The sequence below is a fragment of the Vogesella mureinivorans genome (assembly GCF_007644035.1).
GTDB classification, from domain to species: domain Bacteria; phylum Pseudomonadota; class Gammaproteobacteria; order Burkholderiales; family Chromobacteriaceae; genus Vogesella; species Vogesella mureinivorans.
In genome coordinates this window covers 107873-161551 of the sequence record NZ_VMTV02000291.1, presented here as the reverse complement: position 1 = coordinate 161551, position 53679 = coordinate 107873, and the positions used below count along the sequence as shown (strand labels likewise).

Sequence of the window (53679 nt, the reverse complement as noted above, 5' to 3'; positions counted from 1 at the left end):
CTTCGGGCCCAACTACGACGGCTCCGAGCACGAGCCGCTGATCCTGCCTGCACGCATTCCGAACCTGCTGATTAACGGCAGCTCCGGTATTGCCGTGGGTATGGCAACCAACATTCCGCCGCATAACATCAGCGAAGTCATCGATGGTTGCCTGGCCCTGCTGGCCAATAGCGAGATGACCATCGACGAGCTGATCGACATCATCCCGGCGCCAGATTTCCCTACCGCCGGCATCATCTACGGTACCGCCGGCATCAAGGAAGCCTACCGTACCGGCCGTGGCCGCGCCATCATGCGCGCCCGTGTGCACTTTGAAGACATCGGCAAGGGCGACCGCCAGGCCATCATCGTGGACGAAATTCCGTACCAGGTGAACAAGGCCCGCCTGCTGGAGCGCATCAGCGAGCTGGTACGCGAAAAGCTGATCGAAGGCATTTCCGACCTGCGCGACGAATCGGACAAATCCGGTATGCGCGTGGTAATCGAGCTCAAACGTGGCGAAATGCCCGAGGTGGTGCTGAACCACCTGTACAAGCTGACCCAGCTGCAAGATAGCTTCGGTATCAATATGGTGGCCCTGGTCGACGGCCAGCCGCGCCTGCTGAACCTGAAACAGATCATTGACGAATTCCTGCGTCACCGCCGCGAGGTGGTTACGCGCCGTACCATTTTCGAGCTGCGCAAAGCGCGCGAACGCGGCCATATCCTGGAAGGCCTGGCCGTGGCGCTGTCCAACGTGGACGACATCATTGCGTTGATCAAGGCATCCGAAGCGCCGCCACAAGCCAAGGCAGCCCTGCTGGGCCGCGCTTGGCGCTCGGAGCTGGTGGAAGGCATGCTGGCCCGCGTAGACCAGAGCCAGGCCCGCCCGGAAGGCCTGGCGGCCAACCTGGGCCTGCACGCAGACGGCTACTACCTGTCCGAAGCCCAGGCCCAGGCTATTCTGGACCTGCGCCTGCAGCGCCTTACCGGCCTGGAGCAGGACAAAATCGTGGGCGAGTACCGCGAGATCATGGAAACCATTCTGGACCTGATCGATATCCTGGCGCGCCCGGAACGCATCAACCAGATCATTCACGACGAGCTTAGCGCTATCCGCCTGCAATACGGCGACAAGCGCCGCTCCGAGATCGAGCCGTTCGGTGGCGACATCAACATCGAAGACCTGATCACCCCGCAGGAAATGGTGGTAACCCTGTCGCATACCGGCTACCTGAAAGCGCAGCCGGTGGGCGACTACCAGGCGCAGCGTCGTGGCGGCCGTGGCAAACAGGCGGCGGCGACCAAGGACGACGATTTTATCAATACCCTGTTCGTGGCCAACACCCACGACTACGTGCTGTGCTTCTCCAGCTTTGGCCGCTGCTACTGGATCAAGGTGTACAACATGCCGCAAGGCGGCCGTACCAGCCGTGGCAAGCCTATCGTTAACGTGCTGCCGCTGCAGGATGGCGAAAAAATCAGTGCGATGCTGCCGGTGAAAGCCTTTACCGGTAACGAGCCGGAGCTGGACGACGACGCCGAGGTCAGCGACAAGGTTGAAGGCCCGTTCGTGTTCATGTGTACCGGCAACGGCACCGTGAAGAAAACCCCGCTGGAGGCCTTCAGCCGCCCGCGTACCGCCGGCATCATCGCCGTGAAACTGGACGAAGGCGACACCCTGGTGGGCGTGGCCCTGACCAGCGGTAGCGACCAGGTCATGCTGTTCAGCAACGCCGGCAAGGCCGTGCGCTTTGCCGAAGCCAATGTACGCGCCATGGGCCGTACCGCTGGCGGCGTGCGCGGCATGATGCTGGCCGACGGCCAGCAGGTCATCTCGCTGCTGGTGGCCAATAGCGACGAGCAGCAGGTGCTCACCGCCAGCGATGGCGGCTACGGCAAACGTACCCGCGTGGGTGAGTTCCGCCAGACCAGCCGTGGTACCCAGGGCGTCATCGCCATGGACCTCACCGACAAAACCGGCTTGGGCCTGGTGTCGGCCAGCCTGGTGGAAGACAGCGACGACGTGATGCTGATTACCACCGGCGGCGTGCTGATTCGTACCAAGGTAGACCAGATCCGCGAAACCGGCCGCTCGGCCCAGGGCGTGCGCCTGATCAACCTGGACGAAGGCGAGAAGCTGGTATGCCTGGTGAAAGTGGCCGAAAGCGAAGACAGCAGTGAAGAAATTGGCGAGGCTGACGTGGATGCCGAGCTGGCTGCAGAGGATGGCGCAGCACCAGCCGCCGAGGCAGGCGAGGGCGCGGCTGAATGAGCCATGCCGATGCGGCCAACCCCGAGGTGCTGACGGCGATGGGCGAGCTGTTTGTCAGCTTGCCGCATTGCCGCACCCTGGGCTTTGAATACCTGGGTACCGTTGGCCGCAAGCCAACGCTGCGGGTGCAGTGGCGCGAAGACCTGGTAGGCAACCCCGCCACCGGCGTGGTGCACGGCGGGGTAATTACCTCCATCGTCGACACCACCAGTGCGGTATCGGTGGCGGCCAATATGCAGGACTACGAAACCATCGCCACGCTGGACCTGCGCATCGACTACCTGAAGGCCGCCACCCCCGGCAAGGCAATCTACTGCACGGCAGAATGCTACCGCATGGCCAGCCAGATCGCCTTTACCCGCGCCGTGTGCTATCACGACTCACCGGATGACCCGATTGCCCACGGCGTGGCTACCTTCATGCGCGGCTCCAACCCCAAACCCATGCTGCAGGTGGAGGACAAACCATGAGCCAGTTCATGGAAACCTTCGACCGCCTGCGCGACGAAAAGCGCTACGCTGAGGTGATTGCCGCCGTGCCGTACGCCCGCCTGATGGGCGTGGAGTTTGGCGAAGGCGACGATGGCGAGCTGCTGTTTTCGCTGCCGTTTTACGAGCGTAATGTCGGCAATACCACCCTGCCTGCACTGCATGGCGGGCTGATTGGCGGCTTTCTGGAAAACGCCGCACTGCTGCACCTGATGTGGGGGCGCGAATCGCAGGAAGCCCCCAAGATTGTGGATTTTTCACTGGACTACCTGCGCAGCGGCCGCGCGCAAACACTGTATGCCCGCTGCGAGATTACCAAGCAGGGCAAGCGGGTGGCGCACGTGCTGATCGAGGCATGGCAGGAAGACCGCAAGAAGCCGGTGGCGGTAGCGCGAGCGCATTTTTTGCTCAGCGCCGGCAGCTAGACACAAAGCCACGCCGCGCGCGTGGCTTTTTCATTATCAGAGACAAAGAGACAGAGGTCTGACATGGCAAAGGTGTACAACTTTTCGGCTGGCCCCGCCGTACTGCCACACGAAGTTCTGGCCACGGCGCAAGCCGAGTTGCTGGACTGGCACGGCTCCGGCATGTCGGTGATGGAAATGAGCCACCGCGGCAAAGAGTTCATGGAAATCATCCACGACGCCGAGCAAGACTTGCGCGAGCTGCTGCAGATTCCCGCCGGCTACAAGGTGTTGTTCATGCAGGGCGGTGCGTCGCAGCAGTTCTGCATGGTGCCGCTGAACCTGGCACCGGCAGATGGCGTGGTAGACGTGCTGGATACCGGCCACTGGTCGCGCCTGGCGGTAAAAGAAGCCAAGCGTTATACCCAGGTGAACGTGGTGGCTAGCAGCGCCGACCGCCACTACGCCACCGTGCCGGCAGTCGATACCTGGCAGTGCCGCGCCGATGCCGCGTACTTCCACTACACCTCCAACGAAACCATCGGCGGCCTGCAATACAGTGCCATCCCCGATACCGGTAGCGTGCCGCTGGTATGCGACATGTCGTCGGACTTCCTGTCGCGCGAGATCGATGTGTCCAAGTTTGGCCTGATCTACGCCGGTGCGCAGAAGAACATCGGCCCGTCCGGCCTCACCGTGGTGATCGTGCGCGAAGACCTGCTGGGCCGTGCCCAGCCGCAAACACCTACCATGCTGAACTATCAGGTACACGCCGACGCCGACTCCATGTACAACACCCCGGCCACTTACCCGATCTACATCGCGGGCCTGGTGTTCAAATGGCTGAAGACCCAGGGTGGCATCAAAGGCATGGCCGCGCGTAATGAAGAAAAAGCCGGCCTGCTGTACCACGCTATCGATAGCAGCAACGGCTTCTACTACAGCCATATCGACGCGCCGTACCGCTCGAAGATGAACGTGGTGTTCCGCCTGAAAGACGAGGCGCTGGAAGAGCAATTCCTGTCCGAAGCCAAGAAAAACGGCCTGGTGCAACTGAAAGGCCACCGTTCGGTAGGCGGCATGCGCGCTTCCATCTACAACGCCATGCCGATCGAAGGCGTGAAGGCATTGGTGCATTTCATGCTGGATTTTGCCCGCCAGCACGGTTGATCGTGCCAAAGGTTGGCCGCACGCCGGTGCAGCCCGCAAAAGCAAAACCCCTTCCCGTCAGGAAGGGGTTTTTGTTTGCCATTAGCACCGTTGTTCACTGCGCAGACAAGACTGTTTGCGCCGCTTGGCTGGCTTTGCTGCGGCATTGTGTCGCATGATGTTGGCTACCCTTACGGAGAATGCCCATGCGTACCTTATCCCCACTCACCCTGTTATTGCTGGCTGCGGGTGCGATCGTGTCGATCAGCATGGGCGTGCGCCATGGTTTCGGGTTTTTTCTGCCGCCCATGACACAGGCCTTTGGCTGGACGCGCGAGACTTTTGCCCTGGCGCTGGGGCTGCAAAACCTGGTGTGGGGCGCGACCCAGCCGTTTGCCGGGGCCTTTGCCGACCGTCACGGGCCGGGCAAGGTGCTGTTGGCCGGTGGTGTGCTGTACATATTGGGCCTGGTGCTGATGACGGTGTCCAACACCGGCTGGCTGCTGTCCGGCTCGGCCGGCTTGCTGCTGGGGCTGGCGCTATCCTGTACCACCTATAGCGTGGTGTTTTGCGTGATTGTGCGCGCCGTGCCAGATGCGCAGCGCTCCAGCGCCATGGGCATCACCGCCGCGGCCGGCTCGTTTGGCCAGTTCATGATGGTGCCTATCGAGCGCGGGCTGATTGATAGCCTGGGCTGGGTGCCAGCCTTGCTGATTCTGGCGGGCATGGCGGCGGCGCTGTTGCCGTTGGCTGCCCCGATGGCGCGCGCCTACCGCGATGCACCGCCGGTGCCGGCGGCCACCGGCAGCATCTGGCAGGGGATGGTGGCGTCGTTTGCCCAGGCCTGGCAGCAGCGCTCGTTTCGCTTGCTGATGGCCGGCTATTTCGTGTGTGGTTTCCAGGTGGTGTTCATCGGTGTGCACTTGCCCGCCTATCTGCGCGACCACGGCCTGGCCGGTGGCGTGGCCAGCATGGCGCTGGCGCTGATTGGCCTGTTCAATATCGGTGGCACCTACACCGCAGGCAAGCTGGGCGGGCGCTACCCCAAGCCATATTTGCTGGCGGGTATTTACTTTGCCCGCAGCGTGGTGATTGTGGCTTTCCTGCTGGCGCCGCTTTCCAGCGTATCGGTGGGGCTGTTTGCTGCAGCTATCGGCTTCTTGTGGCTGTCTACCGTGCCGCTGACCAACGGGGTGATTGTCAGCCTGTTTGGCGTGCGTAACCTGGGCATGCTGTCGGGCGCGGTGTTTTTCTCGCACCAGGTGGGCAGCTTTCTGGGCGTGTGGCTGGGCGGGCTGATTTATGACCGCACCGGTAGCTACGACATCGTGTGGGGCATGGCCATCGCACTGGGTTTGATGGCTGCTGCGGCCAACCTGCCGGTAAAAGAAGTGCCGGTGGCGGTGGCCGGGGCGCAGGCATGAGGCTGCTGTTGGCCGCCGGCCTGTTCACGGTACTGTTGCTGGGTTTGTGGGCGTATGGCCGGCCCGCTTTTATCGTGGGCCTGGGTAATACCATCGCCAGCTGCTTCTGATGGCGCTGCACAGCCGTGGCTTTGCCCTTACACTAGGCGGGTATGCTTAATGAAAGGGGTGGGCCATGCTGACACCATCGATACTGCAGCGTTTGCAACAGCTGTGGCAGGAGGGCGAGCACTTTGACGCCAGCCACAGCGAGCGGCGCGAAAAGCGCTTGAACATCACGCCGGACACCGGCAAATTCCTCTACCAGCTATCCCGCAGCCGCCGCGCGCGTACCGTGCTGGAAATCGGCACCAGCAACGGGTTTTCTACCGTGTGGCTGGGGCTGGCAGCCAAGGCACACAAGGGTAGCGTGCTGACAGTAGACAGCTCGGCACACAAAACCGCGCTGGCGCGTGCCACGCTGGATGCCTTTGGCCTGCACGATGTAGTGAGCCTGCGTACTGGCGATGCGTTTTCCTTGCTGGCTGACGCCAATGACGAGTCGGTGGATTTGCTGTTTCTGGACGCCGATCGCGCAAGATATCAAGGTTATTGGCCGGAAATTACCCGCATTCTGGCGCCAGGCGGGCTGGTGGTGATGGATAATGCCCTGTCGCACGCTGCCGAGTGCGCGGATTTTATTGCGGCAGTGCTTGCGACACATGGCTATCTCGCGGAAACTTATCCTATCGGAAAAGGCCAATTTGTCATCCTGAAAGACCTCTGAATCGTGTCTGAAGACCTCCTCAAGCTCCATCGTGACGCTATCGACCAGATCGACGTCGACATCCTGCATCTTCTTAACCAGCGTGCGCAGCACGCGCGCGACATCGGCGAAATCAAGGGCGGCGGCATTATCTACCGCCCCGAGCGCGAAGCGCAGGTGCTGCGCCGCATCAAGGCGCTGAACCCCGGCCCGCTGCCGGGCGAGTCCGTGGCGCGCCTGTTTCGCGAAATCATGTCCGAATGCCTGGCGCTGGAAAAGCCGCTGTCCATTGCCTACCTGGGGCCGGAAGGCAGCTTTACCCAGCTGGCCACGCTCAAGCACTTTGGCCATGCCGCCCGCACCGTGGCCTGCAGCTCGATCGACGAAGCCTTCCGCCTGGTAGAGTCGCGCCAGCTGGACTACGTGGTGGCACCGGTAGAAAACTCCACCGAAGGCGCCGTGGGCCGCACGCTGGACCTGATGGTGAGCACACCGCTGAAGATTTGCGGCGAAGTAGTACTGCGCATCCACCACCACCTGCTGCGCAATGCCCCCGCAATGGATGGTATCCGCCGGGTGTACGCCCACGCCCAGGCGCTGGCACAGTGCCACGAGTGGCTGAACAAAAACCTGCCGGCCCATGTAGAGCGCATTTCGGTAGCCAGTAATGCCGAAGCCGCCAGGTTGGCCGCAGAGGACGCCGACTGCGCCGCTATCGCCGGCCAGGCCGCGGCCGAGCGCTACAGCCTGGCCAAGCTGGCCGAGAACATCGAAGACGAGCCTAATAACACCACGCGTTTTCTGGTGCTGGGCCATCAGGAAGTGGGGCAGACCGCACAGGACAAAACCTCCATTATTGTCTCGGCGCCAAACCGCCCGGGCGCGGTGCACTCGCTGCTGGAGCCACTGGCGGCCAACGGCGTATCCATGACCAAGTTCGAGTCGCGCCCGTCGCGCGCGGGGCTGTGGGACTACGTGTTCTTTATCGATATGGAAGGCCACCACAGCAACGACAATATCGCGCAGGCACTGAAAGGCCTGGGCGAGCGCACGTCTTTTGTCAAAGTGCTGGGCGCCTACCCGCAAGCCGTACTGTAATGACTGGGCTGCCGGCAGGCAGCCCGATAGAAAGCATCTCATGAGCATCCAGTCTGTTTGTCTGTTCTGCGGTTCCAATAGCGGCACCCGCCCGGCTTATACCCATGCCGCGCAAGAGCTGGGCCGTACCCTGGCCGCCCGTGCCATTACCCTGGTTTACGGCGGTGGCAATATCGGCCTGATGGGCGAAGCCGCCGACGCGGCGCTGGCCGCTGGTGGCCGTGTGGTGGGCGTGATTCCGGGCTTTTTGAAAGAAAAAGAAGTCGCGCACCACGGCCTGTCCGAGCTGCATGTCACGCAAACCATGCACGAGCGCAAGGCGCTGATGGAAGACCTGTCCGGCGGCTTCATTGCGCTGCCGGGTGGCTTTGGCACCTACGACGAGCTGTTCGAAATGCTGACCTGGGCGCAGCTGTCGGTGCACTGCAAGCCCATCGGCCTGCTGAATATCGAGGGTTTCTTCGACCCGCTGCTGGCTATGGTGAAGCACGCGGTGGCCGAAGGCTTTGTGCGCGAAAGCCATCTGGCGCTGTTTGTGGTGGCCGATACGCTGCCCGAGCTGCTGGACGCCATGAATCAGCATCGCGGCGCACCGGATGGCAAGTGGCTGTCGCATGACCACATCTAGCCGGAGCGCGGCATGATTATCGTAATGCACGGCCGGGCCAACCCCGCCCATATCGATGCGGTGGTGGCCAAGATTCGCGCTGCCGGTTTGGCCGAACACCTGTCGCGTGGCACCGAGCGCACCATTATCGGTGCCGTGGGTGACGAGCGCGTGCTGTCTGCCGACATGTTTGAAACCATGCCCGGCGTGGAGCGTGCCATCCGCGTGCTGAAGGACTACCGCATCGTCTCGCGCGAGGTAAAGCCGGACAACAGCGTGGTGTCGGTACGCGGCGTGCAGCTGGGCGGCAGCGCCATCCAGCTGATAGCCGGGCCGAGCGCCATAGAAAGCGCAGAGCAGATGCAGGCGCTGGCTGCCCGCCTGCGCCACAGCGGTGTGGGCCTGCTGCGTGGCGGTGCCTACAAGCCGCGCACCAGCCCGTATGCTTTTCAGGGCGTAGGCGAGGCGGGGTTGGGGTATTTGCAGCAGGCGGCGCGCAGCCAGGCCATGCCCATGGTGAGCGAGCTGCTGGATGTGCGCCAGCTGGATACCTTTCTGGAATACGACGTAGACGTGATCCAGATCGGCCCGCGCAATATGCAAAACGCCGAGCTGCTGAAAGAGGTTGGCCGCATCAACAAACCGGTGCTGCTGCACCGTGGTGTGGCGTCTACCCTGAGCGAGTGGCTGATGGCTGCCGAGTACATCGCGGTGGGCGGCAACCACAATATCGTCTTTTGCGAGCGCGGTATCCGCAGCTTTGATACCGCCAGCCGCCATGCGCTGGATATCAGCGCCATCCCGCTGTTGAAGCGCGAAACCCACCTGCCGGTGCTGGTGGACCCCAGCCATGCCGGCGGGCGCGCTAGCCTGGTGGCGCCGCTGGCCTGCGCTGCCATTGCCGCGGGTGCTGATGGTCTATTGCTGGAAGTGCACAACGACCCGCAACAAGCCTGGTGCGATGCCGAACAAGCCATCACGCCTGATGCGCTGGATGAACTGCTGGCGACGCTACGGCCACTGGCGGCCGTAGTGGGGCGCACGCTGTAAGCAAGGAGAGCACATGTCCGCCAATGCCCGTGTCACGCTGACACAGCTGGAAAACTACCGCTTCGACAACCATTTTGATGGCGGCCATACCCTGGTGACAGACGAGCCGGCCCCGCTGGGTAGCGATACCGGCCCCTCGCCATCGCAGCTGCTGGTGGGCGCGGTGGCCAATTGCCTGAGTGCCAGCCTGCTGTTTGCTGCCCGCAAGTACCGCATCAACCTGGAACCGCTCAGCTGCGAGGCCAGTGCCGAGGTTGGCCGCAATGCGCAAAACCGCCTGCGCGTGCTGGGTATGACGGTAACGTTACGCTGCGGTACGCCGGCAGCTGGCCAGGCGCAGCTGGCACGCCTGCTGGATACCTTTGAAGACTTCTGCACGGTAACGCAAAGTGTGGCCGCTGCGATTCCGGTAAGCCTGACCGTACTGGACGCCGATGGCAGTGTGTTGAAAGCCCCGGCCTGACCCCGCTTGCGATGTGTGCAAAGCCATGAAAAAACCCGCCAAAAGCGGGTTTTTTCATGGCGGCTAGCGGTATCAGAAATGCCGCAGCATCAGCGGTACGCTTAGCTCTGCCATCCAGCCCAGTAGCAGTGGTGCTGCCAGCGTGGAGGCGACGACGGCTAGCCAGGAAAAGCCGTGTTGGCCGCGGCACAGTTTCAGGCACAGGCGGTAGATCAGGTAGGCGCCAGTGGCGACCAGGGGTGGCAGCATGGTGTAGGCCTGCGCCGGGCGGCCGGACAGTAGCGGCGTAAGCAGCAGTACGCCAGCATGCATGCACAGCTGGGATAGCACATAGATGCTCAATATCGGCGGTATGCCTTCCAGCCGCAGCCCGCTGCGGCCAACCTTCAGCGTAGCCAGTGCCAGCAGCAGCGCCCCCACGCCAGCCCAGGCATAAGGGTAGAGAAAAGGCAGCCAGACCGGCACCATGGGCAAGGTAGGCAGGGCCAGGCGGCACAGTAGGCCCAGCACCAGGTAGGCCAGGGCAAAGCTCAACACCGCTGGCAGGCTGTCGCTGGCGATAAGCCGCCACAGCGCGTGCAGGGTGTACAGCACCAGGGGTAACAGCAGCAGTGCGCTGGACAGGGTGGGGCTCATGCTTTCAGGGCGCGCAGCATGGCCAGCGAGATCAGCTCGCCCATTTGCGCCAGGTAGTGGGTTTGCATGTCAAAGGTAAAGCGCTGGGCGTCGTCGCTGGCAATGACTACCATGCCGAACGGCTCGGTGCCTTCGCGCAAGGCCAGCTGGGCAAACGACTGCAGCACCGGCACGGCGGGGAACCAGCTGATGATTTCGTCGTTGGCGTACGGGCCGCAATAGGGCGCGGACAGGTTGCCTGCCAGCAGGCGTACGTCCTGGCGGGCGTTGTACAGCCCGGTGTCGGCGGCGGCGTCGTGCCACAGCCGTACGGCTACGCGGTTTAGACCAAAATGCTCGGCAAATACGTGCAGGATGGCGCTGTGCACCTCGTCCACGCTGCCGGCTTTCATCAGGGCCAGGCTCAGCTTGTGCGTGCGTGCCAGGGTCTGGTCGTTTTGCTCGCCGTGGCGTACCAGCTGCGTCATGCGTGCTTCCAGCTGGCGGTTGCGGTCTTTCAGGTCCAGCAGTTGGCGGTCGGCAAACGAGACCACGCGGTCTTGTACCGGTTTTAATCCATAGCGCAGGGCGTGGCTGGACAGAAAGTCCGGGTTGGCATCCAGATAGGCCAGTACGTCATCAGCTTCCACTACAGCACTCCTTTGCAAAACAGTGTTGGGGGTGACGGCACGCTACACGCCAGGTGCGGCGGCAGTATTGATCTGCCGCAGCGCCCTGGCCGGGTCAGACTTCGATTTCGCCGGTGAATACCGTCACGGCCGGGCCGGTCATGCGTACCGGGTGGCCGTCGCCCAGCCATTCGATCTGCAGCTTGCCGCCGCGGGTGTGCACGGTCACCTTGCTGTCCAGCAAGCCACGGCGGATGCCCGCTACCACGGCAGCGCAGGCGCCGGTGCCGCAGGCCTGGGTTTCGCCCGCGCCACGCTCGTACACGCGCAGGCGGATTTCACTACGGCCAACAATCTGCATGAAGCCGGCGTTGACGCGCTCGGGGAAGCGGGTGTGGTGTTCGATGAGTGGGCCTTGCGTGGCGACCGGTGCGGTATCTACATGGCTGACTACCTGCACGGCGTGCGGGTTCCCCATGGATACCACGGTAATGTCGATAGACTCGTTACCCACTTGCAGCGGGTGGGTGATGGCATCGCCCTCGGCCACAAAAGGGATTTGCAACGGTGCAAAGCGCGGTGCGCCCATGTCTACCGTAATGAGGCCGCCTTCGCCCAGCTCGGGCACGATCACGCCACGGGCGGTTTCTACGCGGATGGCGCGCTTGTTGGACAAGCGCTGTTCGGTGACAAATTTCACAAAGCAGCGTGCGCCGTTACCGCACTGTTCTACCTCGCTACCGTCGTTGTTGAAGATGCGGTAGCGGAAATCGTTTTCTTGCGACTGCGGGGCTTCTACCAGCAGCAGCTGGTCAAAGCCGATACCCAGATGGCGGTCTCCCAGCTGGCGCAGGCGGTCTGCCGTCAGGGTGACGGTTTGTCTTACGCCATCAATGACCACAAAGTCATTGCCCAGGCCGTGCATTTTGCTGAACTTGAGTTTCATTGAATATACCGCGTGTAATCAGGCAATTTGGCCACCATCATAACGTATTCGGCATGCCTGTCCATGGCTGGTGGTGGCCAGATTGACACCTTACTGACCAGTAAGTAGAGTCGCGGCATGAAGCCTGAAACCGATGCCCGTACCGATACGCGCAAGAAAATCCTGGACCTGGCCGAGGTGCTGATGCTCTCGCGCGGGTTCAATGCCTTTAGCTATCAACACATTAGCGGTGAGCTGGGGGTGCGTAATGCCGCCATCCACTACCATTTCCCCAAGAAAACCGACCTGGGTGTGGCACTGATCGAGCGTTACCGTCGCCGTTTTGCCCGCTATGTCGAGGCGCAAGCCGAGCTGTCGCCGCCGGTACAGCTGGACCGCTACTTTTCCCTGGCGGATACCTATTACAACAAACAGCAGATCTGCCCCAGCGGCATCTTGTCGGCTGAGCTGCACACGCTGCCGCCGGAAATGCGCCAGAGTACTGCCAGTTTTGTAGAAGAAATGCGCACCTGGGCGGTGGATATCGTGCGCCGTGGCCAGGTAGCGGGGGCCATGCACTACGTGGGCACGCCAGAAGGCATGGGCACCATTGTGTTTGCCGCCATGCAGGGCAGCCTGCAGCTGGCGCGGCTGGATAGTACCGCGCTGGACGAGGTAAAGCAGCAAATCCGCCTGCTGCTGGGCATGGCGCAGGCGTAATCAAGGAGGCGGGCTGGCCATGGCCCTCGCCCCGTTTATAAGGCTGCCCAAGCAGCCATCGACAACACGAGAAGGGCAATCATGACAACAGCAAAAAACAGTATGTGCCGTATGGTGGACAAAACCGCCAGCCTGCCGGCCGGGATGCGTTCCTGGGTCATCACCCGCATGTTTGGCAAGTTTGTACCGTTTCTGGGTACCGCCGGCCTGGTGTTCGAGGAAGTTGGCCGCGAGCGCATGGTGGTCAGCGTAAAAAACCGCAAGAAGGTACAAAACCACATTAAAGGCCTGCACGCCGCCGCTATGGCCCTGCTGGCCGAAACCGCGTCGGGCTTTGTGGTGGGCATGAACGTGCCGGACGACAAGCTGATGCTGCTCAAATCCATGAAGGTCAGCTACTACAAGCGCGCCCAGGGCGATATGCGCGCCGTGGCCACGCTGAACACCGACCAGGTGCAGCGCATGTTTGTGGAAGACAAAGGCGACGTGTTGGTAGATGTGGTGGTAACCGACGAATCGGGCGAATCGCCCATCGTGTGCGAAATGGTATGGGCCTGGGTGCCCAAGAAGCGCAAGGAGGCCTGAGCATGAGCTACACCACCTTGCAGCTGACTTGCCACGGTGCCGTGGCGCATGTGGCGCTAAACCGCCCGGACAAAGCCAACTCGCTGAACGAAGCCATGTGGCAAGAGCTGCAGCAGGCCATGGAATGGTGTGATGCCGAGCCCGGCGTGCGCGCCGTGGTGCTGTCGGGCAACGGCAAGCATTTCTGCGCCGGTATCGACCTGTCCATGCTGATGAATATGCAAAGCGCCATCGAAGACGCCTGCGAGGCGCGCAAGCGTGACAAGCTGCGCCGCATCATCCTAGGGCTGCAGGCCAATGTCAGCAGCCTGGAGCTGTGCCGCAAGCCGGTGATTGCCGCCATTCATGGCGCCTGTGTCGGCGGGGCGCTGGATATCGTGTTGGCCGCCGACATTCGCCTGGCTGCCGAGAACGCCGTGTTCAGCGTGCGCGAGGTGGATGTAGGCATGGTGGCCGACGTAGGCACGCTGCAGCGCCTGGGCCGCGTGGTAGGCGAGGGCAATGCCCGCGAGATGGCGCTGACCGCGCGCGACGTGAAAGCCGCCGAAGCCGCCAGCCTGCACCTGGTGAACCGCGTGCTACCCGATGCGGCTGCCGTGCTGGCCGCTGCCATGGACATGGCCACCGCCATTGCCGCCAAATCGCCGCTGGCGGTACAGGGCACCAAAGAAGTGCTGAACTACAGCCGCGACCACAGCGTAGCCGATGGCCTGAACCACGTGGCCAACTGGAACGCGGCCATGCTGATGTCGGAAGACATCCAGCTGGCGGTGATGGCGGCGGTAACCGGCCAGCCCGCGGTATATCGCGACTAAGCGCATAGTGGTATGTTGGCCGCATCAAATCAAAGCCCTGTTGCTATGCAGCAGGGCTTTTTGCTGCTGGCTTGGCGGCGCAGGCCATGCTGGGCTAAAGTGGCAGCCTGATTCATTGCCGGGGTGTGCGTGTGCTGGCCATTTTGTCTATCAGTGTGGGTGCGGCGCTGGGTGCGGTGCTGCGCTGGCTGCTGTCTGTGTCGCTGAACGCGCTGTTTCCCGCGCTGCCGCCCGGTACGTTGGCCGCCAACCTGATCGGTGCCTACCTGATTGGCGTGGCGCTGGCCATCTTTGCGGCCAACCCGCAGCTGGCGCCAGCATGGCGGCTGTTTGTGGTGACCGGTTTTCTGGGTGGGCTCACCACGTTTTCCACCTTTTCGGCCGAGTCGGTAACGCTGCTGCAGCAGGGGCGCTGGGCCTGGGCGCTGGCGCATATCGGCAGCCATCTGGCTGGCTCTTTATTGATGACAGGGCTGGGCCTGGCCAGCGTGCAGCTGCTGCGCCAGCTGTGGCGCTAGGGGCGTGAAGGATGAGCATGCAAACAATACTGGGGGTGGCCGGCTGGTCTGGCAGTGGCAAGACCACCTTGCTGGAGCAGCTGTTGCCGCGCTGGTGTCAGGCCGGCCTGCAGGTGTCGGTGATCAAGCATAGCCACCACCGCCTGGATTTTGATACGCCGGGCAAGGATAGCTACCGGCACCGGGCTGCCGGTGCTGCGCAGGTGATGCTGCTGGGCGAGCAGGGCCTGGCCGTGTATGAAAACCTGGCCACGCCGCCCGATCTGGCGGCGCAGCTGGCCAGGCTGCAGCCGGTAGACCTGGTGGTGCTGGAAGGCCAGAAGTGGCTGCCCATCCCGAAAATAGAGGTATACCGTGCCGCGCTGGGCAAACCGCTGCTACAGCCGGACGACACGAACATCATGGCGGTAGCCAGCGATACGGCGCTCGACTTGCCCGTACCCTGCCTGCCGCTGAACCATACTGATGCCATCGCCGATTTTGTCTTGTGCTGGCTGAAGGAGAACAAGTGAACATACGCGTACTGTATTTTGGCCGCCTCAAAGACACCGCCGGGTGTAGTGAAGAACAGCTGCCGTGGTCGGGCGGCAGTACAGCTGCCTTGCTGGCCCAGCTGCGTGCCCGTGGCGATAGCTGGGCGCAGGCCCTGGCCGAGGGCCAGGTGTTTCGCCTGGTGGTCAACCAGCAGGTGGTGCGTGGCGAGGCCGACATCCCGCCAGGGGCCGAGGTGGGGATTCTGCCGCCGGTCACGGGGGGCTAGCATGTATTGCCATATCAGCATCCAGACCAAGGCTTTTGACCTGGCCGCCGAAGAAACCGCCTTGCGCCAGCACGCCGGCGACGCCGGGGCACTGGTGGCTTTTCAGGGCATGGTGCGTGCGCACGATGCCGCCATACCGTTGGCCGCACTGTTTCTGGAGCACTACCCCGGCGTGACCGAGGCCGAGATCCAGCGTATCGCCGAGGATGCCGCGCAGCGTTGGCCGCTCTCGGCGGTGCGGGTGATCCACCGCGTAGGCAGCCTGTCACCGGGCGAGCAGATCGTGCTGGTGCTGGTGGCATCCGGCCACCGTAAAGCCGCTTTTGCGGCGGCCGAGTACCTGATGGACTACCTGAAAACCGAAGCACCGTTCTGGAAGCGCGAAGACTTTGTCGATGGCAGCTGCCGCTGGGTAGACGCCAAAGCCAGCGATGACGCCGCCGCCGCCCGCTGGGGCTAAGCCAGACCCGCCGCCATCAGTAGCCTGCGTATAGGACTGAGCATGAGTGCAGCACAGAAAAACCTGGACCGTCTGCAGTGGCTGTTTATCTGCACGCTGTTGCTGTTTGTGGTGTTTACTGCCACTTTTGCCCTGTATGTGTTTACCGAGTGGCGGCTCGATCAGGCCAACGAGCGGCGGTATCAGTCCTATCTGCTGGCCGATGAGCTGCGCCAGTCGTCCGACGACCTTACGCGCATGGTGCGCAGCTATGTGGCCACCGGCAACCCGAAATACCGCCAGTACTTTCATGAAATCATTGCCATCCGCGATGGCACCGCCGCCCGCCCGCTGCATTACAACCGCATTTACTGGGACCTGGTCTACCCGCGTAATGACAGGCCCAAGCCTGCAGGCGAAAAAGCCAGCCTGATTTCACTGATGCAGGCAGCGCGCTTTTCCAGCCAGGAGTTTGCCCGCCTGGCGGATGCCAAGCGTCAGTCCGATAGCCTGATCCACCTGGAGTTGGCCGCGATGGACATGGTGGCACGTAGCGACAGCCTGCCTGAAAGTCAGGCCGCCCGGCAGCGCGCCCAGGCACTGCAAATGGTCTACGACGAGCGCTATATGCTGGCCAAGGCCCGCATCATGCGGCCTATCGACGAGTTTTATCAGCTCATCGAGCAGCGCACGCTGTTTGAAGTAGAGCAAGCCGCCATGCAGGCCAGGCTGGTGCGCTTTGTCTTTCTGCTGGTGACCGCCGGCTTGTGCCTGCTACTGCTGCGCATGCGCAGCTATAGCCGCGACGTGCTGGGTGGCAGCCTGCGCCAGCTATACAGCCATATCGTGCATATCGGTGACGCCGATCAGCAGCCCGCCCCGCCGGCCGAGGCCGATACCATACTGGGCTGGCTGGCGCGTACCGACACCCGCTTGCGCGAGCTGGCGCAGCAGCAAACGCAGGTGCAGCAGCAGCTGGCGCGCCAGGCACATACCGATGCCCTAACCGGCCTGGCCAACCGCCGCGCGCTGATCGCCAGCCTGCAAGCCTGGGTGCAGCAGCCACCACCGCAGCCCTGGGCCTTGGCGTACCTGGACCTAGACGGCTTCAAACCGGTCAACGACCACTACGGCCACGCCGCAGGCGATGTTTTGTTGCAGCGCGTTGCCCGCCAGCTACAGCAATGGCAACCCGCTGCGCAATGCGCCGCGCGTATGGGGGGCGACGAGTTCGTGCTATTGCTGGCCGGGCCGCAAGACTACGCCCAAGCCATGCAGCAGTTGGCCGCACAGCTGGGCCAGGTACAGCAGCTGGATGGCCATGCTGTCCAGGTGTCGGTCAGCATCGGCCTGGCTTGTTTTGCTGCCGGCCCGGCACCGGGGGCCGACGAGGTGCTGCGCCAGGCCGACATGGCCATGTATCAGGCCAAAGCCGCAGGCAAGCGCAGCGTGTATGTGTATCAGCCGGCCGCACTGCCCTGAGCCGCCTGGGGCAGGCCGCCATCACTTGCAGGCTGTGTCCGCAAGATATCCAAACCCTTCAGCCGTGCCAGATCCTCCAGCCGCGGGTTGCCACCCAGCAGTACGCCATGGCCGACAGCCGTGAGCATGGCAAAGTCGGAATAGTCGTCGCCAAACGCCCAGCAGGTTTGTGGATGGGTACCGTGTGCTTGTAAAAAGTCCTGCATGGCCGTGGCTTTGCCTGCGCCAATGGTTTGCGGTGCTGCGATGCGCCCGCTGTAGCGCTGGCCGCTTTCCAGCAGCGTGGTGCACAGGATGTGTCTTACACCCAAGGTGTCTGCAATGGGTGCCAGCACCGCGCGGAACGAGCCGGACACCAGAACCGGTGTGAGCCCGTCTTGCTGTAAACGCTGCAATTCTGCCTGTGTCTGCGTAATGAAAAAGCCCGGGCTATGGTGATGCTGCTCGAACCATGACTGCGCGCACTCGGCTACCTCGCTTACCGCACGGCCGGCAAAGAAGGTGTAGTAACGCCGGTTGATGGCCTCCCGGCTTTCGCCATTGCGCGCCAGCGTATCCAGAATGGCACAGATATCCTCGTACTCCTGCGGGGCGGCCCGGCCCTGAGCCGGTAGCCAGTGCTGGTACCAGTAGTCGTGAAAGCTGAACATGCTTTTGAGGTTGATCAGCGTGTTGTCGACATCAAAAAAGGCAAAGCGTGGCGCGTTCATGGCAGGCGTCCTGCGGCAGGTGGCTGGCGGCTGCGGGCGGCAAAGTCGGGCTCGCACCCCAGAATGCCGCCTTCTGCCCAGCGGCTGGTGGGGATTTCGCTGATGTAGACAGTGATGCGGTCCAGCGGTGCGCCGCTTATCTCGTGCAGCGTGCGGGTCAGGGCGGCTACCAGCTGTCGGCTTTTTTCATCGCCCAGGCCGGGCCAGGTGGTCAGGTGAAGAATGGGCATGGTGTGCTCCTGTCAGGGGTGGGTTTGCAGGGTTTGAAAACCAGGTTCGGCCAGCTTGAGCTGGGCGTGGATATCCCCACCCAGGCCAAACCAGCCTATCGCCCCGCCGCAGTTCATCTGGTAGCTCATCCACAGCACGATGACATTGATGACGCGGTTGGCACCCGGGCTGGCCGGGTCGGGAAAGGGGTGGGGCAGCGTAGCCCGGTAGTAGCCGCGGCCTTGCGCGTCGGCCATGAAAACATTGGGTACGCCCAGCGGGCCGGGGCGGGTGGGGGCGACCGGGTGCAGGTCGTGCTGGCGCAGGCTCATCACGGTGTACAGGCTGTCGGGTATCAGCCCTGTCATGGCGAGCTCGAAGGTGGCATGCCGGCGGTCGGCCGATAGTTGCACGTTCAGTTGCCCGCTGGCCGTCACCCACATGCCCAGCGTGATGGGGGTGCCGATGCGCCTGCCATCCTGTTCGCGCAGGTCGGGGATAGGGGTTTGGTGAAAGGCATAGCTGGGCCGTACCAGCTGGCTGGCCAGTGGCTGCTGCGCCGGGGCAAACAGCATGGGGTAGTTGCTGCACGGCAGCGGTAGCGGCAGGGTATGCAGTACCAGCTGCTGGTCGGCCGGGCTGAGGGTGGCGGGCAGCTCGCGCACGATGCGGTACGGCAGCTGTTGCCCGAACGCGGGCAGTGGGCTGTCTGCTGCCACGATGGCGCGTGACCACGTACTGGACAGGCCGCCATCGGGCGCCTGCCGGTTTACCCGGCCGATCACGATAAAGTTGCCCTCGGCGTCCATGACCTCGCTGGGTGGGTAGCTGGGCCCCTGGGTGGTGAGCTGCAGCGGGTAGCTGGCGGATTGTGTCATGCCACCCCCTCTGCCTTCGCCGTGCTGGTAGCCGGCTGCCAATGAGCTTGCAGCGCGAGTGTGGCTTGCTGCTGTTCTTTGGCTTCGATCTGCTCGGCCAGAAATGCGGTGAATTGCACGCCAAGCTGGGTCACGGATTTGCCGCCTTGCAGCACGGTGATCAGCGTGTCAAAGCGCATGCGGTCGCGGTTATCCACGTTCATGCTGACGATCTGGTAGCGCAGCGTGGCATCCAGCGGGAAAACAAAACCCTGGAAGCGGATAGCCATGCTGTTGATCACAAAGTAATACCGCTGCGGTTCATCCGGCCCGATGAAGTACTCCTCGGTCACCGCCAGAAAAGTCTGGCGGGCAGCCTCGATCAGTACCATGCCCTGTATGTGCTGGCCGGTGGCATGGTCACCCATGAGTTCGCTGCGATCGTCCACCATCAGTGCCACTTCGAACAGCGTGTCGTTCAGGCGTAAAGGGTGCGAGATGATGGCGTTTTGCAGCTGGTGCTTGTGGGTGTGCAGCCGGCTGGCGCGTGCCGGGCGCTGGTATAGCCCGCTCAGGTCCAGACCAGCTGCCAGCGCAGCAGGCTGCAAGGTGCGCAGTATCTGCTGGATATCCGCTTCGCGCAGCCCCTGGCCGGCTAGCAGGCGCGTGTCCTTGGGCAGGCTGGCAAGCTGCTGATCCCGCACCAGCTGCTGTAGCTGGGCCAGCGTGATCACATTGTCGTGCTGGCAGAAATCCTTGAACTTGTTCCCTACGATAAACATGGTTTGCATGGCTGCTCCCGGTGTGTGTGTAAAGAGTGGGTATGCCCATCAGAACCGCTGTATGTCGAGCTTGGGCTGGCAGGCGGGTTGGCCGCATTAGCGGCCAGGGTGCGGACCTGCGCTGTCGCGCAGCAACACCAAGGCGGCGAGCCCCGTGCAGCCCAGGGCGACGCCACTGATCCCGGCCCAGCCCGCCAGTCGCCATGCCGGCTCCAGCAAGGTGCTGGACAAGCTGCCGGCCCCCAGGCAAATCAGCAGATACAGTGACGATGCCGTACCGCGCCGGCTGGCCCCGGCGCGCCCGGCGATTTGTACAAAAATGGCGGGCTGGCAGGAAAACACACCTAAAAACAGCAGGAATAGCCCGCTGCTGACATGCAGGTTTGCGCTTGCCCGCCACAGCAGGCCGATAGCCAGCGCAACCATTGCCAGCCCGGCCAGGGCAACCTGCCGTGGCCCGTAGCGGTTGGCCAGGCGGCCGGACAGCGGGGCGCCCAGCACGGCGATCAGGCCTACCAGGCTGACCTTGCCGATATCGGTGCTGTCATAGTGAAAGGGCGGCTGCTGCAGGCGGTAAGTCAGAAACGTCACCATGCCCAGATAGGCAAAAAACAGCAGAAACCCCGTGATGAACAAGCTGCGCAGGCCGGGTTCGGCCAACATGGCTAGCGACTGGTAATAGGTATGGCGCTGCGGTGCTTGCGCCTGGCTGCCCCGGTGGGGCTCCGGTGGCAGGCCGTAGGTGGCCAGTGCCATCAGTAGCAGGGCCGCCGCTGCTATCAGGTACGCGTGCTGCCAGCCTGTCACCCCGGCCAGCAGGCCCATGCCGGCCCGGCCCAGGGTAATACCCACCACGGAAGCGGCAATGATCAGGCCAAAATAACTGCCTAGCTGCTGCGGCGGCGCTAGCCGGGGCAGCAGGGCAAACATGGCTGCAGGTACCATGGCAGCACACGCCCCGGCAGCCCCGACGGCCAGCAAATAGGCACTGAAGTGCGACAGCATGCCAGCCGCGCCCAGGCAGAGGGCGCCCAGCACCAGCCCCCGGCGAGCCATGGCAGCGGCGGGCAGGTAGTCTGACCATGGCCCCAGAATGAAAAAGGCCAGTGCATAGGCCAGGCTGGCTACGCTAAAACCCAGGCGGGCATCGCTTGCCGGCAAGGAGAAGCTAGCCGCAATGTCGGCAAAAACGGGCTGGCTCAGGTACACCGATGCCACGGCCAGGCAGGTGGCGGCACAGGCTAGCAACAGGGTCATGGCCAGCGAGCTGGCCGGCGGGGTGGTGTGGTTCATGGTCACTTTCTAGATAGCGGCGCTGGCGCCGCCATCGACAGTGATGGCCGCACCGTTGATGTACTGCCCGCCCGCCGATGCCAGGAATACCACCAGCGCGGCCACATCGTCGGGTGCGGCCAACCTGCCCAGGGGAATCTTGTCGCGTACTTGCTGGCTCACGGCATCGGCGGTGGTGTGCAGCCGGCTGGCCAGTGCCTGGCTGATATCTGCCCACAGCGGCGTGTCGGTAGCGCCCGGGTTGATGACATTGACGCAGATGCCGTGCCGCCCCAGGTCGTGCGCGCTGGCTTTGCCAAAGGCCGCCAGGCCGGCATTTACGGTGCTGTTGATGGGAAACAGCGGGTCCGGCTCGCGGCCGAATACCCCGTTGATGATCACGATACGGCCACTTTTGCGCGCCACCATGCCTGCTGCCACCGCACGGGTCAGGCGTATGGTGCCGAGCAGCTTGCCCTGTATGGTGGCTTGCCACATGGCTTCTGTGGCCTCCAGCAAGGGCGCTACCGGGCCGTCACCGGCTGCGTGCACCAGCATGTCGGGCGTGCCCAGTGCCTGCCCCTGCGCGGCGATTGCCTGGCTCACCGAGCTTGCATCGCGGATATCGATTTGCTGTATGGACAGCAAGTCACCAATGCCCCATTGCCGGGCCAGCTGTTCGCGCGCTTGCCTTAGCCGGTCCAGGTCGCGCCCCAGCATCACCACCTGCGCCCCGGCTTGTGCCAGCTGGGCGCAGATGGCCTGGCCCATGCCGCCGCTGGCGCCGCTTACCATGGCAACACGGTTTTGTAACGGTCGGGTGGCGTTCATGGCTGCGGCTCCGGCTGGCTGATGTCCTGGTAAAGCTTGGTGTACAAGCCACGCTCACCGCCGGTAATAAAGCGGTTGCCGGCCTGGCGCACGATGTCCTGGTAAGCCGGGCTGCCAAATACCGCGCTATAGGCGGCAAGGCTGCCCGAGAAACCGGATACAAACATCACGCCGGGCTCGCTGCTGATCAGCGAGTGATAGGCCAGAAAGGTTTCTACTTCGCTGGCCTCGCGCACTACCTGAAAAATGGTTTGCTCGCGCCACGCCAGGTACGCCTCGTGTACGGGTGGGCGTACCTCGACATGGCGCAGCTGGATATAGCGGGTACGGGGCAGCGGGGTGGCGCAGTCTTTGGGTGCCTCGACAAAGCGCAGCACCTGCCGGCACATGTCGCCCTGTAAATAAGGGCGCGTTGCCTGCAAGCAGTGTGCCCACCAGCTATCCAGCAGGGCCAGATTGGCCATGTCGGGCAAGGCCATCAGCTCCAGTACGCTGCTGCCGTCCAGTGCGGTATACAGCTGACGGGCCGCTACCCAGTCGGGTGCGATGGTGCCCGCCCAGGCCCGGGCTGCCGTTAGCGCCTGGCCGGGTAGTGTGGGTGCTTCGCTGACGAGTAAGAGTTGGGTAGACATAAGGTGCTCCGTTTAGGGGGTGGAAGCTGTTAGCACGCTCAGGCCGCATGGGCCTGGCGTGCCTGCAGTACGTCTTGTGCGGCCAACATGCCGTTGATGGCAGCCGGAAAGCCGGCGTACACCGCGGTGTGGATAAGGGTTTCGGTAAGCTGCTCCTGCGTGCCGCCTACGTTCAACAGGCCGTGGATATGCACTTTCAGCTGGGCCGTGGCGGTGCCCATGGCGGCCAGGGCCGCCACGGTGACGATTTCGCGTGACAGCAAGTCCAGCCCGGGGCGGGTGTAGATATCGCCAAAGGCAAACGCCACCACAAAGTGCGCCAGGTCTGGCGCAATGGCTTTCAGGCTGTCTACCACGCGAAAGCCGGCTTCACCGTCGATATGGCTTAACGCGGCCCAGCCTGCGTCGTAGCGCGCGGTGTCGGTTGCCATGACAGGGTTGGCCGGCGGGCTGGGTTCCGGCGGGCTAAGCTGCAGCGCCTCGAACGCCGCCTGCGCGGTGAAGACCCCGTTTAGCGCAGCCGGAAAGCCGGCGTACACCGCCATGTGTATCAGCGCCTCGATTACCTCGCTTGCGCTGCAGCCCATGCGTATGGCGCCCATGATGTGGAATTTCAGCTGCGGCTGGGCATTGCCCAGAGCCGCCAGCACGCCGATGGTGGCCAGCTGCCGGTGGCGGGGTGTCAGGCCCGGGCGGGTGTAGACATCGCCGTAGGCAAAGGCAATGGTGAGTCGGGCCAGGTCCGGTGCCATGGCCGCCATGGCCTGGATAATGCCGGGCTGTGTGGTGCCTTCTACCAGGCAAAGCTGGGCCAAGCCTTGCTCGTAACGTGTGTCGCTCATGCCATGTCCTTTGGTTTTTAAGCAAAACAGATTAAACGGTATGACATAAGTTAGACTGCGCTGAACGGGTATGACTAATACCTTTTGCTTGATACCTTTTGTGGATGGCGCACTGGACTGCATAAGGTTTAATACGGTGATAACGAGGTATATGGATGAGCCGATTATTCAAACCCAGACAGCTACAGTGCTTTGTCGCGGTGGCCGAGCTACTGAACTTTCGCCAGGCGGCAGAGCGGCTGTGCATGACACAGCCACCACTGAGCCGGCAGATTCAGCAGCTGGAGGCCGTGCTGGGGCGGCAGCTGTTCGAGCGGGACACGCGGGGCGTGCGCATGACCGAGGCGGGCGTGCATTTTCTGGCAGATGCACGGGCGCTGCTGCAGCAGGCCGAAAGCGTGCTGCAGCATGCGCGGCAGCAAGATTCGGGTGCGGTGTTGCGCATCGGCATGACCACGGTGGTAGACAGCGGTATCTTCCCAGACTGGTCTGCCATGCTGGCAGCGCCCTGCCCAGGGGTACGGCTGGCCATTTCGCGCCAGCTTTCCATACAGCTCATACGCCAGCTACGCCGTGGCGAGCTGGATGTGGCGCTGATCGGCCTGCCTTCGCTGACGAACGAACTGGTGGTAGAAAAACTGTTTGACGACCCGCTGATGCTGGCCCTGCCTGCCAGCCACCCGCTGGCCAGAAAGCGCCAGGTCAGGCTGGCCGACTTGCAGGGGGAGGCGCTGTTCTGGTTTGGCCGGGCGCTGAACCCGGCTTATTACGACTTTTGCCAGCCCGCTTTTCAGGCGCTGCCCCGGCCGCCGCGCTTTGTGCCGGAGCCGCCCGAGCACCATATCTTGCTGGCGCAGGTTGCCGCAGGGCAGGGCGGGGCCCTGATACCGCGCTCCTTGCGCCAGATCCGGCGTAGCGGCGTGGTGTACCGGCGCTTTGCCGAAGGCGAGCTGCTGTCTATCGGTGTGGGGGTGGCCTGGCGGCAGCAGAGTGACAGCCCGCTGGTGCAGGCATTTGTGCAATGCGTGCGCCAGTATTTTGCTGACGGGCGCGCCGCTACGGCACCATGAAACGGCTGCTTGTTGCACCAAGGTTGGCCGCATGACGGCGGTGTGGTGTAGTTTTCTTACGCGAAGCTTACATTAAATATCAGCCTTCTGGCCGGGCTGGCTGCCGGGTGATGTCTGCCGTGCCTGGTTAAGTTTTTGTTTGTATTGATGTTTGCCGGTAGCCCAGGCGGCGGGGTGGATAAAAAACCATGAAAACAGTCGAGTACATTGCTACTTGAACTTAGACTGCGCGCCTTCGCCCATTACCACCGGAGCACGATACATGCACGCGCATGGAGAGACACAACACGGCAAGTCGCTCGCCGTCCTGACTACCCTGTTTTTCATGTGGGGCCTGATTACCTCGCTGAACGACATTCTGGTTCCGCACCTCAAAGGGGTGTTCTCGCTGAGCTATGTGCAGGCCGCACTGATCCAGTTCAGCTTTTTTACCGCCTATTTTGTGGTGTCCTTGCCTGCCGGCCGCCTGGTACACCTGCTGGGCTACCAGCGTGGCATCGTGGCCGGTCTGGGTATTGCCGGGGTAGGCTGCCTGCTGTTTTACCCGGCGGCGGCCAGCTTGTCCTACCCGGCGTTTCTGGGGGCGCTCTTTGTCCTGGCCAGCGGCATTACCATTTTGCAGGTGGCGGCCAACCCTTACGTTACACGCCTGGGCCCGGTAGCCACTGCCTCCAGCCGCCTGAACCTGACGCAGGCGTTTAACTCGCTGGGCACCACGGTGGCGCCGCTGCTGGGTGCGGTGCTGATTCTGGCCGGTACACAGCACGTTACCGGTGTATCGGCGCAGGAAAAAGCGCTGGCCGAAGCCGCTTCGGTGCAAGGCCCTTACCTGATGCTGGCGGCCGCGCTGTTTGCCATTGCCGCTGTATTTGCCATGCTGCGCCTGCCGGTTATTCAGGATGATGCCGCTCAAGACAGCCAGGCCGTGGGCAGCGTATGGCAGCACCGCCACCTGGTACTGGGTGCCGTGGGCATTTTTGTGTACGTGGGCGCCGAGGTCGGTATTGGCAGCTTTCTGGTGAGCCTGATGGAGCAGCCGGATGTCGGGGGCCTGAGCCAGGTGGATGCCGGTAAGCTGCTGGCGCTGTACTGGGGCGGGGCCATGGTTGGCCGCTTCATTGGTAGCGCGCTGATGCGTCGCGTGGCGGCCAGCAAGGTATTGGCCTGTGCAGCCTTGCTGTCGGTGTTGCTGATTGCTGTAGCCATGCTGGCCGGTGGCAAGGTGGCCATGTGGAGTTTGCTGGCCGTGGGCCTGTGCAACTCCATCATGTTCCCCACCATTTTCTCGCTGGCACTGGCTAGCCTGGGCAAGCTCACCGGCGCCGGCTCCGGCGTGCTATGCATGGCTATTGTGGGTGGCGCGGTATTGCCGCTGCTGCAAGCCAGCGTGGCAGACAACATCAGCTTGCTGGCCTCGTTTGGTGTGCCGCTGCTGTGCTATGTATTCATTCTGTACTATGGCCTGGTGGGTTATCGCCCGCGCTAAGCGCCCTGCAGACCAAGCCACCTTCGGGTGGCTTTTTGCATGCTGAGTCCGGCTTGTCTTGCTGCCGTGGCGGGGCTGGCCTGAGCAGCGTTTCGCCCTGCTGGCCAGCCGTTGTACATTAGCCGTGTGGTGCCTTGATGGCGCTATTCACACCGCGTCTGGCTGCGCTGGGCGTTGCCATGGAAACTATCTGAGGATACCTACCATCATGCACACGGACTTGCACGGCAAGGTTAATGAAGCGGCATGGCGGCTAACGCTGGGCGCGGATCAGTTGCACTTGACGCGCACGAGCCCCATGGCGCAGCCAGAGGAATATGTTCTGGATATCGGCGTCGCGTCGATTGCCCGCCGCTGGTTCAAGCACGAGCCGCCAAGCGCGCTAGAGGTGGAGTACGCGATAGAGGAGATCGAAAACAAGCTGGAGACCTGGCACCGCCTGGCCGGGCAAGTGCTGCCCTTGCATACGCCAGACAGCCAGATTCTGGATATCGCCAAGTTGGCCGCTATCCCGCTGCAAGCAGAAACCGCGCTGAGCCGTGATGTCGTAGAGCACACTTTCGGGCGCCTGGTCGCGGTGATTCAGGGGCGGCCAGCGTCGGTGGAAGGGCTGCCCGCAGACCGGCTGTTTGCCGCCCGCTTATTGATTTTGCGCGAGTTCATGCACCACATGAAATGCGAGTCGATCATCGTGAAGACATGACGCGCCGGGGTGTGCTGCCGTCAGCCGGCAAGCTGCGTGTTGAGCGTGCCGCTTGATGCGCATGGCACGATGGCCGCCATGCCGGCCGGCGATCGTTTGCGCTGGGTGCTGGGGTAGCCCGATTAAACATGGCCCCATGCCTACATCATCAGGCCGTCAGGTAAACTGGCCCGCCTGCCTGTGCGGCCAACCTTTTCATGCCGAGATCGCCATGCCCGATACCTTCCCCTTGCTGTACACCCGCCGATTGCAGCTGCGGCAGATAGGCCAGCACGATGTGCCGGCACTGTTGCCGGTATTTGCCGACGCAGACGCCATGCGCTGGTTCGGTACCGACCCGGTAAGTGACGCCGCACAGATGGCGCAGATTGTGGCGGCCCGCTGCTTGGCACCTGCGGGCTGTTTGCCTGGAATCAGGGCTGGCGGCGCGCCACGCTGGGCTACGAGCTGGGGCGGGCGGCGTGGGGGCAGGGCTATATGCAGGAGGCGCTGCAGGCCGTGCTGGGCTGGGGTTTTGACCAGATGCAGCTTCACCGCATTGATGCCTGCATTCACCCCGACAATGCGGCATCGCTAAAGCTGGCGCGCAAGCTGGGTTTTGTAGAAGAAGGCCGGCTGCGCGATGCGGGCTTCTGGCTGGGGCAATACCACGATCTGCTGCAGTTTTCGCTGCTGGCGCCCGAGTTTGCCGCCAGGCAGGCCGCTGCCTGAGCCGTGCGCTGCGCCGGCCAAAGCAAAGCCCCTGCCGGTGTGGCAGGGGCCGGGGGGCGGCCAACTCGGGCCTGTCATGGCCCCGGCATGGCCGGGGTGGGCTGACACGGTAATCAGGGGCTGCATAACGTGGGGCAGCGCCCTGTTTGTACGGGTGTGGCGGCAAAGCCTGCTGCAAGCGGGTGCGGTGTTGGCAAGAGCGGGCTTTGCTGCCTGTGTTGCAGGCTGTCGGCGGCTTGCCGGCAGCGAGTGTTTTGCCTGTGGGTTGGCCGGTGGTTTGCCCACCGGGCCCCCAGGCTGGCACGCTTAGCCGACAAACTCTACCGGGGCGTAGTAGCTGCGGCCGGTGCGGGTAAGCAGCACTTGCGGCTGGCCTTCGATCACGGCGCGAAAGGCACGTGGCAGGCGCTTCCAGTCGCGGAACATCATTTTTACCGGGTCGTTATGCTTGTTCATGCTGCGCTCCTTGTTCAGTCCACTGCGTGAATGACATTGGTGACGACGCCCCACACGAAGAAACTGGCGTCTTCGGGTACTTCTATCGGTTTGAAATCGGGGTTTTCCGGCAGCAGGCGGATGCGGCCGGCCGAGCGTTCCAGGCGCTTTACGGTAAGTTCGTCGTTGATCACGGCCACCACCACCTTGCCGTTGCGCGGCTCCAGCGAGCGGTCGACAACCAGCAGGTCGCCGTCGTGTATGCCGGCGTTGATCATGGAGTCGCCTTTGACGGTGACCAGAAAGGTGGACGCAGGCTTGCGCACCAGGTGCTGGTTCAGGTCGATGTCGGCTTCTTTCAGGTCGTCGGCGGCCACGGGCGAGCCTGCAGGCACACGGCTGGCAAACAGCGGCAGCGACATGTTTTTCAGGGCTTCGCCCAGCAGGGCGATGTCGCCAGCGCTGTTGCCGCGTAGGCCGCGCAGGCTGCGGTATTCGTCCAGCCAGCCTTCCAGCACGGGTTTGAGCGGCTCGGGCACGCGCATGGCTACGGTTTTGTCGCCACCAAAGCGTGATTTGCGGCCTGCGCCTTCGCGTTTTCCACCTTGTGTCATGTGTGTGATCTCCTTGGTTCTGATTTTGTACGTATTCAAAAGCAAAGGCAAGCCTCTTTTTGCCGTAGCGGGCAGGGTGTTGTTTTTATATCGGTTTATAGAAATGGTGCGTGCTGCTGCGGCGGCGCTGGCGAGTACTTGTTGCCGTACGCCTGCGCTGTTAGTCTGCCAGTCTCGATAGAAAGGAAATTATGGCGAGGCTGCTTTTCTTTATGTTCTGCCTGATGGCTGCCAAGGTGGCCGCTGCCACAGGTATTGTGGCCTGTGGTGGTGACAATGGTTGGCCGCCATCGTCTTACTTCGGCCCGCCGCAGCATAATAATGCGCGCCCGGTGCTGGGGTATTCGCCGGATGTGCTGCATGCGGTGTTGAGTACCAGCGCGTTTCGCCCCGAGTTCGTGTTGTTGCCGTTTCGCCGCTGCCTGAGCCTGGCCGAGCAGGGGCGGCAGGTGCAGGTGGTGATGGGGGCGACCTTTTCTGCCGAGCGGGCACGGTTGTTTTTGTTCAGCCGCCGCTACCTGCATTTGCGCCCGGCGTTGTTTCTGTGGCCCGGTGCGGCGCCGGGCTTGCCCTTGTGTGGCCTGATCGGCTTTAACTACGCCCCTTTTGGCCTGAAGCCGGAAGATGTCGATGAGGGCTCGTCCAGCTACCTGCTGGTGATGAAAAAGCTGCAAGCTGGCCGCTGTCGTGGCTTTGCCGAGTATGTGGAAGTAGGGCGCAGCCTGCAGTTGCTGGGTTTGCTGGGCGAAGACGGCGGGCGCCTGCAAGCCCGGCTGTTACCCGGCCTGGTGCCGGTACCGCTGCATTTTATGGTGTCGCGCGCGTACCCGCATGCCGAACAGTTGTTGCGGCAGCTAGACCGGCAGCTGGAGCTGATGGAGCGTAGCGGGCAGCTGGATGCGCTGCTGGCACGACATCAGGCAGTAGAGCAGTAGGTGCAGGCTGTCGATAAAACGCCCTGCCAGGCGATGCCGGGCAGGGCGTTGTTGTTGGACGGGGGGCTCAGGCGGTGGCGGGTTTGCGCGCCACAATCTGCAATACAGCAGCCATGCCGGTGTGCAGGCTGCCTTCGATGACTTCGCGCTGTACTTCGGCAAAGTGCAGTAGCTCCAGCCCGGCCAGCTCCTGGCGCAGGGTGTCGGGCTCCAGCAGCAGGTCGGTATCTTTGGGGCCGCCGGTGCCAAAGCCTAGCTGGCGCGGCGTGTAGCCTTCCAGCATAAACAGGCCGCCCGGTGCCAGCCCGGCCACGCAGCCGGCCAGCACCTGCCGGCGCAGGGCGGAGGGCAGGTGGCAGAAGATGGAAATAATGGCGTCCCAGCTGCCGGGTGCGATGGGGTAGTCGGCCAGGTCGGCCAGCGTGGCAGTAATACTGAGGTTTTGCTGGGCTGCACGCTGCAGCAGCTTGATCAGGCCGGTATGGGCGGCGTCTACGGCGGTAAGCTGGTGCCCCAGTGCCGCCAGGTACACGGCATTGCGCCCTTCGCCTTCCCCCAGGCTCAGCACCCGGCTGCCTGCGGCTAACCTGGGCGCCTGCTCTTTCAGAAAGTCGTTGGGGGCGTTGCCGTAGGCGTATTGCTCGCCGGCAAAGCGCGGGTTCCAGAACAGGGCGGCCTGGCTCATGGCTTACTCGTTTTCCTCGGCGGCTTCGGCGGCGGCCATGTCCGCGCGTAGCTGGGCAAAAAAGGCGTAGATGCTGGCGACCGAGTCCGAGATGCTGGCCAGCCAGGCTTCGCGCTGCTCGGTGCTGGCGCCATGCAGGAAGGGGCGCATTTCCGGGTCCGGGTGGTGTTCGAACGCCAGTGCCATGATGGGGGCCAGCGCCGGGGCGGCGTCGGCATCATCAAACAGCAGGCCCCAGTCTTGGTGCATCAGCTGCATGCCCTCGCTAAAGCCCTCGGCCCACACATTGCCGTGCACCTGGCCGTGTTCGTCTTCGTCCAGCCAGGGCTGAAAGGCCTGGCCGCGCTGCAGGGTGTGGGCGATATCCAGCCAGTGGCCAGACAGCAGGCGCACAAACTGCTCCATGGCTTTGGCGGTGTTGAACGCGTCGTCGTCGTCGAAGGCTGCGCCCATGATGGCCGGCAGGCAGTCCACCGGCTTGATCTGTTCCGGGCCACATAGCAGGGCGGCAAAAAAGCCGTCCAGTTTTTCCAGGCTCATGGCGCCTTGCGGGGCGAAGCGGGCCAGGGTGTCGGACAGGCGCTGGTAGTCTTGGTCGGTCAGGGCGGCAGATTTCATGGATGGCGTGGGCCTGTTGCGTGGGAAGCCTGCATTATCCGGTAAAATGCCGGCTCTGCGGCTATTTATCGCGAAGGCCGCGCTACTTTTCATGACTATGTCCACTGCCATTTCCCCCGTCCCGCCGCGCCAGGGCGTGGCTGCCAGCTGCCTGGTACTGCCACAGGGCCATTGGCCCGACTTGCTGGCTTTTCTGTGCCAGCGTTTTGCCCATGTGGCCGACGCTTGGGCACACAGGTTGGCCGCAGGCCAGGTGTGGGACGATGCCGGCCAGCCGCTGGCGCCCGGCGCGGCTTACCTGCCGGGTATGCGTATCTGGTATTTTCGCGAGGTACCACACGAGGTGCCGGTGCCGTTCGACATCGCCATCCTGCACCGTGACGACCGCCTGCTGGTGGTAGACAAACCGCACTTTCTGGCCTGCGTGCCCGGTGGGCGGCACGTGCGTGAAACCGTGCTGGCGCGCCTGCGTAGCCAGCCTGGCCTGGCGCAGGTGTCGCCTATTCACCGGCTGGACCGTGAAACCGCCGGCGTGATGGTGTTCTGCGTGGATGCGGCCAGCCGTGGTGCTTACCAGCGCCTGTTCGAACAGCGCAGCGTGCAGAAAGAATACGAAGCCATTGCCCCGTGGCGGCCAGATCTGCCATTGCCGCTGCTGCACCGCAGCCGCCTGGCCGAGGTGCCGGGCGAGTTTGTCATGCAGGAGGTGGCCGGTGAGCCCAATAGCGAAACCATCATCAGCCTGCTGGCGCAGCGTGGCAGCTGGGCGCGCTATCGCCTGCAGCCGGCTACGGGCAAAAAGCACCAGCTGCGCGCCCACCTGGCCGCGCTGGGCATCGGCATCGCCCACGACCCGTGGTACCCGGTATTCCGCCACGACAAAGCCCCCGACGATTTCAGCCAGCCGCTGGCACTGCTGGCGCGCAGCATTGCCTTTACCGACCCGATAGATGGTAGCCAGCGCCATTTTGTCAGCCAGCGCGAGCTGGCCTGGCCGCCGGCGGTGCAGCCATGATTGGCGCCTTGCTGTTGGCGGGGGGCGAAGGTCGCCGCATGGGCGGGGTAGACAAAGGCATGCAGCCGCTGTGCGGCCAACCTTTATACCAGCACGTGTTGCAGGCCCTGCAGCCGCAGGTGGCCTGGCTGGCCATCAGCGCCAATCGCCATCTGGGCGATTACGCCGTGCATGGCCACCCGGTATGGCCGGACGCGGCGCCCTGGCAGGGCATGGGGCCGCTGGCGGCGCTGGCCACTGCGGCGGCCAACTTGCCGCCCCATGTCACGCTGCTGCAGACGGCACCGTGCGATAGCCCGCTGTTGCCGGCGGATCTGGTGCCCAGGCTGGCCGCCGCGCTGGGCGACGCCGATGTGGCGATGCCGGTGACAGCACAAGGCCCGCAGCCGGCGTGCCTGCTGCTGCGCGTGGCGGCGCTGGCGGGCTTGCCGGCGTATCTGGCGGCAGGCGGGCGCAGCATACGCGGCTGGCTGGCGGGCTTGCAGGTGGTAGAAGTAGTGTTTGACGAGGCGGGGTTTGCCAATGCCAACGACGCAGCGGCACTGGCGCGGCTGGCGGCGGTGATGGGCGGCGCGGGCTAAGGTTGGCCGCAGGGCCGGGGTAGCGGCGTTGCGCGGCGAGCAGGCAAAAAAATGGCCGGCATATAGCCGGCACAATGCTCGTATCAAGGGTGCCCATTCGGCTTGCCACGCTGCCGGTCTGGCCGGGCGGGGCACGAAATTCAGGGCATTGCGCTTGTGAGCCACAACACAACACAGAGAGTGATTGCAGTATAGGGATGGCTGATGCATTCGTGAAATGAATCATTTTTATCGTTTTTATTCCGATGTGGAATGATTTGTTTTGGCGCCTGTCTGTGTCGGTAGCTTGCGGGGTAGGCTAGTACGCCGCCTGGCGGGTCTGCCGCTGGTTTGTTCGTGCAATGTGTTTGCAGGCAGCTGTGCGTATCGCTGCATCCATAGCTTGTGGCGTCTGAATGATTACAGCACTGGGGCTGATGCGCGTGCTTGGGGTAGTTTGTCACTTGCATGACTTTGTGGGTGGGGCGCCGCCTGTCAGGAATGCTAAATCAGGCGGGCGTTTTGTTGAGTATTCATGCTGTTTGGCAGGTTTTTTAGCTTGATATTGCTGGTGTGGCAATCTTGCCAAATGCATTGAAAAAGCGATTGACTCTATTTTTTCTGCCATCCAATAATGACTTCTTAATATTTTCCAATAAGATAAAAATTGTGAAAATCGATAAGAATCATTATGTTGGCCTACGCATCCGCCTGTGCGTAACATGCTCCATGCTGGCTGTGTTTGGCATGGCGTCCCCCACGGTACTGGCAAACTCGGACAGTGATTTTTCGGGTAGCCGCATCGAGTCGGTAGCTGTGCGCTTTGATGGCGGGGCGCTTGAAAATACCACCTATCGTGATGCGGTCCTCAAGGCTTTTGCTGTTTATCCTGGCGGGCAGTATGACCCGACACGAAGCAATATGATGCTGGCCCAGGTTCGGCGCCTGAAGTTTGTCAAAGCCGCCAGCTTTCAGTTGCAATCCAGCCGTGCGGGTAATCTGGCTTTGACTGTGGATGTCATCCTCAGCGACAAAGCCAAGTCACTCGATGATGCCCCCATTGGCGTATTGGTAAACGATAGCCTGCAGGATTTTCCTACGTTGTATGCCGATGACCGCTCGGTATTGCAGGCCAAGCTGGAAAACAAGTCCATGCTGTTTTCCAACGCAGGCGCCTTTTTTGGCCGTCCAGATGTCCTGACGGCAGGTAACCCCCTGGCGACGTCGCCATCTGGCAAAGATGGCACCGATACCTGGCTGGAAAGCAGTATCGAGGCCGGTGTGTATGGTCTGAAAGCGCTGAATGGCCGAACCTCTGCTTTTGCCGGTGTCAGCGCGATTGCTTCGGGTTCCTGGGGGCCTGAGCTTTTTACCGACAAGACGCGTCATCATGTGGCGGTCGAAGACGCCTATGCGGGGTTCATCAACAGCCACGCTACCGAGCAGGGTGGGCTCAGGCAGCTGTCGGTGTTGTATGGCAGAAAGGCTTTTCAGGTAGACAGCGGCATGATTCTGCGGCTGGCATCAGCCAATGGCGGTGAGCGTGCTGCGCTGCAGTCCAATCCGCGTAATGCTGCAGAGCAGCTGCTACATGTGCAGTTTGTGCATGATGCACACCGGGTAGAGCTGTTTCGCTTGAACCCGGATGAGCTGCAAGAAACCGATAGCAAGACCGTGCTGCAGGGCATCAACTACGAGGGGCGCGTCACGCCGGACATCCGCCTGGGCGCCATGTGGCTGGAAGTGCCTGAATCCCGCTTTGCCTATTACACCACGGCGACAACGTATTCACGGCAGGGCCTGAAAGTGGCGGATCTACGGTTTGCCTACGAGCCGCCGGCAGCAGCGGTGCCGGTTTTTTTCAGGGCCGAGTACGCGCGGCAGACGCATAGCCACATCGATATGGATGCGCGCGCAGCTTACCTGGAGGCGGGCTATCAGTTTCTCAAGCCGGGCTGGCGGCCTAGTTTCAGCTATCGCTATTCGCGCTTTAGTGGTGACAACCCCGATACCGCCACATTCGAACGCTGGGACCCGCTTTATGCTGGCGGCAGTGGTGATGAGTGGGTGCAGGGCCTGAATCAGTACAAAGTGGTGCAGACATCCAACGTGATCGGGCACCGCTTCATGGCACGTCTGCAGGTGGCACCGCGCTGGGAGCTTTCACCGCAGCTGTGGTTTTTCAAGGCTGACGAGCTCAATAATCTGGGCGGTGCACAAGCTTTGTCGGTGCTCTCTTCCCGCGATTTGGGCAAGGAGCTGAACATCACTGCCCGCTATGTGGCCAACCCTAACCTGATATTCGTCATGTCGGCCGCATACACCCAGCCGGGCAAGGCCATCCGGCAGGCCTTAAACCAGAATTATCGCAACTGGTTCAGCGCCAGTGCGTTAATGATTGCACGTTTCTGACCCTATCCCATAAGGACGTACCATGAAAGCTATGCGCAAACTATTGGGCCTGCTGTTGCTGTCTGGGGGGCTGTACGCCCTTCCTGCCCATGCCGAAGGTTATAAGCCAGTTGACATCAAGCCCCTTGACCCGGCTTTTTTTGTGCCAAAACGTCATGATGGCCGTACCTATATGATCACCGGTGGTGCCCGGGGTATTGGCGGTGCAACAGCAGTGCGCTTGGCCAGAGAAGGGGCCAATGTGGTCATTTTTGATGTGCTGGCAAAGGATGCGGCGGAAACGGTTGCGCAAATCCGCCAGGAGGGTGGCAAGGCCGAGTTTGTGCAGGGTGATGTACGAAAGAATGCCGACGTACAAAAGGCCGTTGATCATGCGGTAGCAACCTATGGCCAGCTGAATGGCGCGCTGAATGCCGCTGGCGTGATGGCTGCCATTTCACCGGATGCGGTATTCGATTACCAGAAACAGAAAAGCCTGCTGCCCACGCCCATTGCCGATGCGGGTGATGAATACTTCGATACCGTTATGGATATCAATGCTACGGGCGTGTTCAAGTCCATGCGAGCGCAGCTCAAGCCCATGCTCAAGCAGGGTAAGGGTGGCGTTATCATCAATATCTGCTCGATCGCCGGTTTGACCGGGCTGGCGGGTAACCCGGCCTACGTGGCGAGCAAGCATGCGTGTAATGGCCTGACACGTAACGGCGCGATTGATTATGCGCCTTATGGCATCCGGGTGAACTCGGTCAATATGGCGGCGACCGAAACCGCGATGACGGATATGGCAATGAAATTTGTCATGGCGGCCAGCAAAGAAAATGCACAGTCCACCGTGCCTAATATGGGGCGTACCAAGACCTTGAGCCTGCTGGCTTACGCGGATAGCAACAAGCGCCAGGCAACCGTATGGGAGCAGGCTGCCGTGATTTGTTTCCTGCTGTCCGATGAGGCATCCAACCTCACCGGTGGCTTATATGCTACCGATGGCGGCTGGACTGCCTATTAGACGGCGCAGGCTGCCTGCGTGTGGCCAATGAGAAAAGCCCCGCTTGCATGGCAGGCGGGGCTTTGTCATGGAACGCAGGCTCAGGTCAGGTCTTTGATGGTGTCGCTGCCGCCATTGTTCATCACCGACAGGATGCCCTTGTCGCGTGACGCCGCGCTGGCGTACATCTGGCTGCTGCCGATAATCTGGTGGTTGGCCGCTTTCAGGTTGAAGTAAAACTTGCCGTTGGCCGCCTCCTTGGCGTCGTAACGTTCAGCGTTGCCACTATTGGTTTGTACCGAGGCAATGCCGTTTTCTGCCGACGCCCGCGTCTTGTACAGCTCGCTGGTCAAGATGACTTCGGCATTGCCTGCCTTCAGCACAAAACGGTACTGCCCGTCACTGCTATTGCTTAGTTCGAACCAGCCAGCCATGGTGATTGCCTTTCCTGTTGTTTGCCTGATAAAGCCACCGCCTCATGCGGGCGCGTGGTGCTGGTGGCACCCTACCATCAATGTAAAACTTGTATAAAAGCGCAACCGTGCGCCATGTGCGGGGCGACGCACGCCACTGCTGCCCGGCAAGCGGGTACTAGCCGCCGGTCATCGACATGAAGCGCACCACGCGCTGTGGCTGTTCGGTGAACTCGTGCTTTTCCGGCTTCAGCTCGATGGCGGCGCGGATGGCGGCTTCCAGCTCTGTATCGCTGCAGCCCGCGCGCAGCAGGGGGCGCAGTGCAAAGCGCTCTTCCTGCCCCAGGCACATGTATAGCGTGCCGTCTACCGACAACCGCACGCGGTTACAGGTGGCGCAAAAATGCTGCGACATGGGGGTTATCAAGCCCAGGGTAAAGCCGCCGTCGGCGCTTTCCCAGTAGCGGGCGGGGCCGCCGCCCAGGGTTTTGCACGTTGGCCGCAGGTCAAAGCGCTGCTGTAGCTGCGCCAGAGTGTGCTGCAGGTTCAGCCCGCGCGTCTGTTGGCCGGTGCTGCCCATGGGCATGGCTTCGATCAGGCGCAGGATCAGGCCGTTTTCGATACAGAACGCCACCATCGGTTCGATATCGGCTTCGTTAACACCTACCATGGGCACCATATTGATCTTGATGCGCGTGAAGCCAGCGTCGCGTGCAGTGCGCAGGCCATCGAGCACCTTGGGCAGGCTGTGGCTGCCGGTAATGTCGTGTACACAGTCTTCGCGTAGCGAATCCAGGCTCACGTTCAGGCGGCTTACCCCGGCGCGGTGCAGGGCGTGGGCGTGTTCGGCCAGCTGGGTGGCGTTGGTGGATAGCGACAGGTCTTCCACGCCGGGCAGGGCGGCTAGCCGGGTGGCCAGGTCGGGTAGGTTGCGCCGTAGCAGCGGCTCGCCACCAGTGAGGCGGAAGCGGCGGGTGCCCAGGCGGGAAAAGGCGGCCACCACACGGCCGATTTCGTCGAAGGTCAGCCAGTTGGCCGGCTCTTCAAAGCCCTTGAAGCCTTTGGGGATGCAGTAGCTGCAGCGCAGGTCGCAGCGGTCGGTAACCGACAGGCGAAGGTAATCGATGGTGCGGCCGAAGCGGTCTGACAACATGGGGCATTCCCGTGGGTAAGTGCTGGGTAAAACAGGTTTTAAGCAAATGGCCTGCCAGCACTGGCTGCAGGGGCCAAGGTTGGCCGCAGCCAGTGTTGGCGTGGCTGTGCCCTGCATCAGTCGGCGTAGGCAGGCTTTATCTTACGCTGCCGGTGCGACTTTCTGTCCCTGCCGTGCGCGATTGCGACATTTTGTCTGCGCATGGCAGGGACCAGTGGCCGCGCAGGCAGTAAAAGAAAAAGCCTGCACGCGGCAGGCTTGGCATGGGTTGGGGCAGGCTTACAGCTTGATCAGCGTGGATTTCAGCTCGGTGTATTTTTCCAGCGCGTGCAGCGACTTGTCGCGGCCATTGCCGGACTGCTTGAAGCCGCCAAACGGGAAGTTCATATCGCCGCCTTCGTCGTAGCAGTTCACCCACACGGTACCGGCGCGCAGGCGGCGCGATACCTGGTGCGCGGTGCTGACATTGCTGGTCCATACCGCTGCGGCCAGGCCGTACTCGGTATCGTTGGCAATGCGGATGGCTTCTTCCACGTCGCTGAAGGTGATGATGGACAGCACCGGGCCAAAGATTTCTTCGCGGCAAATGGTCATGTCCGGGCGCGGGCACACAAAGGCGGTGGGCTCGATGAACAGGCCTTCGTCGGTGCGGGTGGCATGGCCGCCGCAAACCAGCTCGCAGTCTTCTTCGCGCGCCTTGGCGATGTAGCCCAGCACCTTGTCGTACTGGATGCGGTCCACAATGGCGCCCATGCTGGTGGCCGGGTCCAGCGGGTCGGCCGGCTGGTAGGCCGCAGCGGCTTTCTTGAATTCGACCAGGAAGGCGTCCTTGATGTCTTTGTGCAGCAGCAGGCGCGAGCCAGCGGTACACATCTCGCCCATATTGTAGAAAATGGCGCCGGCAGCAGTGCGCGCAGCACGCGCGATGTCCGGGCAGTCGGCCAGCACGATATTGGGCGATTTGCCGCCCAGCTCCAGCCAGGCGCGCTTGAGGTTGGACTGCGCGGCGGCGGTGGCAATGAGCTTGCCCACGCCGGTGGAGCCGGTAAAGGCAATGCAGTCGATGTCCCTATGCTGTGCCAGCGCCTGGCCCACGTCGCCAGCGCCAGGCAGTACCTGGAACACGCCGTCCGGCATGCCGGCTTCTTTGGCCAGTGCGGCCAACTTGATGGCGGTAAGCGGGGATTTTTCCGACGGCTTCAGGATCACCGCGTTACCGGCAGCCAGCGCCGGGCCGAATTTCCAGCTGGCCATCAGGATAGGGAAGTTCCACGGCACTACGGCGGCTACCACGCCAATGGCCTCGCGCGACACCAGGCCCACCAGCTTGGGGTCCACCGGGGCGACTTCGCCGCCGATCTTGTCGATCGCTTCGGCAAACCATTCCACGCAATAAGCAGCACCGGGTACGTCCACGGTAGTGGTGTCGCCGATGGGTTTGCCGGCGTCCAGTGTTTCCAGCAGGGCCAGTTCGTCGCCATGCTGGCGGATCAGTGCGGCAAAGCGTTTCAGAATGCGGCCGCGTGCCAGCGGTGCCAGCCCGGACCATTTGCCACTTTCAAATACGCGCCGTGCTGCGGCAACAGCTTGCTCCACTTCGGCGGTGCCAGCCCAGCTGATGGTGGCGAGCTTGTCGCCGGTAGCCGGGTTGATGCAGTCGAAGGTGCGCTCGTCAGCCGCGGTGACGTACTGGCCATCCACGAAGGCACGGCCTTCGATGGTGATCTGGCCGGAAAGGGCTTTCCATTCTGCATGGGTGCGAGCCATGGTGTTTCTCCTCTGTAGTGTCGGGTTCGCCCCGCTTGGGAGGCGATTTAGAACGTTGGCGGGGAGCTTGCGCTCACAATCTCACAGGTGTCGTTGCCAACGTTACGAAAACGGTGTGGCTGCTTGCTGTCGAAATAGTAGGCATCGCCCGGGCCCAGTACGCGTACGTCGCTGCCCACGGTGATTTCTACCTCCCCCTTCAATACCACGCCGCCTTCCTGGCCTTCGTGTACCAGCATGTCCGGGCCGGTATCGGCACCTGGCTGGTAAACCTCGCGCAGGATGGCAATGTCGCGCCGCTCGTGCGCTGTACCCACCAGCAGCAACTGGATCTGGTCATTACCCAGGTTGGGTAATTCGTCGCTGGTGTAAAATACATGCGCTTGTTGTGGCTCGGTGTCGAAGGTGAAAAAATCCGACAAGGTCATTGGCATGCCTTCCAGTACCTTGCGCAGCGAGCTGATGGAAGGGCTGACACGGTTTTGTTCGATCAGCGAGATCGTGCCGTTTGTCACCCCAGCCCGTTTGGCCAGTTCGCGCTGGGAAAGCCCCATGCGTTCGCGAACCATCCTGAGTCGTGCACCAACATCCATATGTTCCTGTCCAATCCAAATGTTAATAATTTTAGACGTTCGATGATAAGGATTTTGACCACTTTTTACTGCACTGCTGCGCTGCAAAATCGAAATTTCTTTGCAAGGTGTGCAAGTTATAGTCAAAATCAGTGTGTGACTGCAAGCATGTTGTAGATTTTTTTAAACAAGTGCTGCTAAATATTCACGACACCACCAAAGGAGTCAGCTATGTTAATCGGCGTTCCGAAGGAGATCAAAAATCATGAGTACCGCGTGGGCCTTACCCCCTCCGGTGTGCGTGAATTGGTGGCCGCCGGCCACAAGGTGATTGTGCAAAGCCAGGCTGGCCTGGCAATAGGTTTTACTGACGAACACTACCTGCAGGCAGGTGCCGGCATTGCCGCCCGTGCAGACGAGGTGTTTGCCCAGGCCGAGATGATCATCAAGGTAAAAGAGCCGCAGCCGGTGGAGTGTCGCATGTTGCGCCCGGGGCAGCTGCTGTTTACCTACCTGCACCTGGCTCCGGACCCGGAGCAAACCCGGCTGCTGGTGGAATCCGGCGCGGTGGCCATCGCCTACGAAACGGTGACTGACGAGCGTGGTGGCCTGCCGCTGCTGGCGCCGATGTCCGAGGTGGCAGGGCGCATGGCGATCCAGGCCGGTGCGCATGCGCTGGAAAAAGCCCAAGGCGGTCGTGGCGTGCTGCTGGGCGGTGTGCCCGGTGTGGCGCCAGCCCGTGTGGTGGTGATCGGTGGCGGTGTGGTGGGCTTAAATGCGGCGCGTATGGCGATGGGGCTGGGGGCGGATGTCACCATTCTGGATAAATCGCTGGCGCGCCTGAAAGAGATAGACATGGTGTTTGGTGGCCGTATCAAGACGCTGATGTCCAATGCGGCCAACATCGAAGACAGCATCCGCGAGGCCGACATGATTGTGGGCGCGGTGCTGATACCTGGCGCGGCGGCGCCCAAGCTGGTGAGCCGCGCCATGCTCAAGCACCTGAAACCGGGTGCGGTACTGGTGGACGTGGCCATTGACCAGGGCGGCTGTTTTGAAACCAGCCGTGCCACCACGCACCAGGACCCCACCTATATTGTGGATGGCATCGTGCACTACTGCGTGGCCAATATGCCGGGCGGGGTGGCACGCACCTCTACCATGGCGCTGACCAACGCCACCTTGCCGTACGCGCTGGAGTTGGCCGGCAAGGGCTGGGTACAGGCGATTGCTGATAACGAACACCTGCGTCATGGCCTGAATGTGTGCCGTGGCAAGGTAACCCACGCTGCGGTGGCGCAGGCACTGGGCTACGACTATGTCGAGCCGCTGGTGGCTGCCCGCGCAGCGCACTGACAAACGAGGAAATCATGTTGCAACCCATTATCGGGATACCGTGCGACGTCAAGCAGATCGGCTTGTTTCCGTTTCACGCGGTAGGTGAAAAGTACATCACCGCTGCGGTGGGCGGGGCCGGGGGCGTGGCTATCCTTATCCCTTCGCTGGGCGATGCCAGCCAGCTGCGTGCCATTGTGGACCTGGTAGACGGCATTTTACTGCCGGGCTCGCCATCCAATGTGGAGCCGCACCATTACCAGGGCACCCCCAGCCGTGAAGGCACGCTGCACGACAAGGCGCGCGACGCCACCACGCTGCCGCTGATCGACATGCTGGTCAAGGAAGGCGTGCCGCTGCTGGGCATCTGCCGCGGTTTTCAGGAGATCAACGTGGTGATGGGCGGCGAGCTGCACCAGCACGTACAGGAAGTACCGGGGCTGCACGACCACCGCGAGCCGGATACGCAAGACCTGGACCACATGTACGGCCCGGCGCACCCGGTAAGGTTGGCCGCAGGCAGCTGGCTGCAAGGCTGGCTGGGCTGTGACAGCGTGCAGGTGAACTCCATTCACCAGCAAGGCATCAAGCGCCTGGCCGATGGCCTGGTGGCCGAAGCGCTGGCCGAAGACGGCCTGGTAGAAGCGTACCGCTTTGACAAGGCCCCCGGTTTTGCCTACGCCGTACAGTGGCACCCGGAATGGAAATACTGGGACAACAAGGCTTCACAAGCGATTTTCAAGGCTTTCGGCGACGCTTGCCGAGAGCGCCGTATGCGTCGAAACCAATAGACGTGTACTCGGCAAACCCTTCCGGCATAGACCGGAAAATAGAGGAAATGCATCATGAGTCACCAAATGTTTGAATGGCTGCGCGAGCACCGTATTACCGAGATGGAGTGCATTGTGCCGGATATGACCGGCGTGGCACGCGGCAAGATCGTTCCGAAAGACAAGTTCGTTTCCGAGTCGGAAATGCGCCTGCCCGAAGCGGTACTGATCCAGACCGTTACCGGCGATTACCCCGACGACAGCATGCTGGACCTGACCGACCCGGATATGGTTCTGCTGCCCGACCCGAACACCCTGCGCTACGTACCGTGGGCCACCGACCCTACCGCCCAGCTGATCTACGACGCTTTCCGCGCCGACGGTGAGCCGGTAGAAGTGGCACCGCGTAACGTACTGCGCCGCGTACTGAAAATGTACGAAGACAAGGGCTGGGCTCCAGTTGTGGCGCCGGAGATGGAGTTCTACCTGCTGTCGCCCAACCCGGATCCGGACATCCCGCTGGCACCGCCTATCGGCCGTACCGGCCGCGCCGAATTCGGCCGCCGTTCCTATGCCATCGATGCGGTAAACGAGTTCGACCCGCTGTTCGAAGACATTTATGACTACTGCCACGCCCAGAACCTGGAAGTGGACACGCTGATTCACGAAATCGGCACCGCGCAGATGGAGATCAACTTCCTGCACGGCAATGCGCTGGACCTGTGCGACCAGGTATTCCTGTTCAAGCGGACAGTGCGCGAAGCCGCCTTCCGCCATAACATGTACGCCACCTTCATGGCCAAGCCGATGGAAGGCGAGCCGGGCAGTGCGATGCACATCCACCAGAGCGTGGCCAGCATCGAAACCGGCAAGAACATTTTCAGCAACCCGGACGGCAGCACCTCCGATGACTTCCTGCACTTCATCGGCGGCCTGCAGCACTACCTGCCGGAATGCATGCCGTTCTTTGCACCGTACGTAAACAGCTACCGCCGCCTGTCGCGCTACACCGCCGCGCCAACCAACGTGGAATGGGGCTACGACAACCGCACCGTGGGCCTGCGCGTACCGCATTCCTCGCCAGCGGCGCGCCGCGTGGAAAACCGCGTACCGGGCGTGGACGTGAACCCGTACATTGCCATGGCCGCCACCCTGGCCTGCGGTTACCTGGGCATGGTGAACAAGATCAAGCCGCGTGACCCGCTGTCCAGCGACGCCTACGAGCTGCCGTTCCAGTTCCCGCACGGTACCGAAGAAGCGCTGGTGCGCCTGAAGAACTGCACCGATATCGCCGAGATCCTGGGCCCGCGCTTTGTGAAGATGTATGTAGGTATGAAGGAGAAGGAATTCTCCGAGTACTTCCGCGTGATCAGCCCGTGGGAACGCAAATTCCTGCTGCTGCACGTGTAATACCATAACGATAACGACACGCTGCCGCCTGCGGCCAACCCTGACCCCGCAGGCGGTGTTTACCGGAGAGTAGAAATGACGCAGCAACGTAACACCGCAGCCTGGCGCGAGATGGATGCCGCTCACCACCTGCACCCCTTTACCGATACCGCTTCGCTGAACGAGCAGGGCGTGCGCATGATTACCCGTGCGGACGGCATTTACCTGTGGGATAGCGAAGGCAACCAGATCATGGACGGCATGGCCGGCCTGTGGTGCGTCAATATCGGCTATGGCCGCAAAGACCTGTCCGACGTGGCCAAGCGCCAGATGGACGAGCTGGCCTACTACAACACCTTCTTCAAGACCTCCCACCCGGCGGTGGTAGAGCTGTCGCACCTGCTGGCTGACGTGGCGCCGCAGGGCTTCGACCACGTGTTCTACACCAACTCCGGCTCCGAGTCGGTAGACACCATGATCCGTATGGTGCGCCGCTACTGGGACGTAAAAGGCAAGCCAGAGAAGAAAACCCTGATCGGCCGCTGGAACGGCTACCACGGCTCCACCATCGGTGGCGCCAGCCTGGGCGGCATGAGCTATATGCACGAGCAGGGCGACCTGCCGATTCCCGGCATCGTGCACGTAGAGCAGCCTTGGTACTACAAGCACGGCAAAGACATGACGCCGGAAGAATTCGGCGTAGCCGCTGCGCGCTGGATTGAAGAAAAAATCCTGGAAGTCGGCGCCGACAAGATTGCCGCCTTCGTGGGCGAGCCTATCCAGGGCGCCGGCGGCGTGATCGTGCCGCCGTCCACCTACTGGCCGGAAGTACAGCGCATCTGCCGCCAGTACGACATCCTGCTGGTAGCCGACGAAGTGATCTGCGGCTTTGGCCGTACCGGCGAATGGTTTGGCCAGACGCATTTCGGCTTCCAGGCGGATATCTTCACCACCGCCAAGGGTCTGTCGTCCGGCTACTTGCCTATCGGCGCGGTATTCGTTAACGACGAAGTGGCCAGCACGCTGGCTGCCGGTGGCGATTTCAACCACGGCTTTACCTATAGCGGCCACCCGGTGGCCGCCGCCGTGGCGCACGCCAACGTGAAAGCCCTGCGCGACGAAGGCATTGTCCAGCGCGTAAAAGAAGACATCGGCCCCTACATGCAAAAACGCTGGCGCGAAACCTTCAGCCAGTTCGAGCACGTGGACGACATTCGCGGTGTGGGCCTGATCCAGGCGTTTACCCTGGTGAAAAACAAAGCCACCCGCGAGCTGTTCGACAACTGGGGCGAGATCGGCCTGATGTGCCGTGACATCTTCTTTGCCAATAACCTGATCATGCGCGCCTGCGGCGACCATATCGTGTCCGCACCGCCGCTGGTGATCAGCAAGGCCGAGGTAGACCAGATGATCGACACGGCTGCCCGCTGCATGGCCGAGTTCGAGCGCCAGCTGAAGGAAAAAGGCCTAGCCTGACCCGCCAATGCCTAGCAAAAAACCCGCTGCGGCGGGTTTTTTGCCGTTTTGCCGCGACGCGCATGCCGTGTGGCAGTGGTGCGGTGGCACAGCAGCTGCAAGTCATGTAGTAAGATAAGGGTTGGCCGCATGCCGTACGCTGCGGCAGTGTTTAACCATACCGACGGGCATGCCGGCCAGTGCCGCGCCCGCCGTTTACCCGCGATAACAAGGGCTGCAAGCATGGCTGACGAATCACAACGCCCCATAGTCGTCAAAAAAATCAAAAAAGGTGGCCACGGCCACCACGGCGGGGCGTGGAAAATTGCCTACGCCGACTTTGTTACCGCCATGATGGCGTTTTTCCTGCTGATGTGGCTGCTTGGCTCCACCTCGCAAGGTACGCTTAGCGGTATTTCCGATTTCTTCAAATCGCCCCTGAAAACCGCGCTGCAGGGCGGCGAGGGGGCCGGTGCATCCACGTCAGTGATTAAAGGCGGGGGCACCGATCTGACCAAATCTGCCGGTCTGGTAAAAAGAGGTAACCCCGACCCTGCCAAGGCCGAAGAAGAGGCGCAAAAGCTGAACAAGCTGCAAAAACGCCTGCAGGACAAGATGGAAGACAGCATGGCCAAGAGCGAAGTGCTGAAGCAGTTCAAGAACCAGGTGAAGATGGAAATGACCCCGGACGGCCTGCGCATCATGATCATCGATGAGCAGAACCGCCCCATGTTCCAGTCGGGTGGCTTTTCCCCGCTGGGCCATACCCGTGAAATCCTGCAGTCCATCGGCCGCGAACTGAACGACGTCGACAGCCGTATCAGTATCTCCGGCCACACCGATGCCAACCGTTTTTCCGGTAGTGACGCCGGTTACACCAACTGGGAGCTTTCCGCCGACCGTGCCAATGCCGCGCGGCGCGAGATGATAGCCGGCGGCATGCTGGACGAAAAAGTGCTGCGCGTGGTGGGCCTGGGCCCGGCGGACCCGCTAAACAAGCAAAACGTGTTTAGCCCGGAAAACCGCCGCATTGCCATCGTGATCCTGAACAAAGACGCAGAGGCGCGTATCCGTGGCGACGGGCTGATCTCCAGCGATGCCGACCTGAGCAACGCCACGGTCAGCAGCCCGAAAGAGGCCGCCGCAGCCGTCGCGCCGGCTGGCGCTAACTGATGCTGGCAGCCCTGCTGCGGGCGCTGCTGATCCAGCTAGCGGCAGCGCTGCTGGTGTTCTACTTTGTGGCGCCGCTGGCGCAGCCGGTGCTGTGGAGTGTGCTGCAGGCAGCCGTGGCGCTGCTACTGGCCAGCTTGCTGCGCCAGCGCGGCATGGCGCGCTGGCTGCATGGTGTTGCCGGCCCGCTGGTGTTGGCCGCATTGTGGCTCGCGCTGCCCCCCTGGGTTTACCTGCTGGCCTTTGTGCTCACCTACGCCGTGTCACGCAATGCCATTACCGAGCGTGTGCCGCTGTACCTGTCATCCCGCGAGAGTACCGAGGCGCTGGCCGCGTGGCTGCCGCCAGGTGCCCGCGTGCTGGACCTGGGCAGTGGCGACGGCAGGGTAGTGCTGGCGCTGGCCCGCCTGCGGCCCGATATTGAGGTGGCCGGCGTAGAAAACGCCATGCTGCCCTGGTTGTGGAGCCGTTGCCGCCACCAGCTGGCAGGCCGCCCGGCCAATGCCCGGCTGTACTACGGTAATTTCTGGCAGCAAGACTGGGGGCAGTACAACGTGATTCACGCCTTTCTTTCCCCAGCGCCGATGGACAAGGTGTGGCAGTATTTTTTAAACAAATGCCACACAAATAGCTGGCTGGTCAGTAATACATTCACTATCAATACTGAAGAGCCCGCCCAGCGCCTGCCGCTGGGGGGGATTTTGCAAAAAGAACTCTTGATCTGGCGACACCCGCATGGAACTAGCTAACTGGTTGTCTTCCCTGGCTGAAAACCGCTGGCCTATCCTGCCTGGCACCGCAGTCAAGGTGCGCCAGATGATGGGGCAGCACCCGGACCAGATTGCGTTTTCCGACCTGTCCAACCTCACCATGTCCGACCCCTTCCTGCTGCTGGACCTGCTGCGGGTCGTGGGGGCGTCCAGAGCCCTGCAGCGCAGCGAAGCCACCCCCACGGTAGAGCAGATGCTGATGATGCTGGGGCTGGAGGCGGTGAATACCCGCTACCGCAATATCCCGGTGCTGGAAGTCAGCCGTGGCAAGCTGGACGAAGACGTCTTGGACGCACTGGGCGACTGGCTGGGGCGTAGCCGCATTGCTGCCTTTACCATCAAGGGCTGGCTGGCCATGCTGGACGACTACAAAGTCGAAGACTGCTTCCTGGCCGCACTGGTGTACAACCTGCCAGCCTGCCTGTACCTGATTTACCGCAACCGTGTGCCGCATGGCCCGCTGCTGCAGGAAGTGTCCGACGTTTTCAAAACCGAATACCCCAAGCTGCTGGAGCATTTCATCCAGAAAATGCCACTGCCAAGCGGCCTGCTGGCCAACCTGGGTACCGGCCCGGGCAACCGCCGCAAGCAGCTGCTCAAGCTGGCCATTGCTACTGCCAACGGGGTGGATCAGGGCTGGTGGCGGCCGCAGTGGAATGTGGGCATTGATGCCGCCGCCAAGCTGATAGGCTGCAGCCCGGAAGACGCCCACAAAGTGGTGCAGCAGTCCATTTTGCAGATCGCCCGCAACCCGCGTGCCATTGGCTACACCTATAGCGCACGGGCGTATCTGTACCGGGAAGGCCCGTTCCCCAGCCTGGTCAAACAAAACCCGGTATCCACACTCAGCAGCGCCGAGCAGCTGGATGTGGCGCTGCGCGAGTCTATCCGCCACTTTGCCAACGACCTCAAGCTGGAGCGCATTTTCTTCCTGCGTTACGACCAGCCTACCCACACCCTGCGCCTGCGTTACCAGGTAGGGCTGGACGACCACGACCCGATCCGCAAGCTGGCGGTATCGCTGGAGCCGGGCAGCTTCTTTAACCTGCTGGCCAGCAAGCCGCAAAGCTTCCACGCGCCTGCGGCCACCCGTGCGCAGCTGGCACGCAAGTACGAAGACCCCTTCTTTGCCCATATCGGCGATAGCGCCTTTGCCTGCATGTCGGTCTTTACCGGCCACACGCTGGCGGGGGTGTTCTTTGTCGATAACTTCCGCAGCAATAAACCCATAGACGACGACACCTACCAGCGCTTCAAGGAAACCGTAGCGCGGGTGTCGCAGATAGCCCTGTAAAGCATGACATTCCAGAAAACCCTTACCTCGGCGGCCAACGATGAACTCAAGCATCTGGGCCGCCTGCTTGGCAATGCGCGCGAGCGCCGCAAACACGGCCAGCTCGTGCTGGAAGGCTTGCACCTGCTGCAATCCGCCATCGATGCCGGCCTGACCATTGATGCCGTCTACGTCAACGAAAGCGCGCAGCACCACGGCGAGCTGCTGCCCTTGCTAGCCAGGCTGGAGCGCCGCCTGGCGGTGCTGGTAGCCACGCCGGTGCTGGCCAAAGTCACCGCGCTGGCCACGCCTGCGGAGGTGCTTACCGTCTGCCGCCGCCCGGCACCGCAGCCTACCGCCGCCGGCGCACCGTGCGTGATGCTGGACGACGTGCAAGACCCCGGCAACCTGGGCACCATCCTGCGCTGCGCCGCCGCGGCCAACGTGCGCGATGTGTATTTGTCCAAAGGCTGCGTGGACGTGTACTCGCCCAAAGTGCTACGCGCCGGCATGGGCGCGCACTTTGCCCTGCATATTCACGAGGCCGCCGACCTGCCCGCCGTGCTGGCCGCCTGGCCGGGGCGTAAGCTGGTCACGCATCTGGAAGGCAGCGTATCGCTGTATGGCCAGAGTCTGGCCGGTGATGTGGCCTTTGTGTTTGGCAATGAAGGCGCCGGTGTCAGCGCCCCGGTGTTGGCCGCCGCCGACCTGCGCGTGCGCATCCCCATGCCGGGCCACGCCGAATCGCTGAACGTGGCGATGGCCGCTACCGTGTGCCTGTTCGAGCGCGTGCGCCAGCTGGAAGCTGCCAGCTAGACCTTGTCACCATGACCAAAGCATGGCAGGGTGAAAGCCCTGCCGTTTTCATTTGCGGCCAACCTAAGTCGCCAACGGACGCCTGCCATGCTCATTGCTTTCGAACACCCCGATCAGCCGGATGTTGTGGCGCTGATTGCCGCACTCGATGCTTACCAAGCCAGCCTGTACCCGCCCGAGGCCTGCTATACGCTGGACATCAGCGCACTAAGCCAGCCGCAGGTGCGCTTTGCCGTGGCGCGTGATGACAGCGGGCAGGCCATCGGCTGCGCCGCGGTCGTGCTGGGGCCGGATGGTGGCGAGGTGAAACGCATGTATGTGCAGCCGGCCGCACGCGGGCAGGGTGTGGCACGGCAGCTGCTGCTGGCGCTGGAAGGTGCCGCCAGGGCGGCAGGCTGCCGGCTGCTGCAGCTGGAAACCGGCCCCTTGCAGCCTGAGGCGTTGGCGTTTTACGCCTCGCTGGGTTTTGCGCGCTGCGCCGCCTTTGGCGACTACCCCGATCACCCCTTAAGCGTGTTTATGTGCAAAACACTGCAGCCGGCCAGCGCGGGCTACCAGCTGGAGCCGTGCGTGGCGGACGATTTCGAGGCGCTGCTGGCGCTGCGCCTGGCTGCCATGCAGCCTAGCTTGCAAGCCATTGGCCGCTTCGACCCCGAGCGCGCCCGTGCGCGGCTGGCCGCCAGCTACCAGCCGGCGGTAACGCACTGGATCGTGCAGGGCGGGCAGCGTGTGGGCTTTGTGGCCTGCCGGCCGCTGGCCGACTGCCATTATCTGGACCACCTGTATGTATTGCCAAGCTTGCAGGGGCAGGGCATAGGCGGTGCGGTGCTGCAGCAGCTACAGGCACAGGCTGCCCATGCGGGCCTGCCGCTTTGCCTGGGCGCGCTGCGCGGCAGTGCGGCCAACCTTTTTTACCAGCGCCACGGTTTTGTGCCCACGCATGAAGAAGAGTGGGACATCTATTACCGCTGGCCTGCGGCGTAGGGCTAATGCCCGCATGCCTGGCAGCGTGTTTTCTCGTGATTTTCCTGTTAGTGAGCGTGGCTTTCTATAGCTGGCGCAGGTCTATGGCATAAAGCAGCCACCCCGCCAGGCGGCGGGTGCTATGGTGGGGCCAAACTAAAAAAGCGGTGTGTCATTGCCACAAGGGGCTTTGCTTGCTTGAAAAAGGAAAAGCCATGAAAAGATTGCTGCTGTTGCTCCCCGCCTGCCTGCCGGCCCTGTCGTTAGCGGTGGTGCTGGAAAAAACCTGCCACTGCGACCTGGTGCGCCACCAGCCCAACCAGGTGCTGTTCAACCTGACTGCCAGTGTGAACTGGCGCCCCAAACTGTGGGTGGTCAAGCCATCCGACCAGAACGACTGCCGTAACAAGTGCGATGTGGCCTTTGCCGATAAAAAGCAGCCTATCGGCAGTGCGCTGTGCTCCTACCCGCTAGCCATTGCGCCGGATCAGGTGCAGATGACGCTGCACTCCCGGCTAGGGGAGAACACGCAAACCTATACTGGCAAAACCTATGTACTGAACCGCCGGCAGGTGGTGCAGTGCCCGGCAGACTGGCGGTCCAATAGCAATAACCAGATGGGCGGTATTACCGAGGACGGCCGCTGCAAGAAAGAATTTGCCCTGCCGGCCGGGCTGCTGAGCGTCCCGCGGCCGGCCGATGGTACGCCCATCGGCAACTGGGGTTTCTGGTGGGGCGATGGCCTGGTGGCATGGAACACGGCAGATAACGGTGGCAACCCGCAGCCGGTGTCGCCGCAGCAGTTCAAATGCGTCATTACGCCGTAGCGCGCGCTTTGTCGCTCGCGTCATGAAAACGGCCGCACACTGTGCGGCCGTTTTGCATGGCAATGCGTTTGGCCAAAGGTTGGCCGCAAGCCGCGCCTAGGCCTGGCCGGCAATAAAGTACGGGTTCACGCCGATGCGGCCATAGCCCGCTTCGCCGGCCAGCATGTCCAGCATCAGGCTGGCCAGGTCGTCGGCAAACGGTTCGGCCTGCGCGTCCAGCAGGGTGGACACCATTTTCAGCTCGCCGTGGCAGCTGTCGCAGCATTCTGCCTCGTGCACGGCGCGGTGCTGGTGCGGCTGCTTGTGGTTGGGCGCGGCGGGCTCGCTGTCGTGCAGGGCCAGGCTGCGGTATTGCAGCTCGCGCGTATTGCCACAGCCCAGGCACTTCACGCGGGTAACGTGCCATTCGCTGGCGCACTGGCTGCAGCAGGCGTAGCGCACGGCGTGGCCGCTGTCGCCACGGCGCAGCAACGATGCCACCGGCGGCGCGTGGCATACCGGGCAGTGCGCGCTTTCGCTGTGCTGCAGGCGGCTCAGGTCGCGCTGGCGCGCGCTGATGACGGCTTGTACCTGCAAGGCGGCGCCCAGTAGCGGCAAGCCGGCCTGCAGGGCAGGGTTGGCCGCAGCGGTGCCGGCACGCAGGGTGAGTGCCAGCGCCTGCAGGGTGTCGTCGTCCATGGCCAGCAGGCAATGCACGGCGCTATGGCTGGCATCGCCCAGCACCGGGCCCAGCGTATTGTGCAGCTGGGTCAGCATGTCGCGCAGGCAGGCCGTGCTGTTCACGGCTTGTTCTGCCAGCCGGTCGTGGCAGGCTTGCTGGGCGTGGGCGATATCGGCGCAGCAGCGCAGGAAATCGGCCATGGCATGGCCGTGGGCCAGGCTGCGCAGGCGCTCGGCACGGCGGGCAAAGACTTGCTGCCCCGGCGGGCGTAGCGGCTGCGGGATGGCGGTGTCCTGAATGGCCAGATCATCAATAAACATGGTGTGTTTCCGTTGCGGTGGCGGTGATAAGCCGCTCGGTATGGGTGTAGGCCACCAGGCGGCCGGGGCGGGCAAAGCCTGCCAGCAGCAGGCCGCATTGCCCGGCCAGCTGGGCCGCATAGGCGGTGGGGGCAGACACGGCGATCAGGGCTGGTATGCCCGCCTGCGCGGTTTTCTGCACCATTTCATAGCTGGCGCGGCTGGATACCAGCACAAAGCCGTCGCGGGTATCGACGCCCTGGCGGCGCAGTGCGCCGATCAGCTTGTCCAGTGCGTTGTGGCGGCCTACGTCTTCGCGTACCAGCACGATGCTGCCGTCGGCGTGGCAGTAGGCCGCGCCATGGGCGGCGCCCGTGGCGGCGTGCAGCGGCTGCTGTGCGGGCAGGGCGGCCACGGCGCGGGCGATGCTGGCAGCGTGCAGGGTTGGCCGCAGCGGCAGGGGCGCGATGGTTTGCGCCACGGCGTCCAGGCTATCTACGCCGCACAGGCCGCAGCCGGTGCGCCCGGCCATATTGCGCCGCCGTGCCTTGAGCTGGCTAAAGCGTGCGCTGGCAATATCCAGCCGCAGCTCGATGCCGGCCTCGCCTTGCCAGGCCTCGCAGTCGTACAGCTCGCTGGCGTGGGTAAGGATGCCTTCGCTCAGCGCAAAGCCCAGCGCGAAATCGTGCAGGTCGGCAGGGCTGGCCAGCAGCACGGCGTGCGAGATGCCGTTGTACACCATGGCCACGGGCACTTCGGCAATCAGCTGGTCGGTGGCGGCCACGGCGCTGCCCGCCTGCAGGCGCAGCACCGGCAGGCACTGGCTGGCTGGCAGGGTGTCATCGGCGGGCAGCGGTAGCGCGCAGCTCATTTCTGTTTGCCTGTCATCTCGCGGTACCAGCGCGGGTGGTGTTTTTTGGCCCAGGCGTGGGTCACCACGCCTTCCACCATGGCACGGATGGTGCCTTTTACCCAGAACGCGGCGTACACGTGCACGATGATGCCGGCAATCAGCCCGGTGGCGGCCCAGGCGTGCGCCAGCAGCGCCAGGCGGATCACCGGGATGGGAAAGTAGCCGGCAAAGTAGGGCCGCCAGGCAATAAAGCCGGATACCAGCAGCACGGCCATGCACGCGCACATCAGCCAGAACATGCCTTTCTGCCCGCCGTTGTACTTGCCGGTGTCGCCTACCTCGTGGCCGGACAGCACGGTTTTGACCGATTTCATCCAGCGGATGTCTTCGCTGTTGATCAGGTTATGGTGCCAGTAGCGGAAAAACTGCCGCGCAAAGGCCACGAACATGATCACACCCACAAAGGGGTGGATGATGCGCGCCAGCTGCGGGGTGCCAAACACGCCGGTGAGCCAAAAGAAGGCTGGGTAGAAAAACGCCAGGCCGGATAGCGCCAGCAGGATAAAGCACACCGCCACAATCCAGTGGTTGATGCGCTCGGCGGCGCTATAGCGCTGTATCAGTTGCTCTTTCATGCCTTGTCCTCCTGTTTGGCGGCAGGGTTGGCCGCAGCGTGTTCATCGTCGTCGTCCGGGCGGTTCGGGCCCACGGTGATGTAGTGGAAGAAACCGAACAGGCCGGCCGCGGCAATGCCGATGGTGGCCAGCGGTTTGAGCCAGCCTTTCCACAGCTGCACGGTGGTGCTGATGGCCGGGTCTTTCGGCAGGCCGGAATACTGCTCCGGCTTGTCGGCGTGGTGCAGCACGTACATCACGTGGGTGCCACCTACGCCTTGCGGGTCGTACAGGCCGGCGTTGGTGTAGCCACGGGTTTTCAGGTCGGCCACGCGGGTGGCGGCCACGTCTTTCATGTCTTCCTTGCTACCGAACTGGATGGCGCCGGTCGGGCAGGTTTTCACGCAGGCCGGCTCCTGGCCTACCGACACGCGGTCCGAGCACAGCGTGCATTTGTAGGCTTTGTTGTCCTTTTTGCTGATGCGCGGCACGTTGAACGGGCAGCCGGAAATGCAGTAGCCACAGCCGATGCAGTTTTCCTGGTGGAAATCCACAATGCCGTTGCTGTACTGGATGATGGCACCCGGCGACGGGCAGGCTTTCAGGCAGCCGGGGTCGGCACAGTGCATGCAGCCGTCTTTGCGGATCAGCCATTCCAGCTTGCCGTTGCTTTCTTCTTCGGCAAAGCGCATCACCGTCCAGGCATCGGCGCTCAGGTCGGTCGGGTTGTCGTACACGCCGATGTTGTGGCCAACCTCCTCGCGGATGTCGTTCCACTCCGAACAGGCTACCTGGCAGGCCTTGCAGCCGATACAGGTGGAAACGTCGATCAGCTTGGCGATTTCGATGGTCTTGCGCGCCTGCGGGCTGGCCGTGGGGCTGGCGGAGCGGCGGGTAATATCAAGTGATTGCAGTGCCATGGTCCGGGGCTCCTCAGGCTTTTTCCAGGTTTACCAGGAAGGATTTGTACTCGGGGGTCTGCGTATTGCAGTCGCCCACGGCGGGGGGCAGGCTGTTGGTGAGGTAGCCTTTTTGCGCCACGCC

Annotated in this window: 62 protein-coding genes (2 of these 62 only partly in view); 37 read left to right on the top strand and 25 right to left on the bottom strand. The window is 62.5% G+C overall.

The annotated features are described in order from the left end of the window. The 10 genes from gyrA to FLQ44_RS09140 form a co-directional block, all read left to right on the top strand. A protein-coding gene (gyrA, locus tag FLQ44_RS09185) for a DNA gyrase subunit A (RefSeq protein ID WP_147694135.1) crosses the window boundary here: on the top strand, positions 1 to 2254 show its 3' portion. 437 nt of this gene lie to the left of the window's left edge; the window shows 2254 of its 2691 coding nt (coding positions 438-2691); the start codon falls outside the window, past its left edge; it ends in the stop codon at positions 2252 to 2254. Then, positions 2251 to 2724, top strand: a complete 474-nt coding sequence (locus FLQ44_RS09180) for a PaaI family thioesterase (protein ID WP_147694134.1) — start codon at positions 2251 to 2253, stop codon at positions 2722 to 2724. The genes gyrA and FLQ44_RS09180 overlap by 4 nt, the downstream gene beginning before the upstream one ends. Beyond that, positions 2721 to 3167: a PaaI family thioesterase gene (locus FLQ44_RS09175; protein ID WP_147694133.1), complete on the top strand. Its 447-nt coding sequence runs from the start codon at positions 2721 to 2723 to the stop codon at positions 3165 to 3167. Before FLQ44_RS09180 ends, FLQ44_RS09175 begins: the two co-directional genes overlap by 4 nt. A 63-nt stretch (positions 3168 to 3230) precedes the next feature. Then, positions 3231 to 4316, top strand: coding sequence for a 3-phosphoserine/phosphohydroxythreonine transaminase (serC, locus tag FLQ44_RS09170; RefSeq protein ID WP_147694132.1), 1086 nt, complete (start codon positions 3231 to 3233; stop codon positions 4314 to 4316). A 185-nt stretch (positions 4317 to 4501) separates the two neighbouring features. Further along, complete coding sequence (locus FLQ44_RS09165) at positions 4502 to 5719, top strand: MFS transporter (RefSeq protein WP_147694131.1); 1218 nt, start codon at positions 4502 to 4504, stop codon at positions 5717 to 5719. Between the two features lie 175 nt (positions 5720 to 5894). Next, a complete protein-coding gene (locus FLQ44_RS09160; RefSeq protein WP_147687755.1) occupies positions 5895 to 6485 on the top strand; it encodes an O-methyltransferase in 591 nt (196 codons plus the stop codon). A 3-nt stretch (positions 6486 to 6488) separates the two neighbouring features. Next, a complete protein-coding gene (gene pheA, locus FLQ44_RS09155) occupies positions 6489 to 7562 on the top strand; it encodes a prephenate dehydratase (RefSeq protein ID WP_147694130.1) in 1074 nt (357 codons plus the stop codon). A 40-nt stretch (positions 7563 to 7602) separates the two neighbouring features. Continuing rightward, positions 7603 to 8190: an LOG family protein gene (locus FLQ44_RS09150; RefSeq protein WP_147694129.1), complete on the top strand. Its 588-nt coding sequence runs from the start codon at positions 7603 to 7605 to the stop codon at positions 8188 to 8190. 12 nt (positions 8191 to 8202) lie between these two features. Next, positions 8203 to 9219 (top strand): 3-deoxy-7-phosphoheptulonate synthase, encoded by a 1017-nt coding sequence (aroF, locus tag FLQ44_RS09145; RefSeq protein ID WP_147694128.1) that lies wholly within the window; start codon positions 8203 to 8205, stop codon positions 9217 to 9219. Positions 9220 to 9232: 13 nt separating this feature from the next. Continuing rightward, a complete protein-coding gene (locus FLQ44_RS09140; protein ID WP_147694127.1) occupies positions 9233 to 9682 on the top strand; it encodes an OsmC family protein in 450 nt (149 codons plus the stop codon). Positions 9683 to 9754: 72 nt separating this feature from the next. Here FLQ44_RS09140 and FLQ44_RS09135 read toward each other — a convergent pair whose 3' ends face one another. The 3 genes from FLQ44_RS09135 to dapF form a co-directional block, all read right to left on the bottom strand. Further along, positions 9755 to 10318, bottom strand: a complete 564-nt coding sequence (locus FLQ44_RS09135) for a hypothetical protein (RefSeq protein WP_147694126.1) — start codon at positions 10316 to 10318, stop codon at positions 9755 to 9757. After that, positions 10315 to 10947 (bottom strand): DUF484 family protein, encoded by a 633-nt coding sequence (locus FLQ44_RS09130; RefSeq protein WP_147694125.1) that lies wholly within the window; start codon positions 10945 to 10947, stop codon positions 10315 to 10317. Before FLQ44_RS09130 ends, FLQ44_RS09135 begins: the two co-directional genes overlap by 4 nt. 94 nt (positions 10948 to 11041) lie before the next feature. Further along, positions 11042 to 11872 (bottom strand): diaminopimelate epimerase, encoded by an 831-nt coding sequence (gene dapF, locus FLQ44_RS09125; protein WP_147694124.1) that lies wholly within the window; start codon positions 11870 to 11872, stop codon positions 11042 to 11044. A 117-nt stretch (positions 11873 to 11989) separates the two neighbouring features. On the opposite strand from dapF, the gene FLQ44_RS09120 reads away from it, so the two are divergent. From FLQ44_RS09120 to FLQ44_RS09085, 8 genes are all read left to right on the top strand, one after another. Then, on the top strand, positions 11990 to 12571 hold the full coding sequence (locus FLQ44_RS09120; protein ID WP_147694123.1) for a TetR/AcrR family transcriptional regulator: 582 nt from the start codon (positions 11990 to 11992) through the stop codon (positions 12569 to 12571). Between the two features lie 81 nt (positions 12572 to 12652). Then, complete coding sequence (locus FLQ44_RS09115) at positions 12653 to 13156, top strand: DUF4442 domain-containing protein (protein WP_147694122.1); 504 nt, start codon at positions 12653 to 12655, stop codon at positions 13154 to 13156. Positions 13157 to 13158: 2 nt separating this feature from the next. Next, a complete protein-coding gene (locus FLQ44_RS09110) occupies positions 13159 to 13971 on the top strand; it encodes a crotonase/enoyl-CoA hydratase family protein (RefSeq protein WP_147694121.1) in 813 nt (270 codons plus the stop codon). 131 nt (positions 13972 to 14102) lie between these two features. Continuing rightward, positions 14103 to 14489, top strand: a complete 387-nt coding sequence (crcB, locus tag FLQ44_RS09105; RefSeq protein WP_147694120.1) for a fluoride efflux transporter CrcB — start codon at positions 14103 to 14105, stop codon at positions 14487 to 14489. A gap of 17 nt (positions 14490 to 14506) precedes the next feature. Next, entirely contained in the window at positions 14507 to 15001 is a 495-nt protein-coding gene (gene mobB, locus FLQ44_RS09100) for a molybdopterin-guanine dinucleotide biosynthesis protein B (protein ID WP_206208774.1), read from the top strand. Further along, complete coding sequence (locus FLQ44_RS09095; protein WP_147694118.1) at positions 14998 to 15249, top strand: MoaD/ThiS family protein; 252 nt, start codon at positions 14998 to 15000, stop codon at positions 15247 to 15249. The genes mobB and FLQ44_RS09095 overlap by 4 nt, the downstream gene beginning before the upstream one ends. Position 15250: 1 nt before the next feature. Then, a complete protein-coding gene (locus FLQ44_RS09090) occupies positions 15251 to 15709 on the top strand; it encodes a molybdenum cofactor biosynthesis protein MoaE (protein WP_147694117.1) in 459 nt (152 codons plus the stop codon). Between the two features lie 42 nt (positions 15710 to 15751). Next, positions 15752 to 17170, top strand: a complete 1419-nt coding sequence (locus FLQ44_RS09085; RefSeq protein WP_147694116.1) for a GGDEF domain-containing protein — start codon at positions 15752 to 15754, stop codon at positions 17168 to 17170. Here the strand turns inward: FLQ44_RS09085 and FLQ44_RS09080 are convergent. The 8 genes from FLQ44_RS09080 to FLQ44_RS09045 all read right to left on the bottom strand — a co-directional run bounded on the left by FLQ44_RS09080 (position 17149) and on the right by FLQ44_RS09045 (position 23306). Further along, on the bottom strand, positions 17149 to 17880 hold the full coding sequence (locus tag FLQ44_RS09080; protein ID WP_147694115.1) for an HAD family hydrolase: 732 nt from the start codon (positions 17878 to 17880) through the stop codon (positions 17149 to 17151). The genes FLQ44_RS09085 and FLQ44_RS09080 overlap by 22 nt on opposite strands. Continuing rightward, positions 17877 to 18110, bottom strand: coding sequence for a tautomerase family protein (locus FLQ44_RS09075; RefSeq protein ID WP_147694114.1), 234 nt, complete (start codon positions 18108 to 18110; stop codon positions 17877 to 17879). Before FLQ44_RS09075 ends, FLQ44_RS09080 begins: the two co-directional genes overlap by 4 nt. A gap of 12 nt (positions 18111 to 18122) precedes the next feature. Continuing rightward, complete coding sequence (locus FLQ44_RS09070; RefSeq protein WP_147694113.1) at positions 18123 to 18968, bottom strand: hypothetical protein; 846 nt, start codon at positions 18966 to 18968, stop codon at positions 18123 to 18125. Further along, positions 18965 to 19738: an AfsA-related hotdog domain-containing protein gene (locus tag FLQ44_RS09065; RefSeq protein WP_147694112.1), complete on the bottom strand. Its 774-nt coding sequence runs from the start codon at positions 19736 to 19738 to the stop codon at positions 18965 to 18967. Before FLQ44_RS09065 ends, FLQ44_RS09070 begins: the two co-directional genes overlap by 4 nt. 87 nt (positions 19739 to 19825) lie before the next feature. Beyond that, a complete protein-coding gene (locus FLQ44_RS09060; protein ID WP_147694111.1) occupies positions 19826 to 21022 on the bottom strand; it encodes an MFS transporter in 1197 nt (398 codons plus the stop codon). A 9-nt stretch (positions 21023 to 21031) separates the two neighbouring features. Continuing rightward, positions 21032 to 21832 (bottom strand): SDR family oxidoreductase, encoded by an 801-nt coding sequence (locus tag FLQ44_RS09055; protein WP_147694110.1) that lies wholly within the window; start codon positions 21830 to 21832, stop codon positions 21032 to 21034. After that, positions 21829 to 22464 (bottom strand): hypothetical protein, encoded by a 636-nt coding sequence (locus FLQ44_RS09050; RefSeq protein WP_147694109.1) that lies wholly within the window; start codon positions 22462 to 22464, stop codon positions 21829 to 21831. The genes FLQ44_RS09055 and FLQ44_RS09050 overlap by 4 nt, the downstream gene beginning before the upstream one ends. Positions 22465 to 22502: 38 nt before the next feature. Next, positions 22503 to 23306: a carboxymuconolactone decarboxylase family protein gene (locus FLQ44_RS09045; RefSeq protein WP_147694108.1), complete on the bottom strand. Its 804-nt coding sequence runs from the start codon at positions 23304 to 23306 to the stop codon at positions 22503 to 22505. A 155-nt stretch (positions 23307 to 23461) separates the two neighbouring features. Here FLQ44_RS09045 and FLQ44_RS09040 point away from each other — a divergent pair, with 155 nt between their 5' ends. The 3 genes from FLQ44_RS09040 (at position 23462) to FLQ44_RS09030 (ending at position 26565) form a co-directional block, all read left to right on the top strand. Then, a complete protein-coding gene (locus FLQ44_RS09040; RefSeq protein WP_147694107.1) occupies positions 23462 to 24376 on the top strand; it encodes a LysR family transcriptional regulator in 915 nt (304 codons plus the stop codon). A 262-nt stretch (positions 24377 to 24638) separates the two neighbouring features. Further along, entirely contained in the window at positions 24639 to 25862 is a 1224-nt protein-coding gene (locus tag FLQ44_RS09035) for a sugar MFS transporter (RefSeq protein WP_147694106.1), read from the top strand. Between the two features lie 208 nt (positions 25863 to 26070). Next, complete coding sequence (locus FLQ44_RS09030) at positions 26071 to 26565, top strand: acetate and sugar kinases/Hsc70/actin family protein (protein ID WP_147694105.1); 495 nt, start codon at positions 26071 to 26073, stop codon at positions 26563 to 26565. A gap of 148 nt (positions 26566 to 26713) precedes the next feature. Here the strand turns inward: FLQ44_RS09030 and FLQ44_RS24575 are convergent, their stop codons facing one another. Beyond that, positions 26714 to 26839 (bottom strand): hypothetical protein, encoded by a 126-nt coding sequence (locus FLQ44_RS24575; RefSeq protein ID WP_276607838.1) that lies wholly within the window; start codon positions 26837 to 26839, stop codon positions 26714 to 26716. A 107-nt stretch (positions 26840 to 26946) separates the two neighbouring features. Here FLQ44_RS24575 and FLQ44_RS09025 point away from each other — a divergent pair, with 107 nt between their 5' ends. Beyond that, complete coding sequence (locus FLQ44_RS09025; RefSeq protein ID WP_206208785.1) at positions 26947 to 27276, top strand: GNAT family N-acetyltransferase; 330 nt, start codon at positions 26947 to 26949, stop codon at positions 27274 to 27276. 306 nt (positions 27277 to 27582) lie between these two features. On the opposite strand, the gene FLQ44_RS23605 is transcribed toward FLQ44_RS09025, so the two are convergent. Continuing rightward, complete coding sequence (locus FLQ44_RS23605; protein ID WP_017508317.1) at positions 27583 to 27732, bottom strand: hypothetical protein; 150 nt, start codon at positions 27730 to 27732, stop codon at positions 27583 to 27585. 14 nt (positions 27733 to 27746) lie between these two features. After that, positions 27747 to 28325, bottom strand: coding sequence for a LexA family protein (locus tag FLQ44_RS09020; RefSeq protein WP_147694104.1), 579 nt, complete (start codon positions 28323 to 28325; stop codon positions 27747 to 27749). Positions 28326 to 28516: 191 nt separating this feature from the next. On the opposite strand from FLQ44_RS09020, the gene FLQ44_RS09015 reads away from it, so the two are divergent. Next, entirely contained in the window at positions 28517 to 29260 is a 744-nt protein-coding gene (locus FLQ44_RS09015; RefSeq protein ID WP_147694103.1) for a substrate-binding periplasmic protein, read from the top strand. A gap of 67 nt (positions 29261 to 29327) precedes the next feature. Here FLQ44_RS09015 and FLQ44_RS09010 read toward each other — a convergent pair whose 3' ends face one another. Further along, positions 29328 to 29945 (bottom strand): SAM-dependent methyltransferase, encoded by a 618-nt coding sequence (locus FLQ44_RS09010; protein ID WP_147694102.1) that lies wholly within the window; start codon positions 29943 to 29945, stop codon positions 29328 to 29330. 3 nt (positions 29946 to 29948) lie between these two features. Next, positions 29949 to 30563, bottom strand: a complete 615-nt coding sequence (locus FLQ44_RS09005) for a UPF0149 family protein (protein ID WP_147694101.1) — start codon at positions 30561 to 30563, stop codon at positions 29949 to 29951. Positions 30564 to 30654: 91 nt separating this feature from the next. On the opposite strand from FLQ44_RS09005, the gene FLQ44_RS09000 reads away from it, so the two are divergent. The 4 genes from FLQ44_RS09000 (at position 30655) to FLQ44_RS08985 (ending at position 35556) form a co-directional block, all read left to right on the top strand. Then, entirely contained in the window at positions 30655 to 31578 is a 924-nt protein-coding gene (locus FLQ44_RS09000; RefSeq protein ID WP_170252902.1) for a pseudouridine synthase, read from the top strand. After that, complete coding sequence (mobA, locus tag FLQ44_RS08995) at positions 31575 to 32159, top strand: molybdenum cofactor guanylyltransferase MobA (RefSeq protein ID WP_147694100.1); 585 nt, start codon at positions 31575 to 31577, stop codon at positions 32157 to 32159. Before FLQ44_RS09000 ends, mobA begins: the two co-directional genes overlap by 4 nt. Before the next feature lie 561 nt (positions 32160 to 32720). After that, entirely contained in the window at positions 32721 to 34550 is a 1830-nt protein-coding gene (locus tag FLQ44_RS08990) for an alginate export family protein (protein WP_147694099.1), read from the top strand. A gap of 22 nt (positions 34551 to 34572) precedes the next feature. Beyond that, a complete protein-coding gene (locus FLQ44_RS08985) occupies positions 34573 to 35556 on the top strand; it encodes an SDR family NAD(P)-dependent oxidoreductase (RefSeq protein WP_206208773.1) in 984 nt (327 codons plus the stop codon). A gap of 80 nt (positions 35557 to 35636) precedes the next feature. On the opposite strand, the gene FLQ44_RS08980 is transcribed toward FLQ44_RS08985, so the two are convergent. The 4 genes from FLQ44_RS08980 to FLQ44_RS08965 form a co-directional block, all read right to left on the bottom strand. Next, complete coding sequence (locus tag FLQ44_RS08980; protein ID WP_147694098.1) at positions 35637 to 35969, bottom strand: YegP family protein; 333 nt, start codon at positions 35967 to 35969, stop codon at positions 35637 to 35639. A 157-nt stretch (positions 35970 to 36126) separates the two neighbouring features. Beyond that, entirely contained in the window at positions 36127 to 37101 is a 975-nt protein-coding gene (gene moaA / locus FLQ44_RS08975; protein ID WP_147694097.1) for a GTP 3',8-cyclase MoaA, read from the bottom strand. A gap of 279 nt (positions 37102 to 37380) precedes the next feature. Further along, positions 37381 to 38868, bottom strand: a complete 1488-nt coding sequence (locus tag FLQ44_RS08970; RefSeq protein WP_147694096.1) for an aldehyde dehydrogenase — start codon at positions 38866 to 38868, stop codon at positions 37381 to 37383. A gap of 47 nt (positions 38869 to 38915) precedes the next feature. Then, positions 38916 to 39461 carry a cupin domain-containing protein gene (locus FLQ44_RS08965; RefSeq protein ID WP_026107854.1) on the bottom strand — a complete coding sequence of 182 codons (546 nt, stop codon included), beginning with the start codon at positions 39459 to 39461 and terminating at the stop codon, positions 38916 to 38918. A 210-nt stretch (positions 39462 to 39671) separates the two neighbouring features. Between FLQ44_RS08965 and ald the strand changes: the two genes are divergently transcribed. The 10 genes from ald to FLQ44_RS08915 all read left to right on the top strand — a co-directional run bounded on the left by ald (position 39672) and on the right by FLQ44_RS08915 (position 50208). Beyond that, positions 39672 to 40796 (top strand): alanine dehydrogenase, encoded by a 1125-nt coding sequence (gene ald / locus FLQ44_RS08960; protein WP_147694095.1) that lies wholly within the window; start codon positions 39672 to 39674, stop codon positions 40794 to 40796. Positions 40797 to 40810: 14 nt separating this feature from the next. Beyond that, complete coding sequence (locus FLQ44_RS08955; RefSeq protein WP_147694094.1) at positions 40811 to 41566, top strand: gamma-glutamyl-gamma-aminobutyrate hydrolase family protein; 756 nt, start codon at positions 40811 to 40813, stop codon at positions 41564 to 41566. Between the two features lie 54 nt (positions 41567 to 41620). Beyond that, positions 41621 to 42955 (top strand): glutamine synthetase family protein, encoded by a 1335-nt coding sequence (locus FLQ44_RS08950; RefSeq protein ID WP_147694093.1) that lies wholly within the window; start codon positions 41621 to 41623, stop codon positions 42953 to 42955. Between the two features lie 75 nt (positions 42956 to 43030). Continuing rightward, positions 43031 to 44410, top strand: coding sequence for an aspartate aminotransferase family protein (locus FLQ44_RS08945; protein ID WP_147694092.1), 1380 nt, complete (start codon positions 43031 to 43033; stop codon positions 44408 to 44410). A gap of 222 nt (positions 44411 to 44632) precedes the next feature. Further along, positions 44633 to 45562, top strand: coding sequence for a flagellar motor protein MotB (gene motB / locus FLQ44_RS08940; protein WP_147694091.1), 930 nt, complete (start codon positions 44633 to 44635; stop codon positions 45560 to 45562). Continuing rightward, positions 45562 to 46308: a class I SAM-dependent methyltransferase gene (locus tag FLQ44_RS08935; protein WP_240801227.1), complete on the top strand. Its 747-nt coding sequence runs from the start codon at positions 45562 to 45564 to the stop codon at positions 46306 to 46308. Before motB ends, FLQ44_RS08935 begins: the two co-directional genes overlap by 1 nt. Next, positions 46295 to 47623 carry a histidine kinase gene (locus tag FLQ44_RS08930; protein ID WP_147694090.1) on the top strand — a complete coding sequence of 443 codons (1329 nt, stop codon included), beginning with the start codon at positions 46295 to 46297 and terminating at the stop codon, positions 47621 to 47623. Before FLQ44_RS08935 ends, FLQ44_RS08930 begins: the two co-directional genes overlap by 14 nt. Positions 47624 to 47626: 3 nt before the next feature. After that, a complete protein-coding gene (locus tag FLQ44_RS08925; protein WP_147694089.1) occupies positions 47627 to 48418 on the top strand; it encodes a TrmH family RNA methyltransferase in 792 nt (263 codons plus the stop codon). A gap of 87 nt (positions 48419 to 48505) precedes the next feature. Next, on the top strand, positions 48506 to 49402 hold the full coding sequence (locus FLQ44_RS24080; protein WP_206208772.1) for a GNAT family N-acetyltransferase: 897 nt from the start codon (positions 48506 to 48508) through the stop codon (positions 49400 to 49402). Positions 49403 to 49596: 194 nt separating this feature from the next. Next, a complete protein-coding gene (locus tag FLQ44_RS08915) occupies positions 49597 to 50208 on the top strand; it encodes a hypothetical protein (protein ID WP_147694088.1) in 612 nt (203 codons plus the stop codon). Positions 50209 to 50304: 96 nt separating this feature from the next. On the opposite strand, the gene FLQ44_RS08910 is transcribed toward FLQ44_RS08915, so the two are convergent. The 5 genes in view from FLQ44_RS08910 to fdnG are tightly spaced (at most 13 nt apart) and all read right to left on the bottom strand, a layout consistent with a single transcriptional unit that may run on beyond the window. Further along, on the bottom strand, positions 50305 to 51189 hold the full coding sequence (locus FLQ44_RS08910; protein ID WP_147694087.1) for a formate dehydrogenase accessory protein FdhE: 885 nt from the start codon (positions 51187 to 51189) through the stop codon (positions 50305 to 50307). Continuing rightward, positions 51179 to 52039, bottom strand: a complete 861-nt coding sequence (gene fdhD / locus FLQ44_RS08905; RefSeq protein WP_147694086.1) for a formate dehydrogenase accessory sulfurtransferase FdhD — start codon at positions 52037 to 52039, stop codon at positions 51179 to 51181. Before fdhD ends, FLQ44_RS08910 begins: the two co-directional genes overlap by 11 nt. Beyond that, positions 52036 to 52656 (bottom strand): formate dehydrogenase subunit gamma, encoded by a 621-nt coding sequence (locus FLQ44_RS08900; RefSeq protein ID WP_147694085.1) that lies wholly within the window; start codon positions 52654 to 52656, stop codon positions 52036 to 52038. Before FLQ44_RS08900 ends, fdhD begins: the two co-directional genes overlap by 4 nt. Then, positions 52653 to 53555, bottom strand: coding sequence for a formate dehydrogenase subunit beta (gene fdxH / locus FLQ44_RS08895; RefSeq protein WP_147694084.1), 903 nt, complete (start codon positions 53553 to 53555; stop codon positions 52653 to 52655). Before fdxH ends, FLQ44_RS08900 begins: the two co-directional genes overlap by 4 nt. A gap of 13 nt (positions 53556 to 53568) precedes the next feature. After that, positions 53569 to 53679, bottom strand: the 3' portion of a protein-coding gene (gene fdnG / locus FLQ44_RS08890) for a formate dehydrogenase-N subunit alpha (RefSeq protein ID WP_147694083.1). It continues 2946 nt past the right edge of the window; 111 of the gene's 3057 nt are visible here — the last part of the coding sequence; the start codon falls outside the window, past its right edge; its stop codon occupies positions 53569 to 53571.

What these genes read in the sequence shown, in the direction of transcription:
- FLQ44_RS09180 (WP_147694134.1), top strand. Translation starts at nt 2,251, where the DNA reads ATGAGCCATGCCGATGCGGCCAACCCCGAGGTGCTGACGGCGATGGGC.
- FLQ44_RS09175 (WP_147694133.1), top strand. Translation starts at nt 2,721, where the DNA reads ATGAGCCAGTTCATGGAAACCTTCGACCGCCTGCGCGACGAAAAGCGC.
- serC (WP_147694132.1), top strand. Translation starts at nt 3,231, where the DNA reads ATGGCAAAGGTGTACAACTTTTCGGCTGGCCCCGCCGTACTGCCACAC.
- FLQ44_RS09165 (WP_147694131.1), top strand. Translation starts at nt 4,502, where the DNA reads ATGCGTACCTTATCCCCACTCACCCTGTTATTGCTGGCTGCGGGTGCG.
- FLQ44_RS09160 (WP_147687755.1), top strand. Translation starts at nt 5,895, where the DNA reads ATGCTGACACCATCGATACTGCAGCGTTTGCAACAGCTGTGGCAGGAG.
- FLQ44_RS09150 (WP_147694129.1), top strand. Translation starts at nt 7,603, where the DNA reads ATGAGCATCCAGTCTGTTTGTCTGTTCTGCGGTTCCAATAGCGGCACC.
- aroF (WP_147694128.1), top strand. Translation starts at nt 8,203, where the DNA reads ATGATTATCGTAATGCACGGCCGGGCCAACCCCGCCCATATCGATGCG.
- FLQ44_RS09140 (WP_147694127.1), top strand. Translation starts at nt 9,233, where the DNA reads ATGTCCGCCAATGCCCGTGTCACGCTGACACAGCTGGAAAACTACCGC.
- FLQ44_RS09135 (WP_147694126.1), bottom strand. Translation starts at nt 10,318, where the DNA reads ATGAGCCCCACCCTGTCCAGCGCACTGCTGCTGTTACCCCTGGTGCTG.
- dapF (WP_147694124.1), bottom strand. Translation starts at nt 11,872, where the DNA reads ATGAAACTCAAGTTCAGCAAAATGCACGGCCTGGGCAATGACTTTGTG.
- FLQ44_RS09120 (WP_147694123.1), top strand. Translation starts at nt 11,990, where the DNA reads ATGAAGCCTGAAACCGATGCCCGTACCGATACGCGCAAGAAAATCCTG.
- FLQ44_RS09115 (WP_147694122.1), top strand. Translation starts at nt 12,653, where the DNA reads ATGACAACAGCAAAAAACAGTATGTGCCGTATGGTGGACAAAACCGCC.
- FLQ44_RS09110 (WP_147694121.1), top strand. Translation starts at nt 13,159, where the DNA reads ATGAGCTACACCACCTTGCAGCTGACTTGCCACGGTGCCGTGGCGCAT.
- mobB (WP_206208774.1), top strand. Translation starts at nt 14,507, where the DNA reads ATGCAAACAATACTGGGGGTGGCCGGCTGGTCTGGCAGTGGCAAGACC.
- FLQ44_RS09090 (WP_147694117.1), top strand. Translation starts at nt 15,251, where the DNA reads ATGTATTGCCATATCAGCATCCAGACCAAGGCTTTTGACCTGGCCGCC.
- FLQ44_RS09085 (WP_147694116.1), top strand. Translation starts at nt 15,752, where the DNA reads ATGAGTGCAGCACAGAAAAACCTGGACCGTCTGCAGTGGCTGTTTATC.
- FLQ44_RS09080 (WP_147694115.1), bottom strand. Translation starts at nt 17,880, where the DNA reads ATGAACGCGCCACGCTTTGCCTTTTTTGATGTCGACAACACGCTGATC.
- FLQ44_RS09075 (WP_147694114.1), bottom strand. Translation starts at nt 18,110, where the DNA reads ATGCCCATTCTTCACCTGACCACCTGGCCCGGCCTGGGCGATGAAAAA.
- FLQ44_RS09070 (WP_147694113.1), bottom strand. Translation starts at nt 18,968, where the DNA reads ATGACACAATCCGCCAGCTACCCGCTGCAGCTCACCACCCAGGGGCCC.
- FLQ44_RS09065 (WP_147694112.1), bottom strand. Translation starts at nt 19,738, where the DNA reads ATGCAAACCATGTTTATCGTAGGGAACAAGTTCAAGGATTTCTGCCAG.
- FLQ44_RS09060 (WP_147694111.1), bottom strand. Translation starts at nt 21,022, where the DNA reads ATGAACCACACCACCCCGCCGGCCAGCTCGCTGGCCATGACCCTGTTG.
- FLQ44_RS09055 (WP_147694110.1), bottom strand. Translation starts at nt 21,832, where the DNA reads ATGAACGCCACCCGACCGTTACAAAACCGTGTTGCCATGGTAAGCGGC.
- FLQ44_RS09050 (WP_147694109.1), bottom strand. Translation starts at nt 22,464, where the DNA reads ATGTCTACCCAACTCTTACTCGTCAGCGAAGCACCCACACTACCCGGC.
- FLQ44_RS09045 (WP_147694108.1), bottom strand. Translation starts at nt 23,306, where the DNA reads ATGAGCGACACACGTTACGAGCAAGGCTTGGCCCAGCTTTGCCTGGTA.
- FLQ44_RS09040 (WP_147694107.1), top strand. Translation starts at nt 23,462, where the DNA reads ATGAGCCGATTATTCAAACCCAGACAGCTACAGTGCTTTGTCGCGGTG.
- FLQ44_RS09035 (WP_147694106.1), top strand. Translation starts at nt 24,639, where the DNA reads ATGCACGCGCATGGAGAGACACAACACGGCAAGTCGCTCGCCGTCCTG.
- FLQ44_RS09030 (WP_147694105.1), top strand. Translation starts at nt 26,071, where the DNA reads ATGCACACGGACTTGCACGGCAAGGTTAATGAAGCGGCATGGCGGCTA.
- FLQ44_RS23605 (WP_017508317.1), bottom strand. Translation starts at nt 27,732, where the DNA reads ATGAACAAGCATAACGACCCGGTAAAAATGATGTTCCGCGACTGGAAG.
- FLQ44_RS09020 (WP_147694104.1), bottom strand. Translation starts at nt 28,325, where the DNA reads ATGACACAAGGTGGAAAACGCGAAGGCGCAGGCCGCAAATCACGCTTT.
- FLQ44_RS09015 (WP_147694103.1), top strand. Translation starts at nt 28,517, where the DNA reads ATGGCGAGGCTGCTTTTCTTTATGTTCTGCCTGATGGCTGCCAAGGTG.
- FLQ44_RS09010 (WP_147694102.1), bottom strand. Translation starts at nt 29,945, where the DNA reads ATGAGCCAGGCCGCCCTGTTCTGGAACCCGCGCTTTGCCGGCGAGCAA.
- FLQ44_RS09005 (WP_147694101.1), bottom strand. Translation starts at nt 30,563, where the DNA reads ATGAAATCTGCCGCCCTGACCGACCAAGACTACCAGCGCCTGTCCGAC.
- FLQ44_RS09000 (WP_170252902.1), top strand. Translation starts at nt 30,655, where the DNA reads ATGACTATGTCCACTGCCATTTCCCCCGTCCCGCCGCGCCAGGGCGTG.
- mobA (WP_147694100.1), top strand. Translation starts at nt 31,575, where the DNA reads ATGATTGGCGCCTTGCTGTTGGCGGGGGGCGAAGGTCGCCGCATGGGC.
- FLQ44_RS08985 (WP_206208773.1), top strand. Translation starts at nt 34,573, where the DNA reads ATGAAAGCTATGCGCAAACTATTGGGCCTGCTGTTGCTGTCTGGGGGG.
- FLQ44_RS08980 (WP_147694098.1), bottom strand. Translation starts at nt 35,969, where the DNA reads ATGGCTGGCTGGTTCGAACTAAGCAATAGCAGTGACGGGCAGTACCGT.
- moaA (WP_147694097.1), bottom strand. Translation starts at nt 37,101, where the DNA reads ATGTTGTCAGACCGCTTCGGCCGCACCATCGATTACCTTCGCCTGTCG.
- FLQ44_RS08970 (WP_147694096.1), bottom strand. Translation starts at nt 38,868, where the DNA reads ATGGCTCGCACCCATGCAGAATGGAAAGCCCTTTCCGGCCAGATCACC.
- FLQ44_RS08965 (WP_026107854.1), bottom strand. Translation starts at nt 39,461, where the DNA reads ATGGATGTTGGTGCACGACTCAGGATGGTTCGCGAACGCATGGGGCTT.
- ald (WP_147694095.1), top strand. Translation starts at nt 39,672, where the DNA reads ATGTTAATCGGCGTTCCGAAGGAGATCAAAAATCATGAGTACCGCGTG.
- FLQ44_RS08955 (WP_147694094.1), top strand. Translation starts at nt 40,811, where the DNA reads ATGTTGCAACCCATTATCGGGATACCGTGCGACGTCAAGCAGATCGGC.
- FLQ44_RS08950 (WP_147694093.1), top strand. Translation starts at nt 41,621, where the DNA reads ATGAGTCACCAAATGTTTGAATGGCTGCGCGAGCACCGTATTACCGAG.
- FLQ44_RS08945 (WP_147694092.1), top strand. Translation starts at nt 43,031, where the DNA reads ATGACGCAGCAACGTAACACCGCAGCCTGGCGCGAGATGGATGCCGCT.
- motB (WP_147694091.1), top strand. Translation starts at nt 44,633, where the DNA reads ATGGCTGACGAATCACAACGCCCCATAGTCGTCAAAAAAATCAAAAAA.
- FLQ44_RS08935 (WP_240801227.1), top strand. Translation starts at nt 45,562, where the DNA reads ATGCTGGCAGCCCTGCTGCGGGCGCTGCTGATCCAGCTAGCGGCAGCG.
- FLQ44_RS08930 (WP_147694090.1), top strand. Translation starts at nt 46,295, where the DNA reads ATGGAACTAGCTAACTGGTTGTCTTCCCTGGCTGAAAACCGCTGGCCT.
- FLQ44_RS08925 (WP_147694089.1), top strand. Translation starts at nt 47,627, where the DNA reads ATGACATTCCAGAAAACCCTTACCTCGGCGGCCAACGATGAACTCAAG.
- FLQ44_RS24080 (WP_206208772.1), top strand. Translation starts at nt 48,506, where the DNA reads ATGCTCATTGCTTTCGAACACCCCGATCAGCCGGATGTTGTGGCGCTG.
- FLQ44_RS08915 (WP_147694088.1), top strand. Translation starts at nt 49,597, where the DNA reads ATGAAAAGATTGCTGCTGTTGCTCCCCGCCTGCCTGCCGGCCCTGTCG.
- FLQ44_RS08910 (WP_147694087.1), bottom strand. Translation starts at nt 51,189, where the DNA reads ATGTTTATTGATGATCTGGCCATTCAGGACACCGCCATCCCGCAGCCG.
- fdhD (WP_147694086.1), bottom strand. Translation starts at nt 52,039, where the DNA reads ATGAGCTGCGCGCTACCGCTGCCCGCCGATGACACCCTGCCAGCCAGC.
- FLQ44_RS08900 (WP_147694085.1), bottom strand. Translation starts at nt 52,656, where the DNA reads ATGAAAGAGCAACTGATACAGCGCTATAGCGCCGCCGAGCGCATCAAC.
- fdxH (WP_147694084.1), bottom strand. Translation starts at nt 53,555, where the DNA reads ATGGCACTGCAATCACTTGATATTACCCGCCGCTCCGCCAGCCCCACG.